This window comes from Corynebacterium nasorum (genome assembly GCF_030229765.1).
GTDB lineage: Bacteria > Actinomycetota > Actinomycetes > Mycobacteriales > Mycobacteriaceae > Corynebacterium > Corynebacterium kefirresidentii.
Genome location: NZ_JASPGY010000011.1, coordinates 1 through 57,671 on the forward strand (window position 1 = coordinate 1; position 57,671 = coordinate 57,671).

The window sequence follows — 57,671 nt, forward strand, 5'->3', positions numbered from 1 at the left end:
TATACTTTCCGGAAACCTACAGGTCAATCCGTGAAAATCCGCGATTCCGGACACACTTTTTGACCCTTAACCCGCATGCTCGCCAGCAGCTCCTCCGAACGAGCCCGGCCGGCAATATCTGGCATATCTCCGGTGACCACAAACTCACTAACGCCTAGCCGCTTGCCGACGCCCCTTAGTTCCTCCCTCACTTCCTCCACCGTTCCCCAAACGTCATGGGCCAACGCCTCCTCTATGCGCCGGCGCTGCTGCCCCGTGAGGGCATCCATGTCCAGCTCGCCCGCCGGCCGCAAGGCCGCGAACTTGCCGGTCGATTGCGCTCGCACCTTCGCATAGGCTTCCGGCAACAAGAGATCACGGGCGGCCGCGGACGTCTCGGCAACGGCGATATTGAGCGAAGAGATAATAGGCGGGGCGTCGGCAAGCGCATGTTCGCGATACACTCGCGCAGCGGCCTCCTGCGTGGCTACAGGACCGCCCAGAATGACACCAAGTCCCAACTTTGCCGCCACCATTGCCGAGCGAAAGCCCGCCAAAACATAGAGCGGGGTGCCCCTATACTCAGGCCTGACCGTCACCGCCTCTTCGCCGCGCAGGTAGCGCAAGAGCGTGGCTAGCTCCGCCTTGAAGCGCTGCTTCACCTCGGCCGGTTCCCCCTGGCGCAGCGCCTTTCGCACCGGCGAGGTAAACCCGACGGAGGAGCCAATCCCTATATCAATGCGCCCGGGATACAGCGCCTCGAGGAGATTAATCTGCTCGGCCACCAGAAACGGCGGGTGATTGAGCAACATAATGCCGGCCGTGCCCACCCGAATGCGCTGCGTCTGTGCCGCAACGTGCGCCGCGAGCATCCCCGGCTGCCCCGCTGGTATTCCCGGCACACCGTGATGTTCGGCCACTAGAAAGCGCTGAAACCCTAACTTCTCTACGTGCCGGGCGTGTTCGGCCACCTGATCCAGTGGGCCGGCTGCCCCGCGGTCCAAAACAGAAAAGCGCATGGCCACCACTGTAGCCATGCGCTTGTGCCTTGCGCGGCCCCTAGCCGCTACTGATTAGCGTCCGTGTTACCTTTAGACCACTCGTCCCAGGACATATTCCAGTCACCGAGACCGTCCAACGCATTAAGCGTCTCGCCGTAGGTGTTGAATACCCGCACCACGTCGCCACGCTTCATCGTCTCCTGGAACCACTGCGCAGCCTCCGGCGTCACGTTGACGCAACCGTGGGACGTATTGGTATTGCCCTGCGCCCACACGGACCACGGAGCGGAGTGGACATAGATGCCGGAATAAGACATTTGCGTAGCCCAGTCCACGGTCGTGCGGTAGCCGCCCGCGTCATGGGCTAGGCCAAAGGTCTCCGAGTCCATGACTAGCTGCGGGTGCTCATCGCCGATAACGTAGCGGCCATTGGGCGTATCGTACTGATAATCGCGGCCAAGCGAGACCGGGATGGCACGCAAGAACTTCTTATTCTTAAAGACCTTCATCGTCTTGGTGGCGTTATCAATAATGGCCACCGTGCGGTCACCGATGGTGAAATTCGTCTTGGCGTTTTCACCGCCATAGATTCCCCCACCTAGGTCCTTGCCATACTGGTCCACCTTTACTTCAACCTTAGTGCCCGGCTCCCAGTAATCCTTCAGACGCCAGCGCACCTCCTGGTTATTGACCCAGTGGAAAGCACCTTCCACTTTGGGGTTAGTGCTCACAGTAATGGTCTTTTCAGCCGCCTTCCGGTCCGTAATAGGAACACCGAAGTTCACACCAATGACCTGTCCTACGCCAACCTCAGAATCCGGAATAGGGGTAAGCGAGACTTCGGCAACACCCGCTGCTTGCGGGGTGGAAAAACTGAGATTCTTCTTGTTGCCATCTACATCGGAGGCCACGATGGAATAAGTGTGGTTATAGCCCAAGTCCTCCGCAGTAGACCACGTCTTGGCGTCTTTAGAGAGCTTTTCTTTAACTTCCACGCCCATTTCATTGGTCATGGTGACGCTCTTGAGCTTGCCCGTGGTCTCCACGGTGACTGGCTTGGACGGATCTACATCCGTCGCCCCGTCCTTTACGGAGGCTACAAGGCCGTCTTTCTTTTTGTCGGACTCTTTGCCGCCGTCCTTGTCTCCATCCGCATGTGCGGCGGCGGTGGATTCTTGGTCGGCAGCCTGATTCTCGGCTGAGGAATCAGAGGAGCAGGAGGCGGCGGCTAGGGAAATGCACGCAACGCCCACGGCCGCTACGAGACGGCGCGCGATAGGGAGGGAATTTTTCACTGAGTTGCCCTTAGACACGTAATTGCTGCTTTCAAAGACCAACATAGATTAGCGTCTCCCTCCGCCAATTACCAGAAGCCACTTCAGGCATTAACCAATTTGTTATACACCCTTCAAAAACCGCTTTGAACAGGCGATTTTACACTTTTAAAGAATGGCTGCTAGAGTATCTACTCGTTGCACAGAGAGCCACACGGCAGGAAGTCAACAATGCGCCATTAGCTCAATTGGCAGAGCAACTGACTCTTAATCAGTGGGTTCGGGGTTCGATTCCCTGATGGCGCACAATACGAATCTCGAGGCGTTGTTCTTAGAACGGCACCTCGAGATTTTTCTTTTTATGAGCCAGTCCTTGTCACCGCGCCGCACATGACTTATGTGCTCACGGCGCCAAGAAACCAGATGCCTGATGGCTCACCACTAAAACTAATAACAATAGGCCGGGCGATTACCCGGCCTTGTGCTATCTCACCCGCAACGGGGCAATGAGTGGAGCGCCGCCATGCTGGACGACGTCCGCCTCTACCCCATACACGCCTTCCACGAGCTCCCCCGTGAGAACGTCCGCAGGGCTACCTTGAGCACGAATATGACCCTTTTTAAGCACCACCAGCTGGTCACACATGCGCGCGGCCAGGTTGATGTCATGGATGGCCACAAGTCCCAGGCTGCCATCGCGCTGCGCTTTGGCACGGACCTCATCCAAGACAAAGATCTGGTGATGGAGGTCGAGGGCGGACGTGGGTTCGTCGAGAAGCATGAGGCCTGGATTGCCCACCAGCATCTGTGCCACCGCCACAAGCTGACGCTGGCCACCAGAGAGCTCATTGAGGTAGCGCGAAGCAATCGCGTCCAGCCCCAAGGAGTGCAGCACCTCACCCGTGCGTGTAATCGGGTCTTCGCAGGCCTCCCGGCGCGCGGAAATCAGCACGGCTTCAAAGGCCCGCAGCGCGGCCGTGCTCGTAAGGTCCTGCGGCACGTAGCCGATAAGCTGGCGGCGTCGCTTGCCGCGCGGGGCCGTGCCATCGACGCGGAAATCCACGTCTCCGTCGCAACCGCGGTGCACGCCGGCCAGGGACTTAATGAGCGTGGTCTTGCCGGAGGCATTCGGCCCCAACAATCCCACCAGCTGCCCGCCGTGGAGTTTTTCCACATCCACAGACTCCAGCACGCGGTGCTTGCCATAGGCCGCACTCAGCCCGGAAATAGTCAGTTCTACGTCCACAGGGCCCTCCTTCGGGTCATAACGATGGCAATGAAGAATGGCACGCCCAGAAGCGAAGTAACAATGCCAATGGGAATAGCCAGGCCCGGCTTAATCATCAGGCTCACCGCATGCGCGGCACACATCACGGCCGCGCCCGCCGCCATGGAGGCCGGCAAGAAGTAGCGCTGGTCCTCGCCCACCAGCATGCGAGCGATGTGCGGGCCCACCAAGCCAATGAAGCCGATGATGCCTGCAAAGGCCACGGTGGTCGCCGCAACGAGCGAAACCACGATGAGCACTACAACGCGCAGACGGGAGGTATTGATGCCCATGGCGGTAGCGCGGGCGTCGCCAAGCCGCAAGGCAGTAAGGCGCCAGCCCAGCGCCCATAGGATGGGCAGGGCGATAATCAGCACGGCGGCCAGTACGCCGTTGGCCGCCCAATTGGCGCGGGTAAGTGAGCCCATGGACCAAAAGACGATCTGTTGCAGCGCTTCGGCCGAGGACTGGTACTGGATGAGCGCCAGCATGGCTTGGAAGAAGAACACCAAGCCGATGCCCAACAGCACCATGGTCTCCGCCTTCGCGCCGCGGATAACGGCCGCGATAACAATAATGGCCGTAGCCACCGCGGCAGCAAGCCACGCCATCAGCGCCAGGTTGAACTGCGGCTGCGCAATCAGCTGCCACTTGAGCACGATGGAGGTGGCGCCGCCAAACGCGGCGGCCGCAGAAATGCCGAGGGTAAAAGGCTCAGCCAGCGGGTTATTGAGGATGGTCTGCATCTCCGCGCCAGCCAAAGACAGGGCCATGCCGATGAGCACGGCCATCACGGCCATGGGCAGGCGCAGCTGCCACAGCACCGTGCGCGTCTGGTCATCCAGCCCCGCGGGATTCACGATGCCCTTCATGACCTCGGCCGGGCTGATATCAATCGCGCCCACAAAGTTGCTGATAATAAAGGCCACGGCCGCAATCAGCGTCAGGCCCGCAACGATGCCGATGCGTTGCCACGTTAATTTCTTGTGCTGCCGCGCCAGCGCGGCTACCTCTGCGCCCTCCATTAGTTGGTGCTAAAGAAGGTTCCCTCGCCGGAAACCGGCGAGTACTTTTCTTGCGCATCCATCCACTGCTTGGCGACGTCCATATCGGCATACGCCTCCGGGTCAATCCACTCCGCGACCTGCAGCAGCGCCAGGTAATTAAACGGCGAATCATAGAACTGGTGCCACATGCTGTGCAGGTGGTGTTCCTTGACTGCACGCAGCTTATCGAAGCCGGCCTGCTTGCCCGGCAGCTTGGCGACGCTGCCCTTGGCTTCCTTTTCATCAATGCCATAACCGACTGCCGCATAGCCGACTGGGTGGCCCTCATCGTCCTTCATCTCGGACCAATCGCCACCGGTGGCAATAACCATGTCCGGGTCAGATTCAAGGACCTTTTCCGGAGTGATCGTGCCGGACTCGCCCGGAATGACTTTATCGCCGATATTCTCGCCGCCGGCCGCGTTGACCAGCTGGGAGATATTGGAATCGTTCCACGAACCGCAGCAATCGGAGACACCTGCTGCTCTCCAAACGAAGGTCTTTGGTTTATCTTTTACCTTCTCTGCGCGGTCTTCAACCAGATCCACCGTCTCTTGCCAGTCCGCGTTGAATTCCTCAGCGCGCTCCTCTTGGCCGAAGATCTCGCCGAAGATGTCCATAGTCTTAGGCGTATTCTCCAGCGGGTCGCGGCGGAAGTCGGTGACCGCATACTTCAAACCAGCCTGGTCCATCTTGTCGGTCAGGCCAGCTTCGCGGGAGGCATCGTATTGATCCAGCGAGAGCACAATGAGGTCCGGGTCTAGGCTCACGAGTTTTTCTACGGTGACATCGCCCTTGGCAAAGCCGCCGATCTCTGGAACCTCGTTTACGGACGGCAGTTCTTTTTCCAGCGCCGCGTAGTAATCCGGCACGTTCTGCTTGAGATCCGTACCGATGCCAACGACCTTGTCCAGTGGATTATCGGGGTCGAGTACACCGGTGGCAAAAATCGATCGGCCCTCCCCCAAAATCACGCGATCGGGAGCGTTATCCAGTTCCACGTCACGGCCGGTGATATCGGTGAAGGAGAACTCGGCATCGCCACTGGAGCCGCCAGTTACTTCCTCAGCTGCGCCACAGCCGACGAGTGCGGTTGCCGATGCCGCCACAACCGCCATCACCTTGAAGGGGGTATGAGCCATTTTTAGTCCTTGGTTGTTGGATGCCCTCGCAGCAGCCGCGATGGGCCTTACATAGGACATCCTAACCTGACTAAGTAAGGTAACCCAAACCTAAACGGGTTCGCCGTTGATCGTGTAGTCTTCCGGCTCTCCCTTGGGCACCTCAGTTCCGTCCGCCATGGTGCGGTTTTCCAACTCTCCATCCGGATCCACAATCGCAATATCGAAGCCGGACTCGCGAATTCGGCGCAGCCCCTCTTTCAGCATGCGCCGGCCCATGCGGTTCGTACCGGTGATATGCGATAGCTCGAGCACCACCGTGCCTTCGCCAAAATCCGACTCCATCAGCTCGTACAAGATGGTCTCGGCCGCGTTGAAGTTAATCAGGCCCTGCAGATAGATGACGGTCAGCTCGGCATCCTGCTCCACCTTGCGCACTGGGTTCACGCCATAGCGCTCATCCGTAGACATTAGGTGCAGGCCCATATCCTTCGACAACAACTTAAACGCATCCACCCCGCGCACCGAGTTGCCCTCCTTGTTCAGCCGCGGCGAGAACGTCGCCACACCCAGCTGGCCAGGCAGAGTACCCAAGAGGCCACCTGAAACACCCGACTTCGCCGGGATTCCCACCTCGGCCATCCACCGGCCGGCGCCGTCATACATGCCGGCCGAGCTCATCACTGACAGCGTCAGTCGGCACACGTCCGCATCCAAAATCTTGTCTCCCGTTACCGGCTGCACCCCACCATTGGCCAGAGTTGCCGACATCACGGCCAAGTCCCGCACCGTCACCACAATCGAACACTGCTCGATATACGTCGAGACCGCATCGTGTGCCTCGTCCTGGATGATGTCGTAATTGCGCAGCATGTGCGCTAGCGAAAGGTTGCGTTCGCTGACATCGAGCTCGGAGGAGCGCATGGCGTCGTCGATAAGCAAGTCGCGGCCTGCCAACCGGGAGAAATAGGTGCGCAGCCGCTCCACGCGCGCGGCCGGCTCCGAATCCACGCCATTAATCAACTGCGTGACCGCAATCGCGCCCGCATTGATCATGGGGTTGACCGGCCGGTGGTCATCGCGGTTGAGCGAAAGCTCATTGAAAGCCTCCCCCGAAGGCTCCATGCCCACTATCTCGCGCACCGCGGAAAGGCCGAGCTCCTGCAGCGCCAGTGCGTAAACAAACGGTTTAGACAGGGATTGCAGGGTAAATTCCACCTCATCATCGCCCGCGGAATATACGTGGCCGGTGGTGGTGCACATCGCGGCGCCGAGGTACTCGGGCTCCGCCTTAGCCAACTCCGGAATATAATCCGCCACGGTGCCGTCGCGATTATCGCGCACCTTATTGAGGATTTCCTGCAAATAAAAAGGGATTGGTGTCTTCATCCCAACCCAGCCTACGAAAAAAGTCCCCGCGGTGTGCGGGGACTTCCTTAATTAGTAATTAGTGGCGCTCGGACAGCAGGCGCTGCAGCTCCTTCAAGTCGCTCTTGCGGCGGCGAGAACGGAAGATCGAGAAAGCAATTAGTCCAACCACAGCGGCGCCGACGCCGCCAAGGGCCATCTGCACGTTGCGGTCCTGCAGCTTATCGGTAGCCGCGGTCTTGGCCTCGTTGGCAAAGTTCTGCGGCTTGCTGCGCTGCGCAAGCTCGTCCAGGGTGCCGGCCAGCTGGCGGCGAGTGCGCTCGATATCGCGTTGAATGTCTTCAATATTGCGTGCCACGAAGTTCTCCTCTTAACTTAGGTTCGCTCTTAACGGGATCATTCTACCCCGCCGGTGCAAAAGCGTGCAGCCCGGCCGGTAAGTATGGTGGGAACCATGACTGAAAACCGATTGAACGTTGGAGATACCGCCCCTGCCTTTGCGCTCGCCGACGACGCCGGAAACACCGTTTCCCTCGCCGATTACGCAGGCCAACGCGTACTCGTCTATTTCTACCCCCGCGCCAATACCCCGGGCTGCACCAAGGAGGCCTGCGATTTCCGTGATTCCTTGGAGCAGCTCAATGATCTCAATATTGCCGTCGTAGGCATCTCTCCCGATAAGCCAGAGGCGCTGGCAAAATTCCGCGCGGACCATGAGCTGAACTTCCCGCTCCTGTCGGATCCGGATAAGTCCGTTATGACCGCCTACGGTGCCTTTGGCGAGAAGAAGAATTACGGCAAGGTCGTCCAGGGCGTCATCCGCTCCACCTTCTTGGTCGAGCCGGACGGCACCATCGGCCAGACGCACTACAATGTCAAGGCCACCGGCCACGTCGCCCGCGTGATGAAGGGCCTAAGCTAGCGCGGCGTCGTCCAGCGCAGTGACGAACGCATTGACCGGGCCGGTCTCCTTATCCACAGCCTGGCCGTACGGTGCAATTGCGCAACTGCGCGCGATCCGGGGGCCTTTCTAGCACGGTGGTAGCGATCTAAAGCGCGCTCGTTTCGCGCCTTTGTGCCACTTCCGCCCACCGCAGGCAGTTGACACTTAAACAAGCTATCCACAGCTGCGGCCGTCTACGACTCAGCTCTACTGCCAGTCCTGTTTAGAGTTGCGGCCATGAGCGCACTGAAGGCTTATGCCTCCCACATAGCCTCGGCGATGGATATCCTCGCCGAGGCCCGCGGCATGTCTGAGCGCGCCCTCATCGAGCTGGGCCTACCCGATGTAGAAGCCCGCGACGTCCGCGCGCTTGCCGCGGTTTATTTCGGCCCAACGCGCTTCAGCCGGAAGCAACGCCACGCCACCACGGCCGCTCGCCACCATGACCTCATAACGCTCAAGCTGATTGAAAAATATGTCTCCCGCGTGCGCACACAGCGCGATGCGTGGAACTTGCGGGTAGAGCTGTGCCGCCTGCGAGGCCCCGCCTCTGAAATCGCCCGCCGCGCCAAGCAACGCCTCCGCGACCTCCGCCCGCGCCGCTCGCCGCCCCGCGAAGGGGTGCAGCTCCTTCGCCGCCCGAATGGCCCCTGGACCATGCGGATTACCGCCCCCTCTGCCTTCCTCGCGGAGTTTGACGCCGCGCTCGACCCCGCGCGCCCACTCGATTCCCTGCGCGATCTCCTTCGCGGCTCGGGCGCCCCTTCCGCGCGCACCACAACCAACGTCATCATCCCGCTCAACGCGCTGGACCGCATCTTGGACGGCGACGGTGAAGAAGTCACCCTGCGGCTGACTAATGGCGCCACCATTACCGGTGCCGAGTTGGTCGAGCGTACTTTCACCGAGCACGGACTAGCCACCCTTATCCATCCCGTTAAAGGCCCCGTCAACCTGTATCGCACCTCGCGCTACGCCACCGAGAAACAGCGGCAGATGGCCGCGGCCGAAAACCCTACCTGCCCGTGGCCGCCGTGCAACCACCCGGCGGACAAGGCCCAGATCCATCACCTGAAGGCTTGGAAGCACGGAGGACTGACCAATATGGACAACCTCACCGTGTGCTGCCCGTATCACAACGGGGTCAACCAAGATGATCCGAATGCCCCGCCGCTGCGTGGACGCCTTGCCCGAGTCAATGGCAAGGTTCGTTGGGTCCGCTAGCGCTGCCTCTGCGAGGTAGCGCTACTCGGCGTGCTCGACAAAGTCCGCGTAGACTTCCGCGGCTACCCGCGCGAATTCGGCCGGTGCCATGCGCGCCATGCCCTCCGGCAGGCTGCCCCACAACGTACAGCCTGTCACCTCCGGCATCTCCTCCAGGTTCAGGCGCGTAGCCAAGTCCGGATCGGCCGGCAGCGAGCCGCCAACTAGCCCGAGCACCTCAATTCCACGGCGTTGTGCCTCGCGCACGGTCAGCTCGGCCGCGTTGAGGCTTCCTAGGTTAAGGGAGGTGACGATGAGGAGCTTATCGGCGACGTCGGCAAGCGTATAGGCGTCCGTTAAACGCACGAGGAGCCCGCCGGCGCCTTCCACGAGCACCACACGGCCGGGTGCGTCAAGGGCGGCAATCCATTCTTTAAGTTCCTGCAGGCTGGGTTGGCCCATGCCGGCCCGGCGCGCAGAAAGATTCGGCGCCAGTGGCTCCGGAAAGCGCACCATCTCTGCTACCTCCACCCCCGCCAGCTTGCCGACGGTCGCCGCATCCCCCTTCCCCTCCGGCTCTCCCGTCTGCAGCGGTTTGGCGTAGATGACCTCGCGGCCGCGTTGCTTGAACGCGCTGGCGAGCGCGGCCGTGGCCACAGTCTTACCGACGTCAGTATTCGTCCCCGTCACGTAAATTATCACTGTCGTCCTCCTGCCACCGCAGCGCGCACGCCGCGGCACATTTGCGCTATTTCATCTGCGGTGCTGATAAACGGCGGCATGATATAAATCAACCGGCCGAACGGACGTAACCACACACCTTGGGCTACGGCTGCGGCCGTCGCTGCGGACATATTTACATCGCATTCCATTTCCACCACACCTATGGCGCCAAGTACGCGCACGTCGGCTACCCCAGGTTCCTCGGACAGGCCCTCAAACCCTCGTTGCAGCTGCTTTTCGATGCCGGCTACCTGCTCGCGCCAATTGCCCTCCAAAATGAGCGCAGTTGCCTCGGCCGAAACGGCACAAGCGAGTGGATTAGCCATAAATGTTGGTCCGTGCATCAGCGCGCGCGGACTCATCCCCTCGGCCACCTTCGCGGTGGCGAGCGTGGCAGCCATGGTCATAAAACCGCCGGTCATCGCCTTGCCAACGCACATGATATCTGGCACAACGCCAGCGGCTTGGGTGGCAAAGAGTTCACCTGTGCGGCCGAACCCGGTGGCGATTTCGTCCGCGATGAGCACGATACCGTGGCGGTCGCAGATTTCTCGGGCCCCGCGGACCAGCTCGTGGTCGTGAAAGCGCATGCCACCCGCGCCTTGGACTACAGGTTCAATAATTAGCCCCGCAACTTCTTCCGTGATGCACGCTTCCAGCTCGCGCAGATAATTCGCGCGCTCGGCCGGGCTAGCCCCGCGAGTAGGCGGCGCCGGGGCAAAAATCTGCTGCGCTAAGGTACCGATCCACATCGAGTGCATGCCGCCTTCGGGATCGCACACGCTCATCGCCGCGAAGGTATCGCCGTGATACCCCGATCTCCACGTCAGCATCTTGGTGCGCTCTGGGTGCCCTGCGCCACGGGCATACTGCAGTGCCATTTTGATGGCTACTTCTACCGATACAGATCCGGAATCGGAATAAAAGACCTGCTCAAAATCACCACGCGTTAATTCCATGAGGTTACGAGTAAGCCGCGCAGCCGGTTCGTGGGTGAGTCCGCCGAACATGACGTGGCTCATCCTCTCGATTTGTTCGTTCGCTGCCGCCTTGAGCCGCGGGTGGCCGTGGCCGTGGGCGGCGGCCCACCAGGAAGACATGGCGTCGATAAGCGTGGTGCCATCCGCGAGTGTTAAATAAACGCCGGCGGCCGAGTCCACCACAAGCGTGGGCTCGCCTGGCTCGGCGTAGGGGTGCCAAATGTGGCGTGCGTCGAGAGTGGCAATGTCCTCCGCTGAAATATCCATGATTTTAGGTTTATCACAGACTTTCGGTCGTTATAGTGCTTTTATGACAATTATTAAACATCGTTCAATTCGGCGTTTACCGGTGGCTTTGCCGGCTATCGCCGGAATTGAAATGTGGGAGCGCTTTAGCTTCTACGGCATGCAGGCCATCCTCGCCTACTACCTCTATTCCACCTCCGGCGGACTCGGCATGGACCAAGCGCAAGCCACAGCGCTCGTCGGCGCGTACGGCAGTCTGCTCTACCTGTGCACGTTCGTGGGCGGGTGGGTCAGCGACCGGCTCCTAGGTGCCGAACGCACGTTGCTTGCCGGCGCGAGTCTGCTCATGTGCGGGCACCTTTCGCTGTCCTTGGTGCCTGGTATGGCGGGCCTCGTGGCCGGACTGTTGCCGCTTGCGCTGGGTTCAGGGCTGCTTAAAACGGCGGCAATTACCATTCTGGGCGAGGCTTTTCCACCCACGGCCGGCGCACGGGATGGAGCTTTTCAAATCTTTTACCTGGGAATAAATATCGGTGCCTTACTCGGACCGATGCTCACGGGCTGGCTGGCACAAAAGCACGGCTACCATGCCGGTTTCCTCGCAGCCGCAGGCCTCATGTGCTGCGGGTGTGTCTTCTACGGGTTATTGCGCCAGCGGGTAGTCACGGAGTTCGACACCCGGCCTCCCAACCCTACTGCCGCGCCAGGCAAGGCCGCGGCGGTAGCTGTGGTGGCTGTAGTGGGCAGCGTCGCGGTCGCGGTGACGGTTCCACCAGACAAGCTGGCTATGCTTTTGCTCTTTGCGACGTTCGCGGCCGCCCTCACCCTCTTCGCCAGCATGCTGCGATCCCCGCGGGTCAGCGTGCCGGAGCGGAAGCAGGTTCTGGCGTATATCCCGCTCTTTTTCTGCTCGACGGCCTACTGGACTCTCCAGCCGCAGATTTACGGGGTGCTAGCCGTGTACTCGGATCAACGTGTAGACCGCATGGTCGGCGGGTTTGAGATTCCGGCGGCATGGACGCAATCACTCAATCCACTGTTCATCCTGGTTTTGTCCCTACCGCTGGCGGCGAGCATGTCTCGGTGGGCATGCTCGCGGCGTGTGCTGATGGCCGTAGGCATCATGGTGGCAGGTTCCGGAATGTTTGTGCTGTTGCCGTTCGTCGGGGGCGGAGAAAATTCAACGCCATTTGTGGTGTTGGCCATGACCATCTTGTTGATGTCGCTCGGCGAGCTATTCATCGGGCCGGTGGGCATGGCGGCATCGGCCGCGCACGCGCCGCGAGCGTACGCGACGCGCTTTTCCGCGCTGTATTTTCTCACCATGGCCATTGGAACCTCGCTAGCGGGAACGCTGTCGACGCTGTATGACCCTTCCTCGGCGGGTGCGGAGCGGACCTACCTACTTGTTGTCGGAATTGTCCCCGTCGCGCTGGGGCTCATGCTCTTGGTCGGAAGAAAGGACGTCGTGAACGAGGCTTCGGGCAGCGTTTAAGGCATCGACTTGTGAGGCAGCCCTGGTCTCGGCGGGGAAAATCTGGCACTCGTGGTCGGGTACAACTTCTGCGCGGCGGGTAATACCGCGCTGGGCGGTATAGGCGTCAAAGAGGTTATCGATGCTCAGGGCTAGTCCTCGTTTTTGAGTTGGTCGCGCAGCTGCTGGAAGTACTCGCGAGCAGCCTGGGGCTGCGCGGTGGGGTGCTGACCCTGCTGCGACTCTTGCTCACCGCGATTTTGCTCGGAGCGCTCCTGCTCAGCACGCTGGGAGGCAGCGATGGCTTCGCGCTTGGCACGCTCTGCCTGATGCTTGGACTCGCGCTCGATTTCCTCGGCGCGGGATGGCTTGTGCGGCTGCGGGCGGCGGTGCTGAGGCGCCCCCTCGGCGGAGTCGAGGGCGCGGTTGGCCATGAGCACGTCGCGCATGCCGCTAAAGAGCTCACCCATGCCCTGCGGGTTGGAGGGCATGTACAGCACAGAGGCCTGGCCGTTGTGGGAGACATCGACCATCGCGTCGAGGTATTGAGAGACCAGCATGAGCGCCTCGGGGGATTCTTCCACGCCGGCGTCGCGAAGCATTTCGTATTGCTGGGCAATGCCCTCGACGATTTCCTTGCGCTGGTCCGCAACGCCGCGTCCCTGCAGCTTCTTTGCTTCGGCAGCACCCTCGGCCTCTTTGACCACGCGGATCTTCTCGGCCTCTGCTTGGGCGACGGCCGCTTCACGCTCACGCTGCGCCGCGTTAATGGAGTTCATGGACTCGCGTACGCGGGAATCAGGGCGGATATCGGTAACCAGGGTGTTGACAAAGTTCCAGCCGTACTCGGCCATATTATCGCGCAGGGAAGCCGCAACATTGCGAGCAATGGTGTCCTTGGAGGAGAAGGAATCATCCAGGTCCATATTCGCCACGGAGGAGCGAACATTATCCTGCACGTAGGCCACAATCTGCTGTTCGTGGTTGGAGAGCATGTAATATGCCTCGCGCTCTCGGCCTTCAACTACCTCGTATTGCACGGCCACAGGGATCTGGACGAAGACATTGTCCTTGGTCTTGGTCTCCACCATCACATCCAGCTGGCGCACCTGCAGCGAAATTTTATCGCGTACGCGGTCTACCCACGGCATCTTGAAGTGCAGGCCAGCATGCGCCACCTTTTGGAATTTACCCAAGCGCTCCAAGATGGCAGCTTCGCGAGTGCGAACGATGAAATAGCCATCAAAGAGGGTTCCCAAGATAAGCAACAGGATGAGGACTATAACTATGGTGGCGATCAAAATATCTCCCTAAATGTCGTGACAATCACCAATATTTTCGCATAGGAAATAGCGAAACGCTAGTGATCGTCGATAAGCGCAAAAAGCCTGCCCAGGATGGTCGCACCGTCTTCGCGAATGCCGTTGTGCTGGAACTCGTTGCTAATCCACGGCCGCAGGTCCCCCAGGTGGGCGGCGGTAGCCAAGGATTCTTCGAGCGGAACGAAAATATCATCGACATATATGGCCGCGGCCGTGGTCGGCACCTCACCGAGCGCATAGGGCGGGGAGAATTCGTGGCGGGCGAGGCCGTGGGCGGCGTCGGCAAACGCGTGCAGAGCAGGGTCCTCGTCGAACTGCCAGGGAAAGATATGCTCGCCAGTCAACCACGTGCCGGACTCCGCAAACTCCGGGAATTCCTCGCGCACACGATGCGCCGCCCAATGAGTAACGGCCTGCCCACCGGCGCCGCCATAGATTGACTCATGGATAGCGGCATACAGCGGGCCGTCTGCAAAGCTCACGCGCTGGCCGACGTCCACCAAGAAATCGCCGCGCAGCCGCTTCTCCCCTGCCACGGTGCGGAAAGGCTCTTCCAGCAGATAAGCCAGCGAATCAAAACCGGTGCCGCGGCCGAGCTCAATACCGATGGTGCGAAACCGCAGCGAGGACAGACGCTCTCCGGTGGGAAGGCACTCATCCGAATTGTCCAAGTGGGAGATGATCTCCTCGATACGGTCCTGGGCCCACGGGAATTCGCGGTAGAAACGCTGCTGGCGGGCCTTGAGCTTGCTAAAAGTGGCGCGGTATAGATCGTCTGCACCCTTCAGCGTGGGGATGCCACCGGTGAAAAATGCATGCTCGACGTGTTCGGGGGCCTGGGACAGGTAGGCGGTAATGCAAAAGCCGCCGAAGGATTGGCCGAATAGCGACCACTTCTCCATGCCGAGGTGCTCGCGCAGGCGCTCGGCGTCGCGAACGATATTATCTTGGCGCAGCAACGACAAGTGCGCTGCGGTGCGCTCCGCGGCCGGGCTTAGTGCATCGATGCGGTGCGATCGGCCGGTGCCGCGCTGGTCCATGAGGATCACGCGGTACCGCTCCAGTGCCTTGCCAATAAGCCCCGTGGGCGCCAGCGGCCGGGGTGCTGGGAAACCAGGCCCGCCCTGGAGGTAAAGCAACGCGGGCAGGCCCTCTCCGCCGGGCGGGATAATTTCGCGGGCATAAAGCCCAAAAGTCCCGTGGGCATTGGAATAATCCCACGGGACTTCAAGGTGGTGCTCTTTAATTGTGTGGCCAAAGCGGCGGTAGTCGGTCAAGCCCTCCCAGGCTAGTAGACTTCCAAGCCCTTCGAGCGGAAGACGTCGCGGATTTTCTCCACGTCCTCCGGCTTTGGCGGCTTCGTGTCTGCCAACTGGTAGGTCATATCTAGACCTTCCCACTTGTCCTTGCCCATATTGTGGAAGGGCAAGACCTCGACGCGTTCGACATTAGATTTCCATCGAGCCACGATATTGGCCACATTTTCCACGTTCTCTGGCGAGTCCGTGAGGTCAGGCACCACTACGAAGCGGATCCATACCGGCTTACCTATCTTGTTCAACCTGTCGCCGAAATCCAGTGTTGGCTGGAGCTGGCGTTGGGTGACCTTGCGGTAAGTCTCCTCGTCGCCCGACTTGACGTCGAGAAGCACGAGGTCGATATTGTCCAGGTCTTCGTCCCGCAAGCGCGAGCCCAAGTACCCAGCCGTATCGATGGTGGTGTGAATACCCGCATCGTGGACTTCCTTAAGCACGCGGCGCGTGAAGGAAATCTGGAAGAGGGGTTCGCCACCGGAGATGGTCAGACCGCCACCGGAAGCTTGGAAGATGGGCTTATAGCGCTTGATGCGCTTGACCACATCCTCGACCCGCTCTAGTGTGCCGGTCTTCATCTCCCAGGTGTCTGGATTATGGCAGTACTGGCAGCGCAGTGGGCATCCGGACATGAACATCGTCATGCGGGTTCCCGGGCCATCGACGGCGGTCACGAGCTCCCAAGAGTGCACGAGGGCGATATCGCCGGTACGGCGCGCCTCCATGAGCTCCGGGCGGGTAATGTCATCGAGTTGTGCATTATCTCCCAGGCCCGCAGCTACGCCGCGGACACGCTCTCCTTCTTCCGGAGAGAGGGTGACAACACCAGTAACGCCATCAGCCATGATTAAGAACCCTGGTGGAAGGTGCGGGAGATAACGTCGAGCTGCTGCTCCTTGGTCAGCTTGACAAAGTTAACAGCGTAGCCAGAGACGCGAACGGTGAGGTTCGGGTACTTCTCTGGGTGCTCAACGGCGTCCTCAAGGGTGGACTTGTCCAGCACGTTGATGTTTGCGTGGTACAGACCAGAGTTCATCTGGTGTGCATCGCGGTTTGCCTTCATTGCTGACATACGGTCTTCGAAAGTTGGGGTTGCCATGATTTTCTCCTTTTCGGGGATGGTTTCGGGTGGTGGTTTTTACTTCTCCATGATGAAGCCGGCATCCAGAACGCCCACCAGGTTAGTGATGCGCTCTTCTGGGGTGCGGCCCAATCCGGAAGGAGTAATGGTGTTGGTCAGCGAGATGCCGTCCAAGGCGTCCTTGTAATCCAGCTTGCCGACGGACAGCATGGAAGCAACCATGCCGTGGCTGTCGGCACCGTTTTCAGGGTTAGCGCCTGGGGAGAACGGCGTGCCGGCCTTGTGGCCCGACGGGAAGGCGCCTGTTGCCTTGCCGTAGACCACGTTCGAGGTAATGGTCAGCACGGACTGGGTTGGGATGGCATTGCGGTACATCGGGATGGCCTTAATCTTTTCCATCACGGTGTGGACAATGGTTGCGGCGATGTCATCGGCGCGGTCATCGTCGTTGCCATAGAACGGGAACTCGCCCTCGGTGACGTAGTCCGTAATCAGGCCGGTCTCGTCACGGACCGGGGTGACCTTGGCGTACTTGATAGCAGCCAGGGAGTCGGCGACGATGGACAGGCCGGCGATGCCGCAGCCCATGGAGCGTACGATATTGGAATCGTGCAGCGCCATCTCGACTGCCTCGTAGGCGTACTTGTCGTGAGAGTAGTGGATGATGTTGAGGGCCTCAACGTAGGTGCCAACAACCCAGTCCAGCATCTCTTCGTACTTCTGCCAAACTTCATCGAAGTCCAGCGGGCCATCGCCCTTGATGGGCTCGTAGCCTTCTACGACCTGCTTACCGGATACCTCATCGCGGCCACCGTTGATGGCGTAAAGCAGAGCCTTAGCGGCGTTCACACGAGCACCGAAGAACTGCATCTGCTTGCCCACTTCCATCGGGGAAACACAGCAGGCAATTGCGGCGTCGTCGCCCCACTGCTCACGAATCTGGCGGTCAGACTCGTACTGGATGGAGGAGGTCTCAATCGAGATGTGGGCACAGAATTCCTTGTAGCCCTCTGGCAGCTTTGGATCCCAGAAGATGGTGATATTTGGCTCTGGTGATGGGCCAAGGTTAACCAGAGTCTGCAGCAGACGGAAGGAGGTCTTGGTGACCATGTGGCGGCCGTCGTTGCCGAAGCCAGCGTCAGACCAGGTTGCCCAGTACGGGTCGCCGGAGAAGATCTGGTCATAATCGATGGTGCGCAGGAAGCGGACGATGCGCAGCTTGAGAACCAGGGAGTCGATGATTTCCTGGGCGTCTTCCTCGGTGATGATGCCAGCGGCGAGGTCGCGCTCGAAGTAGCAATCGAAGAAGGCGGACAGGCGGCCGATGGACATTGCGGCGCCATCCTGGGACTTAATGGATGCCAGGTAGCCGAAGTAGGTCCACTGTACTGCCTCATGAGCGGTCTTAGCCGGCTTGGAGATGTCGAAGCCGTAGGACTCAGCCATCTTCTTGAGCTTCTTCAGGGCCTTGATCTGCTCGGAGTGCTCCTCGCGGAAGCGTGCCCAGTGCTCAGAGAAGCCAGCGTCTGCGACAGAATCGCGGGAAGCCTGCTTTTCCTCGATCAGGTAGTCCACACCGTAGAGAGCCACGCGGCGGTAGTCACCGATAATGCGGCCACGGCCGTATGCATCCGGCAGACCGGTGATGATGTGTGATGAACGAGCAGCACGGATGCGCGGGGTGTAGATATCGAAGACCGCATCGTTGTGGGTCTTGCGGTAACGGGTGAAGATCTTCTCCACCTCAGGGTCGACTTCCTTGCCTGCTTCGCCGATGGCCTGCTTGACCATGCGCCAGCCACCGAACGGCATCATGGCGCGCTTCAGCGGGGTATCGGTCTGCAGACCGACGATAACGTCGTCGTCCTCTGAGATATAGCCGGCCGGGAAAGCGTCAATGTCGGTCGGGGTGTGGGTGTCAACATCGTAGACGCGCTTTTCGCGCTCGACGGACAGGTAGTTCTTCTCCAGGGTCTCCCAGACGCGCTTGGTCTTTTCGGTCGGGCCCGCCAGGAAGCTGGAATCGCCGTCGTACGGCGTGTAGTTACGCTGAATGAAGTCGCGGACGTTGATGCCCTCGGTCCATGGACCGGACTCAAATCCCTTCCACGCTTCAAACTGTTGAGGCTGCGTTGCGGTAGTCATAATTCCCTTCTTTCGGGCGAATTTCTATCAGGGGTAAATGCCGCTTTTTCGAGCCACAGCACCAAGCCCCTCTGGCCTCAATTGTTGACTACATCAGCGGTAATAACAAGTTCAGCAGACGTTGGAAAGGCTAAATATAAACCGGTCGTGTTGTTTCGCTGGTTAGTGATTTCATGCAGAACGCACGTACGTCTTAGATCGGGGGTGAACTAGCCCCGAACGTGTTCCTCATCACCCCGATTTTTTGGCCGCTACCTGCACGAACCTCTACTGTTAAACCCGTTCAGCTTCGCTTCCGCACAAAGGAGGACTTCGTGGCTTCCCAGCCCAAGCATCCAGTAGATACCGTCCCACCCGCCCCCAAATTAGCTGCCTTAGGCGTGCAGCACGTATTGGCCTTTTATGCCGGGGCGGTTATCGTTCCGCTGCTCATCGCCGGCTCGCTTAACCTGGATGCGGAAACCACCATCCACCTCATCAATGCGGACCTTTTGACCTGTGGCATAGCAACGATCATTCAGTCTATGGGCGTCGGCAAGCGCATTGGCGTGCGCCTGCCCATCGTGCAGGGCGTAACCACTACGGCCGTCTCCCCGATTATTGCCATTGGCCTGGGCGCAACCGACGGCGAAGGCGGGGTGGCCTCGCTGCCGACCATTTATGGCGCCATCATCGTCGCCGGCCTGTTTACTTTCTTCGCGGCGCCGGTCTTTGGCAAAGTGCTGCGTTTCTTCCCGCCGGTGGTCACCGGTTCGGTCCTGCTGGTGATGGGCACTTCACTATTGGGGGTTTCGGCCAATGACTTTGTCAATTACGCCGAGGGAGTTCCAGCCACCCGTGACCTGCTCTACGGTTTTGGCACGCTCGCGGTCATCGTTTTGGTGCAGCGTTTTTCCTCTGGCTTCCTAGGCACCCTGGCCGTGCTCATCGGCCTAGTCTTGGGTACGGGCGTGGCGCTCGTGCTAGGCGACGCCTCCTTTAGCGAAGTCTCCTCCGCCCCCGCTCTCGGTATCACCACCCCGTTCTACTTCGGCATGCCAAAGTTCGACGTGGTGGCTATTTTCTCGCTCATCATTGTCATGATCATCACCATGGTGGAGACCACTGGCGATGTCTTTGCCACCGGCGAGATTGTCAAAAAGCGCATCCGTCGCGATGATGTCGTGCGCGCCATCCGCGCCGATGGCCTGTCCACCCTGGTGGGCGGCGTAATGAATTCCTTCCCGTATACCTGCTTTGCACAAAACGTCGGTCTGGTCCGCCTGACCAGCGTGAAATCGCGCTGGGTGGCCGTGGCTGCCGCCGGATTCATGATGGTATTGGGCATTTTACCCAAGGCCGGTGCGGTCGTGGCCGCCATCCCGTCCCCTGTGCTTGGCGGCGCCTCCCTGGCGCTTTTCGCCAACGTAGCGTGGGTGGGCCTACAGACCATCGCCAAGGCCGATCTTTCCGATGGCCGCAATTCCGTCATCGTCACTTCCGCGCTCGGCTTGGCCATGCTGGTGACCTTCAAGCCGGATATCGCCACGGCCTTCCCGGAGTGGGCGCAAACCTTCGTCTCCTCCGGCATGTCCATCGGCGCCATTACCGCCATCGTGCTTAACCTGCTGTTCTTCCACACCGGGGGAAAGCAGGGCACGCAGGTGTCTCGGGCCGTCGGCAAGAGCGTAAGCCTACAGCAGCTCAACAATGCCTCCCGCGAGGAATTCGTCTCCGCGCTGCGCCCGCTGTTCAATAACGAGACGTGGCCGCTCGAACTGGCGTGGGAGTCGCGGCCTTTCAGCGATGTCAATGAGCTGCGCGCCGCCATTCAGGTAGCCGTGCTGACCGCGGATGATTCCCGCCGTGCTGCCCTCATCCACGATTACCCTGCCATGGATGAGCTGCTGCTTGCCGACGCCGACGAAGCCGCCACCATCTCCGCCGACCGCGGCTCCTTGGGGCTAACCGACTTGGATGATGTGCAGACCGAGCGCATTACCGAGCTTTCCGCCGCCTACCGCGAGCGCTTCGATATGCCCTTTGTGGCTTATCTGGATACCAATGACACCGTTGACCGCGTCATTGATGCCGGTGTGCGCCGCTTGGCCAACTCCCCGGAGCAGGAGTACCGCACCGCAATGGGTGAGATCGTAGAGATTGCCAACGACCGCTTCGATATCTTGCTAGCCGATGCCAACCCGGTCCGCTCTTCCTGGGACCGCAAGTTCACCGAGGTGGACTAGCTAACGGAAGGAAAAATCTACCTCAGCCTCCGGGTCCACGCCGGAAATAATGCCGGTGTAGAACTGCTTGGCCTGGCTTTGGAGGACATCGCGATTATCCGCGATGTCCTTTTTCTTTTTATCCTCATCCAGAATCTTGGTGATGGTTTCCGCTTTATCGATATCCGGGGTAATCCAGCTCAGCGCGCCATTATCTTCCACCGCGGTTTCGAAGTTCTCATCCGAGTGGCCAATGAAAATGAACTCTGGGATCTGCACGCGGAAGTGGTGCGGGGATTCCTCTTCTACGTGCACCTGGGATCCTTCAATGCCGAGCTTCGCGCGGTAGGAATACTTGATGTATTGGGTACGCTCACTGCCTGGGACCTGCCAATTCCACAGCGTGCTGGTGGCGGACTCCTCCGATAATCCCTCAATCCCCAAGGAGACGAGCACCACTTGTTCCTCGCGCTCCACGGCCTTGATGACCTTGGTATTGCTCGATTCGGTCTCCACGTCCACCGGTTCCCGGACTTGCCACACCACCACCGCAGCTACCGCCAGGGCGGCGATGAGAATGACAGCGATAAGGGTGGAAAACAGCTTTTTCATAATGCCCATCTTAGGGTGAAATGCGGACGATGATATGCGAAAACGCCGCCGACCACGAGGGTCGACGGCGCCTATGGTGCGCCCGGTGAGACTTGAACTCACACGTCATAAGACACTAGAACCTAAATCTAGCGCGTCTGCCAATTCCGCCACGGGCGCGGGGGACTTGACATAGTGTACACGGTGGGCGGGTAATCCAGAAACCAGGGGTGTTCTGTTTTCCGGCCGCTGGTGGGTAGGGTGGAACGCGTGAGCACTCAAGAGGAACAGAAAAACAAGCGCGTGCAGGTGCGATGGTGGCACATCCTCCTCATCGCGTTTTTCGTCGTGCTCTTCCTATTCCTGGCCTATTGGCAGTGGACCCGCTTCCGCTCCGGCTCGGGCACCTTCCAAAACCTGGGCTATGCCTTCCAGTGGCCACTGTTTGCCGTGTTCGTGGTTTATGCCTATCGCACCACGCTGCGCTATGAAAACGAGCGCCTCGCGGCCGAGGAAGAAGTCCGCGACATGGATGACACAGACAAAACCGCCCCGGCCGACGCTCCCACACAGCCGCAGGCAGAAACCAAAATTGATGAGGATTTCCTGCCCCAGCGGCCCCAGATGGATGTGGAAACGTTCAACGCCATGAATACCCCGCGCCGCCGGCGCGGCGAGAATGAAGAAAGCTGATTATGACCAATAAAGTTCACCCCGCCCGCCAAGCCCGCATCCGCGGACCCTTGAAGTTTTTCTCCATCGCGGCCACTGTGACCGGTATCTTCTTGATCATCCTGGTCATCCGCATGGTCTGCCAGTACATCATTGGCATGGATATCCCCGAGTGGGCCACCTATATCGCGATCGTGCACGGCATCGCGTACATGACCTACCTGCTGTCCATCCTCATCCTCGGCCCGCGCGCGCTGTGGCCGGTGGGCAAGCTCTTTACCACCGCCCTTGCCGGCGTGGTGCCCTTCCTGTCCTTCTGGATGGAGCACAAGCGCCGCAAGGAAATCACGGAGGAGTTCCAACTCTAAGAGTTGCGAACAAGCTCCGCGATGGCGGGGACAAGTTGACTAAGAGCGCGGCCACGATGCGAGACCGCGTTCTTTTCTTCTGGGGACATCTCTGCAGCCGATCGGGACTCGCCTTCCGGCTGGAAGAGCGGGTCATAGCCGAAGCCGTTTTCCCCGCGCGGCTCGCGCAAGAAGCGGCCTTCCCAGCGGCCCTCGGCCACGTGCTCTGCGCCTTCGGGCGTGACGAGCGCGCAGACCGAGACAAAGGCTGCGGCACGGCGCTCATCAGGGACATCGGCCATCTGCGCCAAGACTAAGTCATTATTGGCCTGGTCATTGCCGTGCTGGCCGGACCAACGGGCGGACAGCACGCCGGGCATGCCGTTGAGCTCTTCGATAGCGAGGCCCGAATCATCCGCGACGGTGGCAAAGCCAGTAGCGGCCACGCCGGCACGGGCCTTGATGAGCGCATTATCGGCAAAAGTGCGGCCATCTTCTACCGGTTCGGGATAAGGTTCCACGGCGGAAAGCGGGCGCAGCTCGACGCCCTCGATGCCGGCATCAGCCAGAATCCGCTCCAGCTCGCCGAGCTTCTTAGGGTTATTAGATGCGACGAGAATTACCACCCCAGCGCCGCCTTCTGTGCGGCGATGAGTTCGCGGCAGCCCTTCTGCGCTACGTCGAGCATCTCGTTGAGCTCCTCTCGGCCAAAGAGGCCGTGCTCGCCAGTGCCCTGAATTTCCACGAAATCGCCGGATTCCTGCATCACTACATTCAGGTCGACCTCGGCACGGGAATCCTCCTCATAAGGCAGATCAAGGCAGATTTCGCCGTCAATGATGCCTACCGAGACCGCAGCGATGGGATCAAGTAGCGGCTCGCCGGGGACGACGCCCTCCGCTTTGAGGTGCGCGATGGCGTCAGCCAGCGCAACATAGGCGCCGGTGATAGAGGCAGTGCGGGTGCCGCCATCAGCCTGGAGGACATCGCAATCGAGCTGAATGGTGTTCTCCCCTAGCTCCTCCAAGTCCACCGCGGCGCGCAGGGAGCGGCCGACGAGGCGGGAAATCTCATGGGTGCGGCCCTTGACCTTGCCCTTCATGGATTCGCGCGGCATCCGATCGTGGGTGGCGGAAGGCAGCATGGCGTACTCGGCGGTAAGCCAGCCTTCACCGGAATCGCGCTTGAAGCGCGGCACGCCATATTCCACGGATGCGGTGCACATGACGCGGGTATTGCCAAACTCCACTAGCACGGAGCCGGCAGGGTTGGTAGTGAAATTGCGGGTAATGCGGACGCTGCGCATCTGGTCCAGCGCGCGCCCATCGGCACGAGTAAATTCAGTCATGCCGTCCAGCGTATCTTAGAACTCCATGCCCGCGGCGCCGAGGATAATCTCACCGTCGAATTCGGAGCGAGCGGCCTCCAAGGTAGCTTGGGCATCGCCCCACGGTTGGATGTGGATGAGCACGAGCTTGCCCACACCCGCTTCGCGCGCCGCCCTACCTGCTTCCGCGCCCGACATGTGCATGTCCGGCGCCTTGCCCTCGGAGGTTTCGCCCCAGGCTGCCTCGCAGAGGAAAATGTCGGCGTCCCGTGCGGCGTCGACAAGCGCGGGCGTATAAGAAGAATCTCCGGAGTAAGTGATGGTCTGGCCCGTCTTAGTATGTTCCACGCGCAAGGCATAGGCCTCTACCGGGTGGGTGACCGGGAAGGGAGTGATATATACATCGTCGACAAGCTGGCGCTCGCCCGGCTCCCATGCGCTAAAGGCGAAGGTATCGGACATGTCATCGATGCCATCGACCTCATCGGAAGACAGGCGGCCCAGGTGCGTCGGCGTAGCCTCCGGCCCGAAGCACATATTTCTTGAGGCCGCGGGCGCCGTGGGATGGAAGCGGCGCCACACCATCAGAGAGGGGAAATCCAGGCAGTGATCGGCATGCAGGTGACTAAAAGCCACGTGCGCATCGCAAGGATCCTGCTGCTGTTCCAGCTGCGCTAAGGTGCCAGGGCCCATATCGAGGACGATGGACGGCGCATTATCGAAGGACAGCAAATAGCCGGAGGCGGGGTTCTGGGCGGTGGGGACGCTACCGGAGCAGCCTAAGATGGTCAGCTTCATGGGCTCAATAGTTCCATGAAATCGCCCCGCATGCGTACTCAACGTGCAAACGGGGGAGAAATTTGCACCTACTTATGCAATCCGCGGGCCGAGAAAGCGCGTGGCAAGGCGGGCAAAGGCTTCCGGGTCACCGGTCGATTCAAAGGTGTGGACCGGCTGAGTATCCGCAGGGGCCAACATATCGGTTTCCGTGAGAATCCGCATAACGTCCTTGGTGGTTTCCTCCGAAGATGTCACCAGCGAGACATTATCGCCCATAGCTAGCTGGATGATGCCGGTCAACAGCGGATAATGCGTACAGCCCAAGACCAGCGTGTCTACTCCTTGTGCTTGGAGCGGGGCCAAGTAGCCCTCAGCGACGCCGAGGATCTGGCGGCCGGCGGTAATACCGCGCTCGACAAAGGGAACAAAATCCGGGCAGGCGGTAGCAAATGCCTGCACCTTCGGGTTGAGCGCAAAAAGGTCCTGATAGGCGCCGGATTTGATGGTGCCCTCGGTGCCGATGACGCCGATTTTTCCGTTGCGCGTGGTGGACATGGCACGGCGCACCGCGGGGCGGATGACCTCCACAATGGGGATATCGTAGCGCTCGCGTGCATCATGCAAGAAGGCAGCGGTGGCCGTATTGCAGGCTATGACCAGCATCTTGCAGCCACGTTCCACCAGCCGATCCGCCACGTCCTGAGAAAAAGCGCGGACTTCTGAGATAGGCCGCGGTCCGTAGGGGCTATGGGCAGTATCGCCGGTATAGATGACAGATTCCTGCGGCAGCTGTTCCATCACTGCGCGTGCCACGGTGAGCCCGCCCACGCCGGAATCAAAGATGCCAATTGGAGAGGTTGCGGTAGGCATTAGCGCTTCACTGCCTTAACCGGATCGTCCGAGGTAATGGTCATGCCGGCTAGAATGCCGCCGATGGCGCCGAAAAGGTGGCCTTGCCAGCTCACTCCCTCGTAGACGGGCAGCACGCCCCACACCAAGCCGGAATAGGCAAAGCCGAGAACAATGCCCAAAATGGTCTGGATGAGCGATCGATTGAAGATACCGCGCACAATCAGATATGCCAGCCAGCCATAGACCAAACTGGACGCCCCGATGTGGGAGGTACCGGGGCCACCAATGAACCACGTGCCAAGGCCTGCGACCAGAGTGGTAATCAGGGTAACTTCCCACCAAGCCTTGCGGCCGGACAGGCCGATAAGGAAGCAGAAAATGGCGCCGGGCACCGAATTGGACATGAGGTGCTCAAAGTTTGCATGCAGCAGTGGGGCGGTAAAAATGCCCCAGATGCCGTTGAAGTCCAGCGGGCGAATGCCGTAATTGGATAGCTGGCCGCCAAAAAGGAACGCGTTAATAATGTGGACCGCCCACTCCACCACGAGGAAGCCAAAAGCTATAGAAAATCCGGTGGTGATGCGCCCGCTGCGAGTGTAGTTTTTGGAATCGCCACGATTGACCTGGCCCGCGGGCGCCGGCCGGTAGTTAAATGTTCCACCTGAAGTCATAATGCGCCTTATCTTAGTCCAGCAGATCGCGGTACACGCTCAAGCCCAAGCCAGGCTCGGCGGCGGTAACCGCGTTGACAATCGCTTCCTCCACGGCATCGGCGGCAGCGGCGCAAATCTGGGTCATTATCTGCGTGCTGAGTTCGGCCGGGCGCTGCGCGGTGGATAAGGCAAAGATGGTGTCACCATCTAGCGGTGAATGCGCAGGACGCACCGCGCGGGCGATGCCATCGTGGGCAGTCATGGCCAAGCGCTGGGCTTGGGCAGTGTTAATGGGGGCGTCGGTGAGCACGGCACCGATGGTGGTATTGAGCTTGGACTCCGCTGGATGTGGCAAGGCGCGGTAGGCAGCAGCATTGACCGCGGTGCTCCCTGGCGCACCGTAGAGCCGGCCGGACTGCGGATCGATGACCTCACCCACAGGGTTGGCGACCATCGCGGCGCTAACCTCGTAATTTCCTACCCGGCGCGTAGCTAGGCCGAAGCCACCCCGCAGCTTGCCGGCGGTAGCACCCACGCCGGCTCCCACCGTGCCCATGGTTTCATCATTGCCCGCCAGCGCGGCTCGGAGCGCGGCCGCGCCCTCTTCCGGCCCGGGTCGGGAAGGCCCGACCAAGAGGTCAAAAATGACGGCACCGGGAACGATGGGCACACGCGGACCGGGTTTTTCCTCGCCAAAGACCGGGAAGCCAATCCCCTGCTCTGCCAGCTCATTCATCACGCCGTCCGCGGCTGCCAAGCCAAAGGCGGAGCCGCCCGACAACACCACTGCGTGAACCCGCTCGACCGTATTATGTGGCTGCAAGAGATCCGTTTCCCGGGTGCCTGGTCCGCCACCGCGCACGTCGACGCTGCCGAGCGCGCCGCCCGGCCCGCAATAGAGCACCGTGACGCCGGTATCGGTGCCGCTAAAATGCCCGATGCTAATGCCGCCCAGCATTAATCCATCAGCACCTGAAGTAGCGAATCCTGGCAAAAGGCAAGCCATTCCACCAGGCTATCGCGGTCCAACATCAGGTTGTCATCAGAAACATCGCCCGCCGCAACGTAGAGGCGCAGATCGTTTAGGCCGGCAACGAAGGCGTGGGCCTCCTGCTCATTAATGCTGACCTCTACCCCACCGGTGGGGCCGAGAGCCGTGCCGATCACCTGGAGGTTTTCCAATTTGGCGCGCGCAATGTCATTTTCGTGCAGCGAACGCAGCAAAGAAGCATCGCCTTCGTATTCCTCATCGCCGGGCATTTCAAAGTCTGGAAAGAGGCGGGCCAGTGAAGGATCTTCTGGGGCTTCCGTATGCCCAGTAGGCATATCCAGCATCTCTGCTAGCTCATCCTTAGGTGCAGACTGCGCACGCTCGATGATCGCCTCAGAGACGGTAGCGGTGAGATCTCCCAAAACCTCGCGCTCCATCGGCTCGAAGACAGCCGTAATTTTTGGCGCGCGCATAAGGGACTTCTTTTTCTTCCACGGTTGCATCTAGTTAACCTGCCTGCTGCATCGTCGCCCACAGACCAGCGATCTGGAGCTTTTTCACGTCCGCTTCAATCTTGTCTCGCTCGCCGCTGGAGACGGCGGCCTTGCCCTCAGTATGGACCTGCATCATGAGTTCATTGGCCCGCTTCTTGTCGTATCCCAAAACCGTTTGGAATACATAGGACACGTAGCTCATGAGGTTGACTGGGTCATCCCACACGATGCACATCCACGGGAGGTTCTCGCTCGTGGCCACATCTACGTCGATTTCTTCGTCCAATTCGGGCGTAGCCATAGGAGAGCTCATGCGGACTACGGGAAATTGCGCCTTCATGCTTTCTAGCCTAACCACTTTTGGGGATTTATTGTGGGCCAGCCCGATCTGGCTGCGGACAATCTAGGTCCAAAGAATCTAAACCTCTGAAAAACACCTAGTCAGTGGGTATTATCACTCACGTGAATGACAAAGCTATTCCTAATGATCGCTCCACCGCTTTACTGACGGATAAATACGAGCTCACTATGCTCCAGGCCGCGCTGCGAGACGGCTCGGCAAACCGCCAGGTCACCTGCGAGGTATTCGGCCGCCGTCTGCCCAATGAGCGCCGCTACGGCGTGGTTGCCGGCACCGAGCGGGTCCTGCGGGCGGTGGAGGATTTCCGCTTTTCAGCCAATCAATTGGCAGAGATGGACTTCCTGGATGAGAAAACCAAGGAATACCTGCGTCACTACCGCTTTTCTGGGCAGATTGACGGCTACCGCGAGGGTGAACTCTATTTCCCCAACTCCCCCATCTTGACGGTGCGCGGCACCTTTGGAGAGTGCCTCATTTTGGAGACCGTTATTTTGTCCATCATGAATGCCGATTCCGCGGTGGCCTCGGCCGCCTCCCGCATGGTCACGGCGGCCGATGGCCGCCCGATTATCGAGATGGGTTCGCGCCGCACCCACGAGTATGCGGCGGTAACCTCCGCCCGCGCGGCCTACCTGGCTGGCTTCGAAGCCACCTCCAATTTGGAGGCGGGCTACCGCTACGGCATCCCTGTCTCCGGCACCGCGGCCCACTCCTGGACTTTGGCGCACACAAACCCGGATGGCACTCCGAACGAAGAGGCCGCCTTCCGTTCCCAGATCGAGACCTTGGGCGTGGACACCACGTTACTGGTGGATACCTATGACATCACCAAGGGCGTAGAAACCGCAGTGAAAGTAGGTGGCCCGCAGCTAGGTGGGGTCCGCATAGATTCCGGTGACTTGGGCGCCGTTACCCGCCGCGTGCGCAAACAGCTGGATGATTTGGGCAACCACAACACCAATATCGTGGTCTCTTCCGACCTCGACGAGTTCGCTATCGCCGGCCTGCGCGGCGATCCGGTAGACGTCTACGGCGTCGGTACGTCTGTGGCAACCGGGTCTGGCGCACCGACCGCCGGCATGGTCTACAAGGTCGTAGAAGTAGACGGCATCCCAGTGGCCAAGCGCTCTACTTCCAAGCAGTCCGTCGGCGGTGCCAAGCGCGCGCTACGCACCTACCGTTCCTCGGGCGTGGCGGTGGAAGAGATCGTCTATCCCTTTGACGCGCCCGCGCCAGATACCGGCCAGCTCGATACCCGCGAGATGACCATTCCGCTCATGCGCGATGGACACATCGTGGATGAGCTGCCGGATCTGCATGCCTCCCGCGAGTATTTGGATCAGGCCCGCAAGACCCTGCCGTGGGAAGGCCTAGCGCTCTCCCGCGATGAAGCAGCAGTGCCCACACGGATGGTGGGCTTTAAAAAGTAGGCCGCTAGACTGTGTGGGGTGAGTGAGCACGCAGATGAGCCCCTAAACCTCGACACGGAAACGCTGCTGGACAAGGCCGTTGCTGCGTTGGGTGGTAGCCAGCGCGAAGGCCAGGTGCGCATGGCCACGGCCGTCGCGGCCGCGCTCGATAAGGAGCGCCACTTAGCAGTGCAGGCCGGTACCGGCACCGGTAAGTCGCTGGCCTACCTAGTCCCGGCTATCCGGCATGCAATGAACTCAGGGTCCACCGTCATCGTCTCCACCGCGACCCTGGCATTGCAGCGCCAGCTGGTGGAGCGCGATCTGCCCCGGCTCACGAAGGCCCTTGCCCCTGTTATGGAGCGCACTCCTACCTTCGCCATCATGAAGGGCCGCAATAACTACCTGTGCATGAATAAGATTGCGGCTACCCCGGATGACCCGGAAGCTCTTATCGACGAATCCGAGATCTCCCGCCGCGGCAAGGCCGTGCGCCGCATCCACGAATGGGCGCAAGAAACCGAAACCGGTGACCGCGATGACCTCGAGCCAGGTGTACCGGACCTAGTGTGGCGGGCGGTGTCGGTAACGTCCAACGAGTGCTTGGGGGCTTCGCGTTGCCCGCACGGGCCAGACTGTTTTGCGGAAGAAGCTCGCAGGGCGGCTGCCGACGTCGATATCGTGGTCACCAACCACGCCATGCTGGCCATCGACGCTATCTCTGAGGCAAATATTTTGCCCGAACACGACGTGGCCATTATCGATGAGGCCCACGAGCTCGACGGCCGGATCACCTCCGTGTCCACCGCGGAGATTACTACCCGCGCCATCAAGATGGCCGCCAACCGCGCGAAGTCCTTAGGCAATGCCGGCAACCTTTCGGATCTGGCCGAGGAATTCGATGACCTGATGAAAATCCAGGAGCCCGGACGGTGGACCGACTTGGATGAAACTTCGCAGGGCCACCTGCGCGCGCTCGCCGAAGAGTTCCTGCGCGTTAAGTCTCTCGTTTCACGCGCACCCGAAGGCGAAGCCACCGATGACCCAGAAAAGAACGCCGAGCGACAAAACTTAAGCAACCACCTCTCCGACCTCGCGCAAGCCGTATCCCGCATGCTGGAGGTCTTCGCCACCGATGACCCAGCCAAGCAGGACGACGTAGTCTGGCTCGAACGCGATCCGCGCAGCGACGCCGAAACCCTCGCCGTGGCACCCCTGTCCATCGCCCACATGCTGCGCGAGAACCTCTTTGGGGAACAAACCGTTGTGCTTACCTCGGCCACCCTCGCCCTCGGCGGCCGCTTTGATGCTATGGCCGCACAGTGGGGCATGCCGAGCGGCACCTATGACACCTTGGACGCGGGCACGCCCTTCGACCCAGCCAAATCCGGCATTTTATACACCGCCAAGCATCTGCCTGCTCCGGGCCGCGATGGGCTGTCTAAAGAATCGATCGAGGAGATCTATGAGCTCATCATGGCCGCCGGCGGGCGCACTCTCGGGCTGTTTTCCTCTCGCCGGGCCGCGGAAGAAGCAGCCGCCGCGCTCAAACCCCGTATCCCGTTTGATCTCTTCGTGCAGGGCGAAGATTCCATAGGTGCGCTAGTAGAGAAATTCTCGCAGAAGGAAAACTCCTGCCTCTTCGGAACGCTTACCCTATGGCAGGGAGTGGACGTTCCAGGGCCGGCGTGCTCGCTGGTCATCATCGACCGCATTCCATTCCCTCGCCCAGACGATCCCCTCATGCAGGCGCGCGCCCAAGCAGCCGATGCCGCCGGCCGCTCCGGGTTCATGGAGGTCTCCGCCAATCACGCCGCCTTGTTGATGGCGCAGGGAGCCGGCCGTCTGCTGCGCCACGTGACCGATCGCGGCGTGGTCGCCGTGCTTGATAACCGCTTGGAGTATAAGCGCTACGGCAGCTTCCTCAAGGCCTCCATGCCGCGCTTTTGGCAGACCACTGACGCGAGCACGGTCCGGGGTGCGCTTAAGCGATTGGTCGCCGCAGGGCGCACACGGTAGCCGAGTCTGGCGCGATTTCCGTAAAGCCGGCGTCAACGATGACTACAGCGCCGTCTTGTGCGCAGGCGGTGCGAAAATCCGTCGCGGAAACCTCGCGCACCGAAAGCTGAAAGCCGGTTTCCGCCCAGTCGCGCGCTTCATCCACCGACATCGCGGCGGCCAGCATCATCGAGCCGTGGCCTACCTGTGCCGCGACCTTGCCCGCAGACATGTCGAGGCTGCGGTCGACGTAGATAACGGGGGCATAGCTAAGCGGGGCTCCGGGTTCGTCATAGGCAAGGTCGGTGTGGCCGATCTGCAGCTTGGCAATGAGAGGATCCACCTCTGCTACGGCCGAGGGCGCAAAAGCGCGGGCGCGGTCCGCTACGGTCACGCCGGGCAGGCTTTGTACATCGCGCCACGCTTTATTGCGCGCGCGGCGGGCGATCTTGCGGATGCGGTGGCCATACCACTGCCCCAGCGCCTGCGCGAAGGCGCCGTCCTCGCCCGCGCGCTCGTCGAGGCACACTGCTGCTACGGCACGTGCGGCCGCTTCTAGCACCGCCGTACGTGTCGGCGGCTCCTGCTTCGGCAGATTAAGCGCAATCTGCATAGCTTGAATCGTGGCCGGATCATCTGGGTTCTCAGGATCATCGCGCCACGAGCGTGAATCACAGGCTTCCACCAAACGCTGATGCGCTCTGTCGAATTTATTCATCAACAACCTCCTCGGCCGGAATACCCAAAATTTGCAGGACCTCATCCAGCCGCCGGTGGTTTACAGAGGTATCCGCCACTTCCTGCAGGGCCGGTTTAGCATTAAAGGCAATCCCCAGCCCAGCAGCAGAAATCATATCGATATCATTGGCGCCATCGCCCACGGCCACCGTCTGCCGCATATTTACCCCCGAATCCGCGGCGAACTCCCGCAGAAATTCCTCCTTCGCTTTGCGGTCAACCACCTTGCCGGTCACCCGGCCGGTGAGCTTCCCATCTGCGATCTCCAAGGTATTGGCGCGCACATAGTCCAATTCCATCTCCGCAGCTAGACCCTCTAATACTTGGATGAATCCGCCGGAGACCACCGCAGTGCGGTAGCCAATGCGGTTCAACGTGGCGATGGTTTCCCGGGCGCCCGGAGTCAATTGAATATCGCGGGCCACCTCATCGATAATGGCGGCATCCAGCCCCTCCAGCACGGCGACGCGCTCACGCAGGGAGGCCTCAAAGTCCAGCTCCCCGCGCATGGCCCGGGCCGTTACTGCGGCAACCTCGTTCTCCTTTCCCGCATGGGCGGCCAGCATCTCGATGACCTCGCCTTGAATGAGGGTGCTATCGCAGTCGAAGCACACCAAACGCTTGGAACGCCGACCCAGGCCCGCGGGCTCAATGGCGATATCGATGCCGATCTGCTGCGCCAGCTCCGCTAATGCCTGGCGCACAGGTGCAGCGGAACCATCGAGAGATAGAAAAAGCTCCAGTCCGGTCAACGGAGAGGTCGAAAGCCCGCGGATGCGATCGATATTGGCATCGAAGTTGGCCAGTACGCGGGCAACTTCCTCCATGTGATGGGCGGTAACCTGCGTACCCATGAGGACCACCACATAGCTTGAGCGGGCTCGAGCAGTGGATTCTTCCTCCCGCAGGTCTACGGATACCTGCTGACCGTAAATGCTCAAGGTATTGCGCAGCCCCTGTGCAATCTGCTCGGCACGCGCACCAGGAATGCGGGTATGGGCAGCGAGGGTAATGCGGCCGGAAAAGATGGCTTGTTCGACGTCGACAAGCGTGGCGTTATGGGCCGCCAGAACGCGGAAAAAGGCCGCCGAGACCCCAGGCTTATCCGGCCCGCTGGTCGTGATGACTGCATTGGTATCAGCTTGAGTACTCACGCCGCCCATTATCGCACGTGGGGTACAGAAGATACGCCAAAGCCGCCTCCCATTACCCATTAAGGGCTGGGAGGCGGCTTAAGTCAGGAGTTTGTGCGAGTTACTTCGCTTTAGTGGCTACCCACGTGTGCTTCCTCGCGCATGCGCTGAACCATATGCGGGTAGTGCAGCTCGAAGGCCGGACGCTCAGAGCGGATACGCGGCAGGGACACGAAGTTGTGGCGCGGCGGTGGGCAGGAGGTTGCCCACTCGAGGGAATTGCCGTAGCCCCATGGGTCATCCACGGTGACAATCTCGCCGTAGCGCCAAGACTTGAATACGTTCCAAATCAGCGGGATAACGGAGGCGCCGAGGACGAAGGAGAAGATGGTGGAAATCTGGTTGAAGACCGTGAAACCATCAGACTCCAAGTAGTCAGCGTAACGACGCGGCATACCCATGTTGCCTACCCAGTGCTGAACCAGGAAGGTGCCGTGGAAGCCGATGAAGGTCAGCCAGAAGTGAATCTTACCCAAACGCTCATCCAGCATACGGCCGGTCATCTTCGGGAACCAGAAGTACAGACCCGCGAAGGCGGAGAACACAACGGTACCGAACAGGGTGTAGTGGAAGTGAGCAATCAAGAAGTAGGACTCAGCCAAGTGGAAGTCCAATGCCGGGGATGCCAGCATAACGCCGGTCATGCCGCCGAAGAGGAAGGTTGCCATGAAGCCCATAGCGAAGATCATCGGGGTATCCCAGGTGATGTGACCCTTCCACATGGTGCCGACCCAGTTGAAGAACTTAACGCCGGTAGGCACCGCAATAAGGAACGTCATGAAGGAGAAGAACGGCAGCAGGATAGCGCCGGTAACGAACATGTGGTGTGCCCACACAGCCATGGACAGGGAGCCGATGGCCAGCAGCGCGAAGACCAAGCCGATGTAGCCGAAGACCGGCTTGCGGGAGAAGACCGGAACAACCTCAGAAACAACGCCGAAGAACGGCAGCGCGAGGACATAAACCTCAGGGTGGCCGAAGAACCAGAACAGGTGCTGCCACAGGATGCCGCCACCATTAGCGGAATCGTAGATGTGGCCGCCCAGCTTGCGGTCATACAGGACGCCCAATGCGGCAGCGGTCAGCAGCGGGAAGATCATCAGCACGATGGCGGATGCGGTGAATACGGCCCAGCTGAATACCGGCAGGCGGAACATGGTCATGCCCGGTGCGCGCAGGGTCAGAATGGTCGTAATCATGTTGATAGCGGAGGCAATGGTACCGACACCGGTAGCGCCCACGCCGACGATCCACATATCCGCGCCGATGCCCGGGGTGTGGACGCCATCAGCCAGTGGCATGTACATGGTCCAGCCGAAGTCAGCTGCACCACCTGGGGTGACGAAGCCCAGCAGCATCACGGTGCCGCCCAGCAGGGTAACCCAGAAGCCGAAAGCGTTCAGTCGGGGGAAGGCCACGTCCGGCGCGCCGATCTGCAGCGGCAGGATGTAGTTACCAAAGCCCCACACAACTGGTGTTGCAAACAGCAGCAGCATCACGGTGCCGTGCATGGTAAACAGCTGGTTGAACTGCTCATTAGACAAGAACTGAAGACCCGGGGTGAACAGCTCCGCGCGGATCAACAGTGCCATAAAGCCACCGAGGAAGAAGAAGCTGAAGGACATGATCAAGTACATGATGCCCAGCTGCTTGTGGTCGGTGGTGGTTAGAAATACCCAAGCCTTTGAACCGGTCTTCGCATTACCGGTTGGCTCTGGACGTGTAGGGGCGACGTAATCGTCGACCCGTGGCGCCACAGCGGTCATAAAATCCTCCTGATTAACAAAGTGCCTGTGGGCAGGGCCCACCTACACCTAGGTTTACTCGCATTATATTAGGCCATTTTCCCCTGTTCTTTCCAGCTTCCCCCAATAATGAGCCGCACGACCACGCCTCGACACTAACCACATCTTTCACATAGGCCCTGCACGTGGCGCGGCCGCCAATTCTGGCACGGATTTTCGGCCCCCAATTACCGTGCTATATGTCACAGACGCGCTTAATTGTGCACCCCCAAAACGCGAAAACACACCCCCGCTCGTTATCAACCTTTCGATTGATTTAGAGCAGAAGGTGTGCCGCTAGACCACGCTGATCAGCGGGAATGCTTAGAAGTCCCAGTCATCATCCGTGGTGTCCTCAGCCTTGCCAATGACATAGGAGGAACCAGAGCCAGAGAAGAAGTCGTGGTTCTCGTCAGCATTCGGCGAAAGCGAAGACAAAATGGCCGGGGAAACGCGAGTCTCGTCTGCTGGGAAGAGCCCCTCGAAGCCCAAATTATTCAGCGCCTTATTGGCGTTATAGCGCAGGAAGCGCTTAACGTCCTCGGTCCAGCCCAAGTCATCGTAGAGATCCTCGGTGTAATCGATCTCATTGTCATACAGGTCGTAGACCAAGTCGAAGGTGTATTCCTTCAGCTCCGCCTGGCGCTCCTCATCCAGCTGCTTATAGGCCTGCTGGAACTTGTAGCCAATGTAGTAGCCGTGCACGGCTTCATCGCGGATAATCAGGCGAATGATATCGGCGGTATTGGTGAGCTTCGCGCGGGAAGAGAAGTACATCGGTAGATAGAAGCCGGAGTAGAACAAGAAGGACTCCAGCAAAGTGGAGGCCACCTTCTTCTTCAGCGGATCCTCGCCCTTGTAATAGGACAAGATGATCTTGGCCTTCTTCTGCAGGTTCTCGTTTTCTTCGGACCAGCGGAAGGCATCGTTGATCATGGGTGTGGACGCCAAGGTCATAAAGATATTGGAATAGGACTTGGCGTGCACGGACTCCATAAACGCAATGTTGGTGTAGACCGCCTCTTCGTGCAGGGTCTGGGAATCCGGGAGGAGGGAAATCGCACCGACGGTGCCCTGGATGGTATCCAGCAGCGTCAGGCCGGTGAAGACCCGCATGGTGGTTTCCTTTTCCTTCTCCGTCAGCGTCTTCCAGCTAGGAAGATCATTGGAGACTGGGACCTTTTCTGGTAACCAAAAATTACCGGTGAGGCGCTCCCATACCTCGAGGTCCTTTTCATCCGGGATGCTATTCCAGTTAATGGCCTTAACTGGCTTTTCATGACTAGAAACGTAGTCATCGTACTCGTGCGACACGCGGCGTCACTCCAATACTAAAAACGACAAATTCAGGTTCCCAGCATACCCAATTTGCCCGCCCTCCAAACCATTGTGCTGGATACCACTTACCTATACTGATCTCAATTACTTCGGAGCATGCAAAGAAAGGATTTCCGCATGAGTGCCACCCCTCCCCTGCTGGGTTCCGTGGTGGATAGGCTCGGCGCCGAGATCGTAAGCGGAGACATCGCCGAGGGCGAGCGGTTCCGTCTGGGGGACGTCGAAAAGCGCTTTGGCATCTCCCGCACAGTGGCCCGTGAGGCCATGCGCACGCTCGAACACCTCGGCATGGTCCGCTCTGGGCGTCGCGTGGGAATCACGGTGCTGCCGATGGATAGTTGGGCAGTATATGACCCGGCGATCATTGGTTGGCGGTTAAATAATGACAAAACCCGCGGGCAGCAAGTGGCACGCCTCAACGAGTTGCGGCTGGGAATTGAACCGGTGGCGGCCCGACTCGCAGCCGGCAATGCCAGCGCCCAGCAGCGGGCGGAACTCCTTCGCCTCGCCGCGCGTTTAGCCGAGCTAGAATCCACTCCTTCCCCGCGCGTGGGCGAGGAACTGGAAACCGATCTGCGTTTCCACACTTTAATTTTGCGGGCTTCCGGCAATGAGATGCTGGCCGCGCTCGCCCCTTCGCTAGTAGCCATGCTCAAGGGCAAGTCCGTCTTTGGTTCCCGCAAGCGCGATCCCATAGGCGGGACCACACAACTGCACATGGAGCTGGCCCGCGCCATTGATGCTGGGCTTGCCGACGCCGCCGAAAGCACTTCCCGCACCATCCTCGACCGCACCAGGGCAGAAAACGGTTAAACGCCTCGATGCACGTCCTTCCCCACGACGTGCATCGAGGCGTTCAACCTACGGTTTAGAGCATGCAGGATACGCAGCCCTCGACCTCGGTGCCCTCCAGCGCCATCTGGCGCAAGCGGATGTAATACAAGGTCTTAATCCCCTTGCGCCACGCATAAATCTGCGCACGGTTGACATCGCGGGTGGTTGCGGTGTCCTTGAAGAAGAGGGTGAGCGATAGACCTTGGTCCACATACTTAGTGGCTACGGCATAGGTATCGACGATCTTCTCGAAGCCGATCTCATAAGAGTCCTTGAAGTACTCCAAGTTGTCATTATCCATGTGCGGCGCCGGGTAGTAGACGCGACCGATCTTGCCTTCCTTGCGGATCTCAATCTTGGAAGCAATCGGGTGGATGGATGAGGTGGAGTTATTGATATAGGAAATCGAACCCGTCGGTGGCACTGCCTGCAGGTTGCGATTATATAGTCCGTACTTGGCCACGTCCTGCTTCAACTCCTCCCAGTCCTGGGCGGACGGGGTGTGGATCGAAGAGGACCCGAAAAGCTCCTGGACCTTCTTTGTCTGCGGCTTGAACTCTTCCGGATCGTAGCGGTCGAAGAATTCGCCGGAGGCGTACTCGGACTGCGGGAACTCCTTAAAGTACTCACCGCGCTCGCGGGCAATCTTATTAGAGGCACGCAATGCCGCATACAGCACGGCCGCGAAGTAGGCATTAGTGAAATCCAAGCCTTCTTCCGAGCCATACTCGATGTGCTCGCGACCCAAGTAACCGTGGAGGTTCATCTGGCCCAAGCCGATAGCATGGGACTCGTCGTTTCCGCGGCGCACAGACGGCACGGAATCGATGGATGTCTTATCCGCCACAGCGGTCAGGCCACGGATGGCAGTCTCCACCGTAGTGGCGAAGTCCGGCGAATCCATGGTCATCGCGATATTCAGCGAGCCCAGGTTACAAGAGATATCGCTGCCCAGCTCCTGGTAGGTCAGATCCGCATTGAATTCGGAAGCGGAGTTAACCTGCAGGATCTCCGAGCACAGGTTGGACATGTTGATCCACGACGTCTTTACCGGATTGGCGCGGTTCACGGTGTCCTCGAACATGATGTACGGGTAGCCGGACTCGAATTGCAGCTCTGCCACGGTCTGGAAGAAGTGACGGGCGTTGATCTTCTTCTTACGGATGCGTGGGTCTTCTACCATCTCCTCATAGTGCTCAGTAACGGAGATGTCACCGAAGGCCTTGCCATAGACGCGCTCTACGTCATACGGCGAGAAGAGGTACATATCGTCATTGCGCTTGGCCAACTCGAAGGTGATATCCGGCACGACGATGCCCAGCGAGAGGGTCTTAATGCGGATTTTCTCGTCCGCGTTCTCACGCTTGGTATCCAGGAAGTCCATGATGTCTGGGTGGTGCGCATTGAGATAGACCGCACCAGCGCCCTGGCGGGCACCAAGCTGGTTGGCATAGGAGAAGGAATCCTCCAGCAGTTTCATTACTGGGATAACACCGGAAGACTGGTTCTCAATGTGCTTAATGGGCGCGCCGGATTCACGAATATTAGACAGCAGCAGGGCCACGCCGCCGCCGCGCTTGGAAAGCTGCAGCGCGGAGTTGATGGAGCGTCCAATGGACTCCATATTGTCCTCGATGCGCAGCAGGAAGCAGGACACGAGCTCGCCACGCTGGGCCTTACCGGCATTGAGGAAAGTTGGGGTGGCCGGCTGGAAACGACCGTTCATAATCTCGTCCACAAGGCGCTCTGCCAAGCCAGTATCACCGTCTGCCAAGAATAGGGCGGTCATGGAGACGCGATCCTCAAAGCGCTCGAGGTAGCGACGACCATCAAAGGTCTTCAGCGTGTAGCTGGTGTAGTACTTATACGCGCCCAGGAAGGACTTGAAGCGGAACTTATAGGAATAAGCGCGCTTAAAAAGCTCCTTAATAAAGGAGAAGTCATACTGCTCGATGACTCGTGGGTCGTAGTACTTGTTATTAATCAGGTAATCGATCTTTTCTTCCAGATCATGGAAGTAGACCGTGTTTTGATTAACGTGCTGCAGGAAGAATTGGTTTGCGGCCTCGCGGTCTTTATCAAACTGAATCTTGCCGTTTGCATCGTAGAGATTCAGCATCGCGTTGAGAGCGTGGTAGTCCAACTGCTCTTCCGGCTTTACTGGCTCGGCGACGGTCTTCCCCAATTGCGTACTCACAGCTGACAAGGCCTTTCTTAAAAATCAGGATCTTTATTTAAGTCGTGGTGGGTGCTAGGCCGCGGCCTCGAGCCCAAGCTCGGCGGCGTTAGCCATTAAGCCTTCACGACAAATTTTTATATCGTCATCGTTTCCCAGCAACTCGAAACGATATACATAGGGCACTTTACATTTGGCACTGATGACGTCACCAGCCTTGCCAAAGTCGGCGCCAAAATTGCTATTACCACCCGCGATTACCGCGCGAATGAAACTGCGGTTGTGCTCATCATTAAGGAACTTAATTACCTGTGAGGGCACGGGACGGGAATTTTGGTGGCTAATGGACGCGCCCCCGCCATAGGTGGGACACACCAAGACATAAGGTTCGTTGACCTTGAGGGGCTCCTCCGTGCGGCGCAGCGGAATGCGCGCGCTGGGAAAGCCCAGTTTCTGCACGAACCGGTGCGTATTTTCCGTTGCGGAGGAAAAATACACGACCAACATCGCTACTGGCCTCCCCTACCCCTTAGGCGGATGCCGCTAGGGAAGCCAGGCCCTTGATACGGTCTGGGCGGAAACCAGACCAGTGCTCACCGTTGGCCTCAACTACTGGGGCCTGAACGTAACCCAATGCCATTACGTAGTCGCGAGCCTCGTCATCGGCCGAGATATCAACTAGGTCATACTCGAGGCCGGCACGATCGAGGGCCTTCTTGGTGGCGTTGCACTGGACGCACGCTGGCTTGGTGTAAACGGTGATAGACATATAGATCCTTAAAGCTCCTGCATTGAAAACTCGTCAGAACGGGGAGCGTTTCCCGCCTATTCGGGCGCTTCCTGCGCCGCTCTGAACAACATCAACGACACTATACTTTGGGGGAAAGACCCGCAACCAACACAATATGTAGTAGTTACAAGCATGGTATTCCCAGGATGACACACCCCCAGGCCCCACATGTTGACCACACCCAAGGACAGCCATGAAACTACATCAATGAGATTCCTGCGGGTTTACCTGGAATTCACCGTTTTGTGTGTCAAAGTTCACATTTCCGGTGTGGCGCTTCGCTTCAGGAACCGACCGTCGATGACTCCCCGGAGACACAGGTCGACGGCCGCGGCCCCTCCCCTGGGGCGCGCTTCAGGCCAAAAATGACCTGGCTCAGCGCCGTGCGGTCAGTCAGCAGCTTATCGTGCCGAGGAGCCACGCCGCAGACCTCACCAAGGTCGAGGTTCACCACATCGGCGCCGTCGACAGCTACCAGCTGCGAGGAGCTATTCGGGGTTACCGTCGTATCCGCCGGCGAGTAGATGGAGGTGTAGAGCACGCCCGGCGCGGTGTCCGGCAGCGCATTGAGCCTTTGCATAAATTCCGAACCCACCACCTGTTGGATGCCGGCCGTGCTGGCCAAGAAGGCGGCGAGGCGGGGTGCGAAGGCGATGAATTTGGCCAGACCTTCGCCCTGCCCACCCAGCGTGGTGCCGTGGAAGTTGCCGCCTAGAGCCACAGCCCGAGCGACGTGCTCAGCCCCGCCGTACATTTGGGTATAGGTCTTAATATGGGTACCGCCCTGGGAATGGCCTACCAAGTCCACTTTCTCTGCGCCGGTTACCGCTCGGACATAGTCCACGTGCCGCGCTATTTCCTCGGCCGCATCATCCAAATCTGAAATGGCCTTCGTTGAGGGGGAGGCATTCTGCAAAGAAACATCATCCGCTCCATAATCAAAGGCCCATACGCACGCACCCTGATCCTTCAACATCGGAATCAAGCTTTTCCACACACCCGCATTGTTATAGGTGCCATGCAGTAGCACCACCGGCTCAACAATCTGGCCAGAAGGCACACAGGAAGGGTCATTGATCCCAAAGGACTCTGGAACAGAGGATTCCCACTCCGACTGAGAGGCATTAGCAATAGGGGCGGATAGCCCAAGGGCTGCAGCAGCAAGCACAGCAACAATTCGCCGGGACATTATTCTTCTTTCTCACGACACATAACGGCGATTTGATTATATTCATACATATCTCTTTATTCCCCGTGGCCCTGGAGAAAATTATCCCTTGTGCCATAATTCACCCATAAAAAAAAATCCGCCCCACTCCGGATAGCCGGAGGGAGCGGATGGAATCGCGAATCAATTAGCCCTGACGAGCCTTGAAACGGGGATCCTTCTTGTTGATCACGAAGACCTTACCGTGGCGGCGAATAACCTGGGCGCCCGGCTTCTTCTTCAGCGACCGAAGGGACTTACGGACCTTCATCGGGCGCTCCTTTCGTTATGCGCAATCTACATGCGGTTGAATAAGTAAAGCACGGACTGGGAATCCCCAGCCATGACACGAGGAAAAATTTTACCTCACACGGCCGTCAATACCAAAACACTAAGGCTTGACGACTGCGGACTCGCGCTCGTAGCGCGACTTCATCTCCTCGCCTACCTCATCCAGGCTACGTCCCATTGTCTCTGGAACCAAAATGCGGGTATAGGCAATGGCGATGAGACCAAAGACTCCAAAGACCATAAACGCCACCGGGCCAGTCAGCCACTCCACTAGCGGCAAGAAGTACTGCGCTACGGCCCAGTTGGTGGCCCACAACGATAGCCCCGCAATGCCCATGCCTAGACCACGTACCTGCAGCGGAACTAGCTCGGAGATAAGCAGCCACGTCGTGGGTGAGACCGCCGCTTGTTGGAAAGCAATAAACAGCGCCATAAATATCAAAGACACCATGGCCATAGCGGTGGAATCCTGGGCGTGGGAATAGGCGAAGGAAAGAATGAATAGCGAGACCACGTTGCCGGTCAGGCCGATAAGCAATAGGCGCTTGCGCCCAATGCGGTCTACTACCTTTAGGCCAACCCAGCAGGCGAGCACAGATACCGTGCCGATAACGATGGACGTGTAGACCGAATTGGCCGTAGAAATCCCCACCTGATTCATCATGGTCGGTGCGAAATACACAATGGCGTTGACACCGGTAATCTGCTGTGTGAGCCCCATCAGCATGGCCAGCAGCACCGTAATCTGCATCCACCGGTTGGCGGCAAGCGCCTTCCACTCAGACCCGCTGGACTTGCGCGCGGTCTCCTGCGAAGTCAGCTCCGAAATATCCATTCCGGCGCGCCCGGCAATTTCTTGGGCACGAGCCATCTTGCCGTTCGTCGCTAGCCATACCGGAGTCTCTGGCAGAAACACCATTCCGAGTGCCAACGCTAGTCCTGGCACGGCGGCCAAGCCCAGCATCCACTCCCAACTGCCAGTAGAGGCCAGCGCGGAGTTGACCAGGTAGGCCATCAACTGGCCCACCACAATCGCCAGGGTATTGAGAGAGACCATGCGCCCGCGCACCTTGGCGGGCACGATCTCCGCGATGTACATGGGCGAAACGATGGATACCGCACCTACAGCAAAGCCCAAGAACGTGCGTGCCGTAGCCAGCATGCCCACCGATCCGGACAGGGCGCACCAGATGGAGCCCAACACGAAAATGATGCCACCCGCAATCAGTGTGAAGCGGCGGCCAAACCTATCGGCGATGCGCCCGGCTGTCAGCGCACCAACAGCCGCCCCCACAAGCAGCATCGAGGTCACCCACCCCTCTTGGTGGGCGCTCATGTCGAATGCGGGGCTAATAAAAAGCAAGGCACCGGACATCACTCCGGTGTCGTATCCAAAAAGCAGCCCGCCGAGGGCCGCTATGCCAGCTACTACCTTGACATAAACATCCTTATTCACAGCACAATATTGTGTCAGAGCTACCATGAACGTCATGTCGAACGATGCCGAAAACCTGCAGCAAACCATCATAAAAGCCCTGGGTGTACGCCCCTTTATCGATCCAGAAGCGGAGGTCCAGCGCCGCGTAGATTTCTTGGTTGACTACCTGCGCACCACCGGTGCCAAGGGGTACGTGCTGGGGATTTCGGGCGGCCAGGATTCCACCTTGGCAGGAAAGCTCGCGCAACTGGCGGTTGACCGCGTCGACGGCGCGGAGTTTTGGGCCGTGCGTCTGCCTCACGGTGTGCAGGCTGATGAGGACGATGCCCAGATTGCCCTGGATTTCATCCAGCCCGATCACCGCCTCACCGTCGATATCAAACCAGCTACCTTGGCCCTCGACGAGCAGGTGGCGGATGCTGTGCAGCTTGCCGACGTCACCGATTTCAACCGCGGCAATACCAAGGCCCGCCTGCGCATGACCGCCCAGTACGCCATCGCCGGCGAGGTCGGCGCCCTCGTCATCGGCACCGATCATGCGGCGGAAAACGTCACCGCTTTCTTCACTAAGTGGGGCGATGGCGCGGCAGACCTCCTCCCCTTGGCCGGGCTCAACAAACGCCAGGGCGCCGCTCTCTTAGAGCACCTCGGCGCCCCGCGCTCTACCTGGGAGAAAATCCCGACCGCGGATCTGGAAGACGATAAGCCCCAGCTTCCCGACGAAGAAGCCCTCGGCGTCACCTACGCCCACATCGATGACTACCTGGAGGGCAAGGCGGTTCCCGACGCCGCCCGCGAACGCATCGAAACCCTATGGCGCCGCGGCGCTCATAAACGCGTCATGCCGCAGGGGCCGAGCCTTTAGGCCAGCGCCTCCAAGGTTGCGGCAGCCGCACGCTCCAGCGGCCGGTTATAGCTTGCACCGTGCGTGAGCGCATGCACCGCTAGTGGATGCAGCTGATGCATAGGAATCCACTTCTCGATATCTTTCGGCGCACCATAGCCCTGGAAAATTTCTTCTAGGTATGGTGCCCCGAAAAGGGCCAGCATTCCCAAATCCGTATGCGGATGCCCGCCGTGGGCAGCGGGGTCAATCATGATGCCGCCATCGGAACCAAAGAGCAGGTTTCCCGCCCACAGGTCACCGTGGATGCGAGCCGGCGCCACATCCCAACTGCGCGCGGCGATGGCATCGCAAGCTCGCCTTACCAAATCCAACTGCGCCGAACTAATCCCAGCCAGTTCCGCAAAAGGCAGCACGCGCTGTTCGACGTAGAACTCACCCCAGTTATCCGTCGGGATGCAGTCTTGCTCGATGCTGCCGATGAAGTTCTTTCCCTCCCATCCGGCAGGAGGTGCGCCAAACGCTTCGACTCCTGCGCGGTGCATGCGAGCCAACTCCGCACCAAACTTCCTCGCCGCCTCCGGCGTGGGCATGACCTCGTCCACGCGCTCGGTAACGATCTCTAGCCCGTCGGCGCTTACTACGTTGACCACCGCGTCGGTAGCTTCCCCAAGCCACCGCAATCCTGCCGCCTCGGCGCCAGCTTGATCTGTGTCGCGTACTCGCTTTGAAAAAGTCTGCATGGCGCCCAGCCTAATCCGGCAGGGAAATTTTTAAAGCGCCGCGCGCTCCCGCGTGGGCAAACACATCATGAATAGAAGCGCTAACCCACCGAACATTGGGATAAACCCGATCAAGCATAAGAACCCCGTTCTCCCAGAATCGTGCAACCGCCGGAAAATTAAGGAAACGACCGGCATAGCAAGAAATCCTTTTACAACAGGCTTGATATTCACGCCATAATGCTGATCGATGGCGTTAATTGGCACTGAAATCAACACTAGAAAGCCAAATACCCACCAGAACTCACTCACAGACGCTCGGCCCAGGAAGTTGAAGTATCGAATAAAGAACCTGCCCACTGCCTGCGCAGGAGACGCCCCGTAGAGCGCATCGCGTGCAAAGAACCCCGTGGATTCGTAAGCCATAACGCGCGGGCCCCTTCGACGTTGACTGCATATACTCGGCTGCGAACCATGCTACCCACTTCCCATAAAGGATGAGCAATGCAATCAGACGTCATCATCATCGGCGGAGGTTTTGCCGGCACCGCCGCTGCCATCACTTTGGCCCGCGCTAACCGGAATGTTCAGGTTATCGATTCCGGCACTCCCCGCAATCGCTTCAGCGAACATTCCCACGGCATCCTCGGTCTCGATGGCGTGGCTCCCACCGAGCTGCTCGAACGCGGCCACGCGGAGGTTAAAAAATTCGGCGGCGCCATTACCCACGCCACGGTGGAAAGCCTCTCCCGACCTTCCGAGCAGGCCCCGTGGCAAATAAGACTCACCGATGACACGCTTCTAGAATCCCGCCATGCCCTCGTTGCTACTGGTCTCACAGACAAGCTCCCTGAGGTCCCTGGTCTTAGTGATTTATGGGGAACGCGCCTCTTTCACTGCCCTTATTGCCACGGCCACGAGGTCAAGGGGAAGAAGGTTGCGCTCATTGGCGGCGCGAATCCGCCTTTTACTATCCGCATTAGCAAACTGCTTTCTAAGTGGACGAGTGCTCTGACCTTCTACCCCAACGGCCTTGAGCTCACCGAGCTTGACCGCACCCAGCTCGCCGGGTTGGGCGTAGAGATAAACGAAGCGAAGGTGACACAAGTCCAGCCGGATCAGGCATCGCCCACCGGCGTAGAAGTACACAGCGCCGATGGAGTAAGCATCTACGAAGCATGCTTTACTGGGCCCGATTTTCTGCCCAACGATGCACTGTTGCGGGATGCCGGTTGCGAATCGGCCAATGGCTGGATCAAAGCAGAACGTGGCCAAACCTCAATATCGCGCTTATGGGCAGCCGGCAATGTAGTCAGCTCGCCGGATCAGGTCTCCCAGGCGATGGGTAGCGGCGCCGCCGTAGGCATTGCTATCGACCAGTGCATGCTTGATGAGGACTTAGCAAAACTATAGGCACCCAAGACAAACTAAAAGGAGAGGAACTAATGTTCCTCTCCTTTATATTGTGGAGCTAACGGGATTCGAACCCGTGACCCCCACACTGCCAGTGTGGTGCGCTACCAGCTGCGCCATAGCCCCTCAAACGAGGTGCAACCTTGTGGGCTGCAACTCGCTTAAATATACATGGAGGGTATTTAACTCTCCAAATCGCCTGCTACTGGGTGACGATTTCTACCCAATCGCCCAGGTTCTTGCCGGCCTTTTGGTCCTTTTCGGATGGAACATCCTTGCCATTTTGAACAATACGCGGCGAGGAGACAGAGCCGGTTTCTTTATCCAGCTTGTCGTAGTTGGTCTTCGCCACCTTATTGCCCTGCTTGATGTCTACGTCCTTCATGGACTCAACAACATCATCTTCGGCGCCAAGCTCCTTGGCTTGGTTAGCAATATCTTCAACGCCCCACTTATTAGCAACACTTTGCTGGTTTTGCATGAGGAAGTCACGCAAATTCCAATAGGTTTTGATGTCGCCGGACTTTGCCAACTCCGACATAGCGGCTGCCGCCTTCGTGGAGTAGCCCTCCTGACCTTCAATATCCTTGCCATCCAGGAAGTTGAGGGTGCGCACATGAACGATCAGCTTGCCCTCTTCGATAGCATTCTTCATGTCGCCGTCGGTAGCCTGAGCCAATTCAGCACAGTGTGGGCAAGAGTAATCTTCGTACAGATCTACCTTAGGGGTATCGTCCGTAGCGCTCTCGCCCTTCAACGTGATAGCACCATCATTGAACTCCATAGTCATATTGACGTCTTCGACGCCATCATCAGATTGCTTACCGTTCCACACGATATAGCCAATGACAACGGCAATGATGACGAGAAGTACACCGACTCCCCAGATAAAACCGTTGCCACCCTTAGCGTTCGGGTCAGTTACTTTGCTCATTTGAACCTTGCCTTTGAAAATTCTCGGACCAATACAGCCTACCTTGCCCACCTATTAGGGGTGAAGGGCAAACTTGGTGAAAGGGCGTTTAATAGTCCAAACAGTGAAGAATAGATACGCGGCATCGCGCAACAGCGTCTTCGCATAATCCATTCCGCGGTCAGGATTTTGGGCGTCATAGCCAAAGCAGCCGCAGTCAATATCTAGCCCGCGGGCCCAGGCCTGCGCGATGCCCACCATAAACAGCAGCAACACGATGGTTGCCACGATGGAGGATCTCCGCAAAAACAGCCCGAGAAGCAAGAGCACGCCACCGATAACTTCTAATGGGCCAATGACCGTTGCTAGGTAAAGAGCCCAATCAGGCGTAAAAATGTCATAGCCTTTGATGGCTTGGGTCATGTCCAGAGTTTTGCCGAGCTTGTGCACGCCGGCTTCAATCCACACCCAGGCCATGCCAAAGCGGGCGATGAAGCTGATGATATCGAGCACCAGCTTCCCTTTATTCTTGCTACTCACGAGGATGAGTTTAGCGTTAAACCTCTAATACATGGGTAACAACTGCCTGTGCTTCTGCTTGTACCTTTCTGAGATGCTCCTCACCCAGGAAAGACTCCGCATAGATTTTGTACTTATCTTCCGTACCAGAAGGGCGGGCAGCGAACCACGCATTCTTAGTCGCCACCTTCAGACCGCCGATGGCGGCACCGTTGCCGGGAGCCTCAGTTAATTTGGCCACGATCTCCTCCCCTGCCAGCTCCGTAGCGCTGACCTTTTCGGGAGATAGCTTCTTCAGGATGGCCTTTTGCTCGCGGTTAGCTGGGGCGTCGGTACGGGCATAGGCTGGGGCACCGAATTTTTCCGCCAGCTCTGCATAGCGCTGGGACGGGCTCTTGCCCGTTACTGCGGTGATCTCCGCGGCAAGTAGATCCATAATGATGCCGTCCTTATCGGTAGACCATACGGAGCCATCGAAGCGTAGGAAAGAAGCACCGGCCGATTCTTCACCACCGAAACCAATGGTGCCTTCCACCAGCCCCGGCACAAACCATTTGAAGCCGACGGGAACCTCCACCAGCTCCCGGTCAAGGCTTTCCACCACGCGATCAATCATAGAGGAGGACACCAAAGTCTTTCCCACACCGGCATTCCCCCACTGCGGACGGTGACTAAAGAGGTACTCGATGGCCACGGCGAGGTAATGATTGGGGTTCATCAGGCCAGCATCGGGAGTGACAATGCCATGGCGATCCGCATCGGCGTCGTTGCCGGTGGCAAGGTCGAAGCTTGAGCGGGCGTCGATAAGCGAGGCCATGGCAGCCGGCGAGGAACAATCCATGCGGATCTTGCCGTCTGTATCCAAGGTCATAAAGCGGAACGTGGAGTCCACCTCAGGGTTGACCACGGTCATATTCAGCCCGTAGTAATCCGCAATGGCCTGCCAATAGTCCACCGAGGCACCACCCATGGGATCAGCGCCGATGCGCAGGCCGGAATCTTTAATAGCCTGCATATCCACCACATTCTTAAGGTCAGCCACGTAGTTGTGTACGTAGTCATGCTTGATGCAGCGCTCGTCCAGCACGCCCGCGACAGACGTCCGCTTCACGCCCTCCAGCCCGGCGCGCAAGTAGTCGTTGGCGCGCCCTGCAATCCAATCGGTTGCCTGCGCATCGGCCGGGCCGCCGGTTGGCGGGTTGTACTTGAAACCACCATCGCGCGGAGGGTTATGCGAAGGAGTAATCACAATGCCGTCGGTACCGGGGTGGGTCAAAATCGCGTGGGATACCGCCGGAGTCGGGGTATAGCGGCCGCGATCGTCGACGCGAACCTCCAGCTCATTGGCCAGCAGCACCTCGAGGGCGGAGACCATGGCGGGCTCGGATAGCGCATGGGTATCGCGGCCGATAAAAATTGCCCCGGTAACGCCTTGCTCTGCGCGATAGTCCACAATGGCTTGGGTGATCGCCAGGATATGCGCCTCATTGAAAGCGCAGTCGAGTGCGGAACCGCGATGCCCAGAGGTGCCAAAGGAGACCTGCTGGTCTGGGTTCTCCGCATCCGGGGTGCGGGTGTAGTAGGCGGTGACCAATTCTGCGATGTCAATGAGGTCCGATGGTTGTGCAAGCGTGCCGGCGCGCTCGTGGGCCATGTCGTACTCCTTGGGGTTGGGGTCCGTATAGCTATAGCTTGCCTTCTCCCCAGTGATTGCGCAGGACGGATGATCCCCCGGCTGGGGGTATGGCCAAATTTACTCCATTTCTATAGTTCGCTAGATTTGCAGAATGGACTCGCTTAATTCCATTCTCTCCGCCATCAGCACCGTGGTCTGGGGACCATTCATCCTCATTCCACTCCTGTTGGGCACGGGCCTGTGGCTGACAATCCGTTTGGGTGGCCTCCAGTTCCGGACGCTAGGGCGTGCGACGCGCCACGTCTTTGCCACAGACTCTGATGATGAGTCCACCGAAGGAGATATTTCCAATTATCAGGCGCTGACCACCGCCCTTGCCGCCACCGTAGGCGTGGGAAATATCGTGGGCGTGGCCACCGCGCTGTCTATTGGTGGCCCCGGCGCGCTGGTATGGATCTGGATTACGGGCCTAGTGGGCATGGCCTCTAAATACACCGAGGCGTACCTCGGTGTGCGCTTTCGCACCACCGACTCCAATGGCGAGATGTCCGGCGGCCCGCAACAATATCTCAAGCGCGGTATCCCCGGACCGCTCGGCTCCGTGCTAGCTGTCTTCTTTGCCATCTTCGCAATCTGCGCCTCCTTTGGCATCGGCAACCTCGCCCAAGCCAATGCCGTGGCCACCAATATGGAATCCACTTTCGGCATCGCCCCAGCGGCCACCGGTGCAATCCTGTTCGTCTTGGTAGGCTCCGTACTCCTCGGGGGAATCCAGGCCATCGGCCGCATCACCGCGGCCTTCGTGCCTTTAATGATCATCGTTTATGTTCTTGGTGGACTGTTTGTGATCTTCTCGCACGCTAGCGAGATCCCCGCCGCCTTCGCCATGATTTTCAGCGGTGCTTTCACCGGCACGGCCGCCGGCGGCGGCTTCGTGGGTTCTACCTTCATGATGGCTATTCAATACGGCGTCGCCCGCGGCATCTTCTCCAATGAGTCCGGCATGGGCTCCGCCGCCATCGCCGCGGCGGCCGCCAAAACCCCGCACCCGGCGCGCCAGGGGCTAGTCTCCATGACGCAAACCTTCATTGACACCATCATTGTGGTCACCATTACCGGCTTGGTCATTGTGGTGGGCGGCACCTGGGACATGGGCCGCGACGAAGCCGGAATCATGACGGCCGAGGCCTTCTCCCGTGTCTTGCCTGGCGACTGGGGCGGCACCATCGTTTCGCTCTCCATTATTTTCTTCGCCTTTTCCACCATCATGGCCTGGGCTTATTATGGCGAGCGTTCTTTGGAATCCCTGTGCGGCCGCAAAGCTTCCATCCCCTACCGCATGTTCTTTGCCTGCCTGCTTTTTGTCGGTTCCGTCTCGGAGCTCGAGCTTGCCTGGACCTTCTCCGATCTGGCCAATGGTCTCATCGCCATCCCGAACCTCATTGGGCTACTCCTCCTTTCCGGCCTAGTAGCCCGCGAGACTAAGGCGTACCTAGCCTTTGATCCCAAACTCACTAAACCGGTAGATGAGGTCCGCGCGTTCGTAGAGTCCCAGGGAATGGACTGGAAGTAACATAGGCCGCATGCCTCAATTCCTCGTCGTGGGTGCTGGCGCCGCGCTCGGTGCGGCTGCCAGATACTTGCTTTCCGTAGCACTCGGCGGCGGCATGTTCCCGCTGCTCATCATCAATATCCTTGGCAGCGCGCTCATGGGTTATTTCCGCCCCAGCCCATTCTGGGGCACGGGCGTGCTGGGCGGTTTCACTAGCTTCGCTACCTTCGCTTTCCTGACCTCCGAGGCGCACTGGACCATCGCTCTGGCTTATGTTCTAGCCACCATCGTTGGCTGCGTGGGCGGCTACCTGGCGGGTGACAAGCTGCGATGAATCTTCTTTGCGTCCTTCTCGGCGGCCTCATAGGCGGCAGCCTCCGCTATGGTTTTACCCGGCTTTTACCTGCCCCCTATTGCACCTTCGTGGCGAATATTTTGGGTTCCCTCGCCCTCGGCCTGGCTTATGGTTTCGCCCAGCTTGCCGACGTCCCCCTCATCCACCCCTTCCTCGCCCTCGGCCTTGCAGGTGGCCTGTCCACCTGGTCCACGCTGGCCAAGGAACTAGGAGAAATGATCAAACGCAGGCAGTGGTGGCGGCTTAGCAAATACCTCTTCTGGACCATCGGACTGGGCATCGTTTTGGCCTGGCGCGGCACCATCTGGACGGCCCGCATTTATCACGGGATTTAAGGGGTAAACTCCCAGCTATCTAGCAGTTACTTTTGGCCCGCTCAGGCCTAATATTTTTCGCGTGAGTTTCCTTTTGAATCTGCCTTTGGCGGATCCCATCAATGGCGTGATCTTTTACGCCATCCTCGCGATTGCGGCCATCATCATTTTCCTCCAACGCAAGGTGTGGCCACTGGTCATCGCCGCCTTGCTGTGCATTATTGCTTGGTTCCTACTCCGTCACTGGCAAGTACCGTGGTACATCTTCCTCGCCGCCTTCGTCCCCGTGGCGGCGCTGATACGCAAGCCCAAGATTGTCACGGTCACCGCCGGAATCTTTTCCCTTTTGGCCACGGTCGGCATCGTCAACATGGAATATCAAACCTATCCAGATATTGCGTCCCTTGACCCGCGCCCTGTGGCAAAGGAAATGAGCTACGAAGAGTTTTCCCACACCAAGTCTGGTGCAGCCATCGTCCATGTGGATCTTCCCGGCACCACCTCCCATTTCGCCGCTCGGCAAGCCACGGCGTATATTCCGCCGGCATACTGGACGGACCACACCTTGCCTGTCATCGTGCTCCTGCACGGCAACCCGGGCGGCCCAGATCAGTGGTTCGGTTCGGGCGAGGCGGCCGAAACTGCAGACCAATTCCAGGCGGCTAACGGGGGCCGCAGCCCCATCGTCATAGCCGTGGACGCCACCGGCTCTGAAACCGCCAACCCCATTTGCGCCGATAGCTCCCAGGCTAAGGTAATGACCTACCTCAGCCAGGACGTACCACAGGCCATTAAACAAAAATTCAAAGTCAACCCGGATCAGCGCACCTGGACGGTGGGCGGATTAAGCTACGGCGGCACCTGCTCCCTACAGATCGCCACCAACCGCCCCGAAGCCTATGGTTCCATCATCGACATTTCCGGCGAGGCTGAGCCCACCATTGGCAACCACGCGGCGACGGTGAAGAAATTCTTCGCCGGGGACGAATCCGCCTTCAATGACCAAGACCCCGCCCACCTGCTCGCCCACAAGCACTTCTCTACCCAAGCCATCTTCATCGCTGGCGATAAGGACACTGCTTCGGTCAATGCTTTGCGCTCGCTTTCCGATGCCGCCCGCGCCGCCGGCATGAAAACCTACTTTGGCACCCGGCCCGGCGGCCACTCCTTCCAGGTGTGGCGCCCAGCCCTGCGCGAATCCTTCGCTTGGGCCGCTAGCCGCGGTGGAATGACCGCTATCAAGGATCCCTTCGATGGAATTGGAGCCCACGATGTCCGTTCTTAAAACCATCCTGACCAGGTTTCCCGTTTCCCTAGCCGTCTTAGTCATTATGTGGGCACTTCACCTAGTGGATTTCCCCACCTCCCACTGGCTGGCGCTGACTACCGCGCACCCCGGTGGCGCCATTATTTTGTCCGTGCTCATCGTGCTCTGGCTCGTTCCCGCTGAATGGCGCTTAGGTTCCTTGCGCACATTGGCGGTAGGAGTTGTCTCCCAGCTCATCAGCGTCCCGCTGTCCATCGTGCTCGCCCGCGGCATTGAGACCGTAGGCCTAAATCGATGGGGCAATGACTTATTGAGCGATACCTTCCTCACCCCTATCGGTTTTATCGCCGGTGCCGCTGGTTTTGCTTCGGCTTTACTCCCCCGCCTATGGCGCCGCCGACTGCGCGTTTCGCTTATCGTGCTTACCGCCACTTTTGTGCTCTACTCCGGCACCATGTCAGATGTTCTCGGCATCGTCGCCGCCATGCTTTCCATTACGGCTGGCCAATTGCTCTTTAAGCCCGAATCCGCGCCGCCTTCCATCAGGGAGCGTCGCGTGCTCCTCGCCGTCGGTATCGCCTGCGTAGCCATTGGCCCTGCCTTCGTGGCACTCGACCCCATGGCCGAAGGTCCGTTCTCCCAAATCACACAGCTCCTGTGGGCACCACACCTTTCGGCTCTGGAGGCCACTCAAGTCTGCGCAGATTCGCTAACTTCTACCAGTTGCACTGCCGCAGTCGATCTCGCCCGTGTCCAAGGCATCGGCGCCTTGGTAGCCAATATCATGCCATTCATCATCCAGCTGGTGGTGTGCTTTGGTCTCATGCGGGGCCGCGTGCTCGCTTGGTGGATGGCGGTTATCACCCAAGTACTGGCCATCGCGTTGCTGACCTACCAGCTTTGGGATGATTCCCGCCTGAGCTACCTCCTGCCCAACCTCGTGCTCGTCATCCTGCCCTGGCTCTTGGCGCTATTCATGCTGCTTATCAATTATTCGCTCTTCCGGATCCGCGAAAACCGCGCATTTTTCACCCGCACTATTGTCTTCGCCATCCGTGCCTCTTCCCTCGGCGCGGGCTTGTGGATCCTTACAGCCTCGTTGCACAACACCGTTCCCCCAGCAAATCTTGCCGACATCCTCGCAGAGACGCCCTTGCGCTTCGTTCCGGCCGTCGTTGCGCTTATCCTTCCCCACCACGTCGCGCCGGCAACGATGTTTTCCTGGTTCATCTACCTATGGGTTGGAAACGCCTTCTGGATCCTGCTGGCAGTCCGGCTCTACCTTGGCTTTTCTCGGCCCGTTGATCCTGCACAAGAATCCGACCGCGACTCGGCCCGCCGCCTGCTCGAATCCGGCACCGGCGATCATCTTTCCTTTATGACGCTGTGGAAATCCAACCGGTACTTCTTCCACGGTGACTCCTATGTGGCCTACCGTGTCTCCAATGGCATTGCGCTCACGCTGGGCGCCCCCGTCGGCCGCGATATCAGCGCCGAATTCGAGCGCTTTGCCTCCGAGCAAGGCTGGGCCGTGGCGTGGTATTCCGTCAATGCGCAGTTCGCGGATGCTCACCCGCAGCTCAAGCGCCTTCAAGTTGCAGAAGAAGCAGTCCTCAACTGCGAATCCGTGGAATTCAAAGGAAAGAAATTCCAAAATGTGCGCACGGCCCGAAACAAAGCCGAGAAGGAAGGAGTTAGTACTCGGTGGACCACGTGGGAGGAGCTAGATATAGCCTCTATCGCCCGCATTAGCGCACTCAGCGAGGACTGGGTTTCCGACAAGGCCCTACCCGAGATGGGCTTTACCCTCGGCGGCTTAGAAGAAATGACGGTGACCGGCACCCGGCTTTTGCTTGCTGAATCCGCCGACGGCACTTTGCATGGTGTGACCAGTTGGATGCCGGTATACGAAAACGGTGCTATTACCGGCTACGTTCTCGACGTCATGCGCCGCAACGAGCACGGCTTTAAGGGAGTAATTGAGCTCCTCATCTCAGAGGCAATGCTCATTGCCCAGTCCGAAGGCCTTGCCTGGATCTCCTTGTCCGGTGCGCCATTGGCTGGACAGCCTGACGAGCCTAACTGGCTCGACGTCGCCCTCAATCGCATTGGGGAAGAAGTCGAACCGCTCTACGGCTTCCGCACCCTCGCGGCCAGCAAGCGCAAATTCCAACCCGAGGAGCACCCGTGGTACCTGTGCTATCACGATGAATTGAAGCTTCCTTCCATCGCGCTGGCCACCATGCACGCCTACCTGCCCGATATGAAGACCAAGGATGCGGTATCGGCAGTCAAGGCATGGATGGCCGCGTAAAAGCATTAAGGCCTCCCCTCAACGTGTGATGAGGGGAGGCCTTAGACTAGGCAGCTAGTCGGCGATTGCTTCCAATGGCGGCGTCTTCGCCGCGCGGTGCGACGGCCATACTGCCGCGATAATGCCGACGAGGGCCGAGCCCACAAGCATAATGAGCACCATCGCCCACGGAATCTGCGCAGAGTCTAGTCCCTCATCGCCGAGGATCTTGATGAAGGACCAGCCCAAGCCGAGCCCAATGAGGATGCCCATCACCGCGCCAAAGAGCGCGATCTGCACGGACTCCAGGGTAATCATCGTGCGGATCTGGCGGCGTTGTGTGCCCACAGCCCGCAACATACCGATCTCCTGGCGGCGCTCGATTACGCCCAAGGTCAAGGTATTGACAATGCCCAACACCGCAATAATGACGGCAAGGGCGAGCAGACCATAAAGGATGGAGAGCATCTGGTCAATAAAGCCTGCAGCTTGGCCCGCATACTCCTCACCGGAATTGACCTGAACCACAACCAGATCCTTGACCGCATCCTCCAGGTTATGGCGCAGTTCTTCCTTGTCATAGCCTTCTTGACCCAAGACGCCCACCATCTGGACGGTAAAGGACTTCTCCGGTGCAACCTTTTCAGCTACCTCCTGCGAGAGCACCATATTCTGCACCACATCGGTGGACTTAAAGATGCCGACCAATTTGGCCTCGGCCTTCTTGTCCTTTTCCGCAGAAGCTACCTTATAGGTCTCTCCTACCTTCCAGCCGTGTTCCTTGGCAAAGTCTTCGGTAGCAATGAATCCCTTATCCAAGTTGGCATCGCCCTCGACCATATCGAGCGCAATCATCGACGACGGATCTCCATCCGCAGTCGTGGTCTGCTGGAATTGCGGACCATAATCCATCGATGCCTGACCATCAACGGTCACCGGAGCCATACCGATGGTGATGGCCTTATCTACGCCCTCAGCCTCAGCCGCACGCTTACCAGTGTCCTTCGGTGTTGGGAATTCACCGGAGCTAGGGCCAGAAAGGAGGTAATCGGAGGTGATGTTCTGCTCCACGGTATCGGCCACGGAGGACTTCATCGTCGCGCCAAGCATGCCAATAGCCGTCACCAAGGCCACGCCTAGGGTCAGGGCAAATGCAGTAGCAGCCGTGCGGCGTGGATTGCGACGCGAGTTCGTCGCCGCCAAAGAACCGATAGCACCGAAAGGCGCACCGATTACCTTGCCTACCGTCGGCACCAAAGGGAGCGACAGGGCTGGGCCAGCCAAGAAGAATCCGACAATGATCCCGAACGCGCCCACACCGACGAGGACGGCGCGGACGTTCGTCTCGCCGTCGGAAAGCACGCCTGCCAACGCCGCAACAATGCCAACCAGCAAAATAATGGCACCGAAAATCGTGCGGACCTTCAGGGACGTTGCGGAAGCAGACTCGGTGGTGCGCATCGCTTCAACCGGCTGCACGCGACCTGCGCGCCGTGCCGGGGCCCACGCGGATACGACCGTCACGATGGTGCCCAAAATAATCGGGACCACGATGGCCGAAACGCTCAGGCCCAAGCCACCGTCGAACGGCATTCCTTTCGCGCTCATTACTGCCTTGATGATGGCCACCAAGCCCATGCCGGCAACAACGCCGACAATGGAACCCAGAAGTCCCACGATGGCAGATTCCACCACCACCGAGTTCGTAATCTGGCGGCGGGAAGCACCCAGCGCACGCAGGAGAGCGAATTCCTTGGTGCGCTGCGCGACAATCATGGAGAAGGTATTAGCGATGATAAACGTGCCCACCAGCAGTGCAATCAGGCCGAACGCAATGAGGAAGTAGTTAATGAACTTCAAGGCGGAGGACATCATCTCAGAGGTTTCCTCCGCCAGGCGCTCGCCCGACTCCGCCTTGACGTCATATTTGTCATTTAGGTGATCCACCAAGGCGTTCGCATCCACGCCTTCGGCCGCAGAAACCTTGAGCTGGCTCGGATCGCCGTAGCGCTCCAGGTAGTCCTTCTCGGCCATGCTCAGCACGATGCTATCGCCCTGGTCGACGGCGGGCTCCGAGATACCAGAAACGGTAACCGTATCCTGCTCATCGGGGTGAACCACAATGAGCTTTTGTCCCACGGAGATTCCGTATTTATCCGCCGCGGAGGAATTGACAAGGACTTCGTCCTTACCGCTCGGCTCCTCGCCCTCCTTCAGCTTATCGGCACCACCAACGACCTTATCCTCTGGATAAAACGGGACAACGCTGGCCGTACCGCCCTGAGTCTGATAGGCCTCCGAGTTCTCATTGGCTGCGACGACAGTCTCCGAATCCGCAATATTGATGTTCTTGACATCTTCATCATCGGCCAACTTCTGGCGAAGCTTTTCATCCAGCTTCGCGCCATTGTCGTCCTTCTGGCTCACCACCGCATCCACGCCACGAAATTCATTATCCACGGCGGAGTCAAAAGTAGACTTCAGCGAATTGGTGAACATAAACGAGCCGGCAATAAACGCTGTGCCCAAGACCACCGCGAGAATTGTCAGCCCAAGGCGCAACTTATGCGCCACGATATTGCGCAGGGACACCCTGCGCATTGCATTTCCGCGTGCCATTTAGCCCTCAATCTCCGCCATTACCTGGTGAATGGCCTCCATCGTCGGATTGTGCAACTCGTTGACAAGCTTGCCGTCAGCAAGGAAAACCACTCGGTCCGCGTACGACGCTGCCTTCGCATCGTGCGTCACGATGACCACGGTTTGGTCATCCTTGTCCACTGCCGTGCGCAAAATATCGAGCACCTCGGCCGAAGAATTGGAGTCCAGGTTGCCGGTTGGCTCATCGCCGAAGATAATTTCCGGACGGGAAACCAGCGCGCGGGCACA

54 protein-coding genes, 3 tRNA genes and 1 pseudogene (1 of these 58 running past the window's edge) are annotated in these 57,671 nt (G+C 59.0%); 17 read left to right on the forward strand and 41 right to left on the reverse strand.

The annotated features are described in order from the left end of the window. Positions 1-23: 23 nt before the first annotated feature. Both QP904_RS10920 and QP904_RS10925 read right to left on the reverse strand, forming a co-directional pair. On the reverse strand, positions 24-1,016 hold the full coding sequence (locus tag QP904_RS10920) for an MsnO8 family LLM class oxidoreductase (RefSeq protein ID WP_284836063.1): 993 nt from the start codon (positions 1,014-1,016) through the stop codon (positions 24-26). Between the two features lie 29 nt (positions 1,017-1,045). After that, complete coding sequence (locus tag QP904_RS10925) at positions 1,046-2,317, reverse strand: L,D-transpeptidase (protein WP_396130228.1); 1,272 nt, start codon at positions 2,315-2,317, stop codon at positions 1,046-1,048. A gap of 170 nt (positions 2,318-2,487) precedes the next feature. Here QP904_RS10925 and QP904_RS10930 point away from each other — a divergent pair. Next, positions 2,488-2,560, forward strand: a tRNA-Lys gene (locus QP904_RS10930). Positions 2,561-2,738: 178 nt separating this feature from the next. Here QP904_RS10930 and QP904_RS10935 read toward each other — a convergent pair. From QP904_RS10935 to QP904_RS10955, 5 genes are all read right to left on the reverse strand, one after another. Next, positions 2,739-3,500 carry an ABC transporter ATP-binding protein gene (locus tag QP904_RS10935; protein WP_239204941.1) on the reverse strand — a complete coding sequence of 254 codons (762 nt, stop codon included), beginning with the start codon at positions 3,498-3,500 and terminating at the stop codon, positions 2,739-2,741. Then, positions 3,491-4,546 carry a FecCD family ABC transporter permease gene (locus QP904_RS10940; RefSeq protein WP_284836065.1) on the reverse strand — a complete coding sequence of 352 codons (1,056 nt, stop codon included), beginning with the start codon at positions 4,544-4,546 and terminating at the stop codon, positions 3,491-3,493. Before QP904_RS10940 ends, QP904_RS10935 begins: the two co-directional genes overlap by 10 nt. Beyond that, positions 4,546-5,709: an ABC transporter substrate-binding protein gene (locus tag QP904_RS10945; RefSeq protein WP_239207938.1), complete on the reverse strand. Its 1,164-nt coding sequence runs from the start codon at positions 5,707-5,709 to the stop codon at positions 4,546-4,548. The genes QP904_RS10940 and QP904_RS10945 overlap by 1 nt, the downstream gene beginning before the upstream one ends. Before the next feature lie 90 nt (positions 5,710-5,799). Further along, positions 5,800-7,077 carry a glutaminase gene (locus QP904_RS10950; RefSeq protein WP_239204937.1) on the reverse strand — a complete coding sequence of 426 codons (1,278 nt, stop codon included), beginning with the start codon at positions 7,075-7,077 and terminating at the stop codon, positions 5,800-5,802. A gap of 58 nt (positions 7,078-7,135) precedes the next feature. Beyond that, complete coding sequence (locus tag QP904_RS10955) at positions 7,136-7,414, reverse strand: DUF3618 domain-containing protein (protein WP_023020880.1); 279 nt, start codon at positions 7,412-7,414, stop codon at positions 7,136-7,138. 96 nt (positions 7,415-7,510) lie between these two features. Here QP904_RS10955 and bcp point away from each other — a divergent pair, with 96 nt between their 5' ends. Together bcp and QP904_RS10965 are read left to right on the forward strand one after the other, a co-directional pair. Continuing rightward, positions 7,511-7,978 (forward strand): thioredoxin-dependent thiol peroxidase, encoded by a 468-nt coding sequence (gene bcp, locus QP904_RS10960; protein ID WP_005327287.1) that lies wholly within the window; start codon positions 7,511-7,513, stop codon positions 7,976-7,978. A gap of 258 nt (positions 7,979-8,236) precedes the next feature. Then, positions 8,237-9,223, forward strand: coding sequence for an HNH endonuclease signature motif containing protein (locus tag QP904_RS10965; protein WP_200288702.1), 987 nt, complete (start codon positions 8,237-8,239; stop codon positions 9,221-9,223). Between the two features lie 21 nt (positions 9,224-9,244). Here the strand turns inward: QP904_RS10965 and bioD are convergent, their stop codons facing one another. Both bioD and bioA read right to left on the reverse strand, forming a co-directional pair. Beyond that, positions 9,245-9,904: a dethiobiotin synthase gene (gene bioD, locus QP904_RS10970; RefSeq protein WP_239207939.1), complete on the reverse strand. Its 660-nt coding sequence runs from the start codon at positions 9,902-9,904 to the stop codon at positions 9,245-9,247. Further along, a complete protein-coding gene (bioA, locus tag QP904_RS10975; RefSeq protein ID WP_284836066.1) occupies positions 9,901-11,172 on the reverse strand; it encodes an adenosylmethionine--8-amino-7-oxononanoate transaminase in 1,272 nt (423 codons plus the stop codon). Before bioA ends, bioD begins: the two co-directional genes overlap by 4 nt. Positions 11,173-11,215: 43 nt before the next feature. Between bioA and QP904_RS10980 the strand changes: the two genes are divergently transcribed. Continuing rightward, complete coding sequence (locus QP904_RS10980) at positions 11,216-12,646, forward strand: peptide MFS transporter (protein WP_284836067.1); 1,431 nt, start codon at positions 11,216-11,218, stop codon at positions 12,644-12,646. 131 nt (positions 12,647-12,777) lie between these two features. On the opposite strand, the gene QP904_RS10985 is transcribed toward QP904_RS10980, so the two are convergent. The 4 genes and pseudogenes from QP904_RS10985 to pflB all read right to left on the reverse strand — a co-directional run bounded on the left by QP904_RS10985 (position 12,778) and on the right by pflB (position 18,486). Next, the gene (locus QP904_RS10985) at positions 12,778-13,926 is read right to left on the reverse strand and encodes an SPFH domain-containing protein (protein ID WP_284836068.1); all 1,149 of its coding nucleotides are present in this window, start codon (positions 13,924-13,926) and stop codon (positions 12,778-12,780) included. Positions 13,927-13,985: 59 nt separating this feature from the next. Next, complete coding sequence (locus QP904_RS10990) at positions 13,986-15,224, reverse strand: alpha/beta fold hydrolase (protein ID WP_284836069.1); 1,239 nt, start codon at positions 15,222-15,224, stop codon at positions 13,986-13,988. 11 nt (positions 15,225-15,235) lie between these two features. Next, positions 15,236-16,105: a pyruvate formate-lyase-activating protein gene (gene pflA, locus QP904_RS10995; RefSeq protein ID WP_023020872.1), complete on the reverse strand. Its 870-nt coding sequence runs from the start codon at positions 16,103-16,105 to the stop codon at positions 15,236-15,238. 2 nt (positions 16,106-16,107) lie between these two features. Beyond that, a pseudogene (pflB, locus tag QP904_RS11005) lies at positions 16,108-18,486 on the reverse strand (formate C-acetyltransferase). A gap of 314 nt (positions 18,487-18,800) precedes the next feature. Between pflB and pbuX the strand changes: the two are divergent. Then, positions 18,801-20,711, forward strand: coding sequence for a PbuX/PucJ/PucK family nucleobase permease (gene pbuX / locus QP904_RS11010; protein ID WP_284836071.1), 1,911 nt, complete (start codon positions 18,801-18,803; stop codon positions 20,709-20,711). On the opposite strand, the gene QP904_RS11015 is transcribed toward pbuX, so the two are convergent. Together QP904_RS11015 and QP904_RS11020 are read right to left on the reverse strand one after the other, a co-directional pair. After that, positions 20,712-21,302: a hypothetical protein gene (locus QP904_RS11015; RefSeq protein WP_239659062.1), complete on the reverse strand. Its 591-nt coding sequence runs from the start codon at positions 21,300-21,302 to the stop codon at positions 20,712-20,714. A gap of 74 nt (positions 21,303-21,376) precedes the next feature. Continuing rightward, positions 21,377-21,461: transfer RNA gene (locus QP904_RS11020), tRNA-Leu, on the reverse strand. A 90-nt stretch (positions 21,462-21,551) separates the two neighbouring features. Here QP904_RS11020 and QP904_RS11025 point away from each other — a divergent pair. Then, positions 21,552-21,974 carry a hypothetical protein gene (locus QP904_RS11025; RefSeq protein ID WP_284836072.1) on the forward strand — a complete coding sequence of 141 codons (423 nt, stop codon included), beginning with the start codon at positions 21,552-21,554 and terminating at the stop codon, positions 21,972-21,974. A gap of 2 nt (positions 21,975-21,976) precedes the next feature. After that, the gene (locus QP904_RS11030) at positions 21,977-22,321 is read left to right on the forward strand and encodes a DUF3817 domain-containing protein (RefSeq protein WP_023020867.1); all 345 of its coding nucleotides are present in this window, start codon (positions 21,977-21,979) and stop codon (positions 22,319-22,321) included. On the opposite strand, the gene rdgB is transcribed toward QP904_RS11030, so the two are convergent. The 8 genes from rdgB to clpS all read right to left on the reverse strand — a co-directional run bounded on the left by rdgB (position 22,318) and on the right by clpS (position 27,737). Then, positions 22,318-22,926 (reverse strand): RdgB/HAM1 family non-canonical purine NTP pyrophosphatase, encoded by a 609-nt coding sequence (gene rdgB / locus QP904_RS11035; RefSeq protein WP_284836073.1) that lies wholly within the window; start codon positions 22,924-22,926, stop codon positions 22,318-22,320. The two genes, QP904_RS11030 and rdgB, sit on opposite strands and share 4 nt — an antisense overlap. After that, positions 22,920-23,648 (reverse strand): ribonuclease PH, encoded by a 729-nt coding sequence (rph, locus tag QP904_RS11040; protein ID WP_005323955.1) that lies wholly within the window; start codon positions 23,646-23,648, stop codon positions 22,920-22,922. Before rph ends, rdgB begins: the two co-directional genes overlap by 7 nt. Before the next feature lie 15 nt (positions 23,649-23,663). Further along, positions 23,664-24,425, reverse strand: a complete 762-nt coding sequence (locus QP904_RS11045) for an MBL fold metallo-hydrolase (RefSeq protein WP_284836074.1) — start codon at positions 24,423-24,425, stop codon at positions 23,664-23,666. Between the two features lie 72 nt (positions 24,426-24,497). Then, entirely contained in the window at positions 24,498-25,277 is a 780-nt protein-coding gene (gene murI / locus QP904_RS11050; RefSeq protein ID WP_023020864.1) for a glutamate racemase, read from the reverse strand. Continuing rightward, complete coding sequence (locus tag QP904_RS11055) at positions 25,277-25,930, reverse strand: rhomboid family intramembrane serine protease (RefSeq protein WP_023020863.1); 654 nt, start codon at positions 25,928-25,930, stop codon at positions 25,277-25,279. The genes murI and QP904_RS11055 overlap by 1 nt, the downstream gene beginning before the upstream one ends. A 13-nt stretch (positions 25,931-25,943) precedes the next feature. Beyond that, positions 25,944-26,870, reverse strand: coding sequence for a P1 family peptidase (locus tag QP904_RS11060; protein WP_239204921.1), 927 nt, complete (start codon positions 26,868-26,870; stop codon positions 25,944-25,946). Beyond that, entirely contained in the window at positions 26,870-27,406 is a 537-nt protein-coding gene (locus tag QP904_RS11065; RefSeq protein ID WP_023020861.1) for a DUF2017 domain-containing protein, read from the reverse strand. The genes QP904_RS11060 and QP904_RS11065 overlap by 1 nt, the downstream gene beginning before the upstream one ends. A gap of 4 nt (positions 27,407-27,410) precedes the next feature. Then, entirely contained in the window at positions 27,411-27,737 is a 327-nt protein-coding gene (clpS, locus tag QP904_RS11070; RefSeq protein ID WP_023020860.1) for an ATP-dependent Clp protease adapter ClpS, read from the reverse strand. 122 nt (positions 27,738-27,859) lie between these two features. Between clpS and QP904_RS11075 the strand changes: the two genes are divergently transcribed. Both QP904_RS11075 and QP904_RS11080 read left to right on the forward strand, forming a co-directional pair. Beyond that, positions 27,860-29,188, forward strand: coding sequence for a nicotinate phosphoribosyltransferase (locus QP904_RS11075; protein WP_034655966.1), 1,329 nt, complete (start codon positions 27,860-27,862; stop codon positions 29,186-29,188). Between the two features lie 18 nt (positions 29,189-29,206). Further along, on the forward strand, positions 29,207-31,186 hold the full coding sequence (locus QP904_RS11080; protein WP_200288694.1) for an ATP-dependent DNA helicase: 1,980 nt from the start codon (positions 29,207-29,209) through the stop codon (positions 31,184-31,186). Here QP904_RS11080 and QP904_RS11085 read toward each other — a convergent pair. From QP904_RS11085 to nrdF, 4 genes are all read right to left on the reverse strand, one after another. Further along, positions 31,152-31,883 (reverse strand): peptidyl-tRNA hydrolase, encoded by a 732-nt coding sequence (locus QP904_RS11085; RefSeq protein ID WP_284836075.1) that lies wholly within the window; start codon positions 31,881-31,883, stop codon positions 31,152-31,154. The two genes, QP904_RS11080 and QP904_RS11085, sit on opposite strands and share 35 nt — an antisense overlap. After that, positions 31,876-33,066, reverse strand: a complete 1,191-nt coding sequence (gene serB / locus QP904_RS11090) for a phosphoserine phosphatase SerB (RefSeq protein WP_284836076.1) — start codon at positions 33,064-33,066, stop codon at positions 31,876-31,878. The genes QP904_RS11085 and serB overlap by 8 nt, the downstream gene beginning before the upstream one ends. A 101-nt stretch (positions 33,067-33,167) precedes the next feature. Beyond that, positions 33,168-34,862, reverse strand: a complete 1,695-nt coding sequence (gene ctaD / locus QP904_RS11095) for an aa3-type cytochrome oxidase subunit I (RefSeq protein WP_049360978.1) — start codon at positions 34,860-34,862, stop codon at positions 33,168-33,170. Positions 34,863-35,204: 342 nt separating this feature from the next. Next, entirely contained in the window at positions 35,205-36,194 is a 990-nt protein-coding gene (nrdF, locus tag QP904_RS11100; protein WP_023020854.1) for a class 1b ribonucleoside-diphosphate reductase subunit beta, read from the reverse strand. A gap of 141 nt (positions 36,195-36,335) precedes the next feature. Here nrdF and QP904_RS11105 point away from each other — a divergent pair, with 141 nt between their 5' ends. After that, on the forward strand, positions 36,336-37,031 hold the full coding sequence (locus QP904_RS11105) for a FadR/GntR family transcriptional regulator (protein ID WP_284836077.1): 696 nt from the start codon (positions 36,336-36,338) through the stop codon (positions 37,029-37,031). A gap of 55 nt (positions 37,032-37,086) precedes the next feature. On the opposite strand, the gene nrdE is transcribed toward QP904_RS11105, so the two are convergent. From nrdE to QP904_RS11135, 6 genes are all read right to left on the reverse strand, one after another. Beyond that, positions 37,087-39,249: a class 1b ribonucleoside-diphosphate reductase subunit alpha gene (nrdE, locus tag QP904_RS11110; RefSeq protein ID WP_023020852.1), complete on the reverse strand. Its 2,163-nt coding sequence runs from the start codon at positions 39,247-39,249 to the stop codon at positions 37,087-37,089. 54 nt (positions 39,250-39,303) lie between these two features. Beyond that, positions 39,304-39,735 carry a class Ib ribonucleoside-diphosphate reductase assembly flavoprotein NrdI gene (gene nrdI, locus QP904_RS11115; RefSeq protein ID WP_023020851.1) on the reverse strand — a complete coding sequence of 144 codons (432 nt, stop codon included), beginning with the start codon at positions 39,733-39,735 and terminating at the stop codon, positions 39,304-39,306. 22 nt (positions 39,736-39,757) lie between these two features. Then, positions 39,758-39,997, reverse strand: coding sequence for a glutaredoxin-like protein NrdH (gene nrdH / locus QP904_RS11120; RefSeq protein ID WP_023020850.1), 240 nt, complete (start codon positions 39,995-39,997; stop codon positions 39,758-39,760). 304 nt (positions 39,998-40,301) lie between these two features. Continuing rightward, complete coding sequence (locus QP904_RS11125; protein ID WP_248099397.1) at positions 40,302-41,207, reverse strand: esterase/lipase family protein; 906 nt, start codon at positions 41,205-41,207, stop codon at positions 40,302-40,304. A gap of 166 nt (positions 41,208-41,373) precedes the next feature. Next, entirely contained in the window at positions 41,374-41,496 is a 123-nt protein-coding gene (gene ykgO, locus QP904_RS11130) for a type B 50S ribosomal protein L36 (RefSeq protein ID WP_003847162.1), read from the reverse strand. A gap of 120 nt (positions 41,497-41,616) precedes the next feature. Continuing rightward, complete coding sequence (locus tag QP904_RS11135) at positions 41,617-42,972, reverse strand: sugar porter family MFS transporter (RefSeq protein WP_284836078.1); 1,356 nt, start codon at positions 42,970-42,972, stop codon at positions 41,617-41,619. Between the two features lie 25 nt (positions 42,973-42,997). Here QP904_RS11135 and nadE point away from each other — a divergent pair, with 25 nt between their 5' ends. After that, a complete protein-coding gene (gene nadE, locus QP904_RS11140; RefSeq protein WP_023020847.1) occupies positions 42,998-43,819 on the forward strand; it encodes an NAD(+) synthase in 822 nt (273 codons plus the stop codon). Here the strand turns inward: nadE and QP904_RS11145 are convergent. Further along, complete coding sequence (locus tag QP904_RS11145; protein WP_023020846.1) at positions 43,816-44,541, reverse strand: fructosamine kinase family protein; 726 nt, start codon at positions 44,539-44,541, stop codon at positions 43,816-43,818. The genes nadE and QP904_RS11145 overlap by 4 nt on opposite strands. Positions 44,542-44,571: 30 nt before the next feature. Further along, the gene (locus tag QP904_RS11150; RefSeq protein ID WP_023020845.1) at positions 44,572-44,946 is read right to left on the reverse strand and encodes a DUF805 domain-containing protein; all 375 of its coding nucleotides are present in this window, start codon (positions 44,944-44,946) and stop codon (positions 44,572-44,574) included. A 78-nt stretch (positions 44,947-45,024) separates the two neighbouring features. On the opposite strand from QP904_RS11150, the gene QP904_RS11155 reads away from it, so the two are divergent. Further along, a complete protein-coding gene (locus tag QP904_RS11155; protein ID WP_284799139.1) occupies positions 45,025-45,933 on the forward strand; it encodes an NAD(P)/FAD-dependent oxidoreductase in 909 nt (302 codons plus the stop codon). A gap of 53 nt (positions 45,934-45,986) precedes the next feature. On the opposite strand, the gene QP904_RS11160 is transcribed toward QP904_RS11155, so the two are convergent. The 4 genes from QP904_RS11160 to pgm form a co-directional block, all read right to left on the reverse strand. Next, a tRNA-Ala gene (locus tag QP904_RS11160) sits at positions 45,987-46,059 on the reverse strand. Between the two features lie 76 nt (positions 46,060-46,135). Further along, the gene (locus QP904_RS11165; protein ID WP_284799140.1) at positions 46,136-46,867 is read right to left on the reverse strand and encodes a DsbA family protein; all 732 of its coding nucleotides are present in this window, start codon (positions 46,865-46,867) and stop codon (positions 46,136-46,138) included. A 54-nt stretch (positions 46,868-46,921) separates the two neighbouring features. Continuing rightward, the gene (locus tag QP904_RS11170) at positions 46,922-47,386 is read right to left on the reverse strand and encodes a MauE/DoxX family redox-associated membrane protein (protein ID WP_023020842.1); all 465 of its coding nucleotides are present in this window, start codon (positions 47,384-47,386) and stop codon (positions 46,922-46,924) included. Positions 47,387-47,402: 16 nt separating this feature from the next. Further along, positions 47,403-49,019: a phosphoglucomutase (alpha-D-glucose-1,6-bisphosphate-dependent) gene (pgm, locus tag QP904_RS11175; RefSeq protein ID WP_284799141.1), complete on the reverse strand. Its 1,617-nt coding sequence runs from the start codon at positions 49,017-49,019 to the stop codon at positions 47,403-47,405. A 133-nt stretch (positions 49,020-49,152) separates the two neighbouring features. Between pgm and QP904_RS11180 the strand changes: the two genes are divergently transcribed. From QP904_RS11180 to QP904_RS11200, 5 genes are all read left to right on the forward strand, one after another. Next, positions 49,153-50,574 (forward strand): alanine/glycine:cation symporter family protein, encoded by a 1,422-nt coding sequence (locus QP904_RS11180; RefSeq protein ID WP_284799142.1) that lies wholly within the window; start codon positions 49,153-49,155, stop codon positions 50,572-50,574. Positions 50,575-50,584: 10 nt separating this feature from the next. Continuing rightward, positions 50,585-50,887: a fluoride efflux transporter family protein gene (locus tag QP904_RS11185; protein WP_284799143.1), complete on the forward strand. Its 303-nt coding sequence runs from the start codon at positions 50,585-50,587 to the stop codon at positions 50,885-50,887. Beyond that, entirely contained in the window at positions 50,884-51,243 is a 360-nt protein-coding gene (locus QP904_RS11190; protein ID WP_200288682.1) for a FluC/FEX family fluoride channel, read from the forward strand. The genes QP904_RS11185 and QP904_RS11190 overlap by 4 nt, the downstream gene beginning before the upstream one ends. A 61-nt stretch (positions 51,244-51,304) precedes the next feature. Beyond that, positions 51,305-52,507: an alpha/beta hydrolase gene (locus tag QP904_RS11195; protein ID WP_284836079.1), complete on the forward strand. Its 1,203-nt coding sequence runs from the start codon at positions 51,305-51,307 to the stop codon at positions 52,505-52,507. Further along, positions 52,494-54,803, forward strand: coding sequence for an MprF family protein (locus tag QP904_RS11200; protein WP_284836080.1), 2,310 nt, complete (start codon positions 52,494-52,496; stop codon positions 54,801-54,803). The genes QP904_RS11195 and QP904_RS11200 overlap by 14 nt, the downstream gene beginning before the upstream one ends. Before the next feature lie 54 nt (positions 54,804-54,857). Here the strand turns inward: QP904_RS11200 and QP904_RS11205 are convergent, their stop codons facing one another. Continuing rightward, positions 54,858-57,401: an ABC transporter permease gene (locus QP904_RS11205; protein WP_284836081.1), complete on the reverse strand. Its 2,544-nt coding sequence runs from the start codon at positions 57,399-57,401 to the stop codon at positions 54,858-54,860. Then, positions 57,402-57,671, reverse strand: the 3' end of a protein-coding gene (locus QP904_RS11210) for an ABC transporter ATP-binding protein (protein WP_023020834.1). It continues 459 nt past the right edge of the window; 270 of the gene's 729 nt are visible here — the last part of the coding sequence; its start codon lies off the right edge, out of view; its stop codon occupies positions 57,402-57,404.

Bases quoted from the DNA above. Each gene is read 5' to 3' on its own strand.
- QP904_RS11125 (WP_248099397.1), bottom strand. From the start codon at position 41,207: ATGTCCCGGCGAATTGTTGCTGTGCTTGCTGCTGCAGCCCTTGGGCTA.
- pflA (WP_023020872.1), bottom strand. From the start codon at position 16,105: ATGGCTGATGGCGTTACTGGTGTTGTCACCCTCTCTCCGGAAGAAGGA.
- QP904_RS11200 (WP_284836080.1), top strand. From the start codon at position 52,494: ATGTCCGTTCTTAAAACCATCCTGACCAGGTTTCCCGTTTCCCTAGCC.
- QP904_RS11015 (WP_239659062.1), bottom strand. From the start codon at position 21,302: ATGAAAAAGCTGTTTTCCACCCTTATCGCTGTCATTCTCATCGCCGCC.
- QP904_RS11150 (WP_023020845.1), bottom strand. From the start codon at position 44,946: ATGGCTTACGAATCCACGGGGTTCTTTGCACGCGATGCGCTCTACGGG.
- QP904_RS11145 (WP_023020846.1), bottom strand. From the start codon at position 44,541: ATGCAGACTTTTTCAAAGCGAGTACGCGACACAGATCAAGCTGGCGCC.
- QP904_RS11065 (WP_023020861.1), bottom strand. From the start codon at position 27,406: ATGCAACCGTGGAAGAAAAAGAAGTCCCTTATGCGCGCGCCAAAAATT.
- QP904_RS11180 (WP_284799142.1), top strand. From the start codon at position 49,153: ATGGACTCGCTTAATTCCATTCTCTCCGCCATCAGCACCGTGGTCTGG.
- ykgO (WP_003847162.1), bottom strand. From the start codon at position 41,496: ATGAAGGTCCGTAAGTCCCTTCGGTCGCTGAAGAAGAAGCCGGGCGCC.
- rph (WP_005323955.1), bottom strand. From the start codon at position 23,648: ATGACTGAATTTACTCGTGCCGATGGGCGCGCGCTGGACCAGATGCGC.
- QP904_RS11030 (WP_023020867.1), top strand. From the start codon at position 21,977: ATGACCAATAAAGTTCACCCCGCCCGCCAAGCCCGCATCCGCGGACCC.
- QP904_RS11105 (WP_284836077.1), top strand. From the start codon at position 36,336: ATGAGTGCCACCCCTCCCCTGCTGGGTTCCGTGGTGGATAGGCTCGGC.
- QP904_RS11205 (WP_284836081.1), bottom strand. From the start codon at position 57,401: ATGGCACGCGGAAATGCAATGCGCAGGGTGTCCCTGCGCAATATCGTG.
- QP904_RS11155 (WP_284799139.1), top strand. From the start codon at position 45,025: ATGCAATCAGACGTCATCATCATCGGCGGAGGTTTTGCCGGCACCGCC.
- QP904_RS11190 (WP_200288682.1), top strand. From the start codon at position 50,884: ATGAATCTTCTTTGCGTCCTTCTCGGCGGCCTCATAGGCGGCAGCCTC.
- pgm (WP_284799141.1), bottom strand. From the start codon at position 49,019: ATGGCCCACGAGCGCGCCGGCACGCTTGCACAACCATCGGACCTCATT.
- QP904_RS10945 (WP_239207938.1), bottom strand. From the start codon at position 5,709: ATGGCTCATACCCCCTTCAAGGTGATGGCGGTTGTGGCGGCATCGGCA.
- QP904_RS10980 (WP_284836067.1), top strand. From the start codon at position 11,216: ATGACAATTATTAAACATCGTTCAATTCGGCGTTTACCGGTGGCTTTG.
- nrdI (WP_023020851.1), bottom strand. From the start codon at position 39,735: ATGTTGGTCGTGTATTTTTCCTCCGCAACGGAAAATACGCACCGGTTC.
- nrdH (WP_023020850.1), bottom strand. From the start codon at position 39,997: ATGTCTATCACCGTTTACACCAAGCCAGCGTGCGTCCAGTGCAACGCC.
- QP904_RS11185 (WP_284799143.1), top strand. From the start codon at position 50,585: ATGCCTCAATTCCTCGTCGTGGGTGCTGGCGCCGCGCTCGGTGCGGCT.
- QP904_RS10940 (WP_284836065.1), bottom strand. From the start codon at position 4,546: ATGGAGGGCGCAGAGGTAGCCGCGCTGGCGCGGCAGCACAAGAAATTA.
- QP904_RS11055 (WP_023020863.1), bottom strand. From the start codon at position 25,930: ATGACTTCAGGTGGAACATTTAACTACCGGCCGGCGCCCGCGGGCCAG.
- QP904_RS11165 (WP_284799140.1), bottom strand. From the start codon at position 46,867: ATGAGCAAAGTAACTGACCCGAACGCTAAGGGTGGCAACGGTTTTATC.
- bioA (WP_284836066.1), bottom strand. From the start codon at position 11,172: ATGGATATTTCAGCGGAGGACATTGCCACTCTCGACGCACGCCACATT.
- nadE (WP_023020847.1), top strand. From the start codon at position 42,998: ATGAACGTCATGTCGAACGATGCCGAAAACCTGCAGCAAACCATCATA.
- serB (WP_284836076.1), bottom strand. From the start codon at position 33,066: ATGGGCGGCGTGAGTACTCAAGCTGATACCAATGCAGTCATCACGACC.
- murI (WP_023020864.1), bottom strand. From the start codon at position 25,277: ATGCCTACCGCAACCTCTCCAATTGGCATCTTTGATTCCGGCGTGGGC.
- ctaD (WP_049360978.1), bottom strand. From the start codon at position 34,862: ATGACCGCTGTGGCGCCACGGGTCGACGATTACGTCGCCCCTACACGT.
- QP904_RS10965 (WP_200288702.1), top strand. From the start codon at position 8,237: ATGAGCGCACTGAAGGCTTATGCCTCCCACATAGCCTCGGCGATGGAT.
- QP904_RS11085 (WP_284836075.1), bottom strand. From the start codon at position 31,883: ATGAATAAATTCGACAGAGCGCATCAGCGTTTGGTGGAAGCCTGTGAT.
- clpS (WP_023020860.1), bottom strand. From the start codon at position 27,737: ATGAAGGCGCAATTTCCCGTAGTCCGCATGAGCTCTCCTATGGCTACG.
- QP904_RS11045 (WP_284836074.1), bottom strand. From the start codon at position 24,425: ATGAAGCTGACCATCTTAGGCTGCTCCGGTAGCGTCCCCACCGCCCAG.
- QP904_RS10920 (WP_284836063.1), bottom strand. From the start codon at position 1,016: ATGGCTACAGTGGTGGCCATGCGCTTTTCTGTTTTGGACCGCGGGGCA.
- bcp (WP_005327287.1), top strand. From the start codon at position 7,511: ATGACTGAAAACCGATTGAACGTTGGAGATACCGCCCCTGCCTTTGCG.
- QP904_RS10950 (WP_239204937.1), bottom strand. From the start codon at position 7,077: ATGAAGACACCAATCCCTTTTTATTTGCAGGAAATCCTCAATAAGGTG.
- QP904_RS11060 (WP_239204921.1), bottom strand. From the start codon at position 26,870: ATGCTGGGCGGCATTAGCATCGGGCATTTTAGCGGCACCGATACCGGC.